The organism is Nostoc sp. (genome assembly GCF_036917155.1).
Lineage (GTDB): Bacteria > Cyanobacteriota > Cyanobacteriia > Cyanobacteriales > Nostocaceae > Nostoc.
Window position 1 is genome coordinate 115,344 of sequence record NZ_JBALDZ010000079.1, and the last position, 57,671, is coordinate 173,014.

The 57,671-nt window shown below is 41.6% G+C and carries 48 protein-coding genes and 1 pseudogene (2 of these 49 cut by a window edge); 33 read left to right on the forward strand and 16 right to left on the reverse strand.

Annotated features, from left to right (window positions below; translation table 11 throughout):
• Positions 1-1,325: the 5' portion of an acylase gene (locus V7K67_RS11870; protein WP_334730531.1), read on the reverse strand. It extends 781 nt beyond the left edge of the window; the window shows 1,325 of its 2,106 coding nt (coding positions 1-1,325); it begins with the start codon at positions 1,323-1,325; the stop codon falls past the left edge of the window.
• A 466-nt stretch (positions 1,326-1,791) separates the two neighbouring features.
• On the opposite strand from V7K67_RS11870, the gene V7K67_RS11875 reads away from it, so the two are divergent.
• From V7K67_RS11875 to V7K67_RS11900, 6 genes are all read left to right on the forward strand, one after another.
• Positions 1,792-2,823, forward strand: a complete 1,032-nt coding sequence (locus V7K67_RS11875) for a FecCD family ABC transporter permease (RefSeq protein ID WP_334730532.1) — start codon at positions 1,792-1,794, stop codon at positions 2,821-2,823.
• Positions 2,820-3,860, forward strand: coding sequence for a FecCD family ABC transporter permease (locus V7K67_RS11880; protein WP_334709084.1), 1,041 nt, complete (start codon positions 2,820-2,822; stop codon positions 3,858-3,860). Before V7K67_RS11875 ends, V7K67_RS11880 begins: the two co-directional genes overlap by 4 nt.
• A gap of 98 nt (positions 3,861-3,958) precedes the next feature.
• Positions 3,959-4,780 (forward strand): ABC transporter ATP-binding protein, encoded by an 822-nt coding sequence (locus V7K67_RS11885; protein ID WP_334709085.1) that lies wholly within the window; start codon positions 3,959-3,961, stop codon positions 4,778-4,780.
• Between the two features lie 60 nt (positions 4,781-4,840).
• On the forward strand, positions 4,841-6,679 hold the full coding sequence (locus tag V7K67_RS11890; RefSeq protein WP_335166673.1) for an ABC transporter ATP-binding protein: 1,839 nt from the start codon (positions 4,841-4,843) through the stop codon (positions 6,677-6,679).
• Positions 6,680-6,906: 227 nt separating this feature from the next.
• Positions 6,907-7,335, forward strand: coding sequence for a hypothetical protein (locus V7K67_RS11895; protein WP_334730534.1), 429 nt, complete (start codon positions 6,907-6,909; stop codon positions 7,333-7,335).
• A gap of 234 nt (positions 7,336-7,569) precedes the next feature.
• The gene (locus V7K67_RS11900) at positions 7,570-10,512 is read left to right on the forward strand and encodes an S-layer family protein (protein WP_335166675.1); all 2,943 of its coding nucleotides are present in this window, start codon (positions 7,570-7,572) and stop codon (positions 10,510-10,512) included.
• 158 nt (positions 10,513-10,670) lie between these two features.
• Here the strand turns inward: V7K67_RS11900 and V7K67_RS11905 are convergent, their stop codons facing one another.
• Positions 10,671-11,144, reverse strand: coding sequence for a glutaredoxin family protein (locus V7K67_RS11905; RefSeq protein ID WP_334709089.1), 474 nt, complete (start codon positions 11,142-11,144; stop codon positions 10,671-10,673).
• Between the two features lie 296 nt (positions 11,145-11,440).
• Between V7K67_RS11905 and V7K67_RS11910 the strand changes: the two genes are divergently transcribed.
• Positions 11,441-12,247 (forward strand): cytochrome c biogenesis protein CcdA, encoded by an 807-nt coding sequence (locus V7K67_RS11910; protein WP_335166677.1) that lies wholly within the window; start codon positions 11,441-11,443, stop codon positions 12,245-12,247.
• 114 nt (positions 12,248-12,361) lie between these two features.
• On the opposite strand, the gene V7K67_RS11915 is transcribed toward V7K67_RS11910, so the two are convergent.
• Genes V7K67_RS11915 through V7K67_RS11925 form a run of 3 tightly spaced genes read right to left on the reverse strand, consistent with a single transcriptional unit; the run spans position 12,362 to position 15,865 of the window.
• On the reverse strand, positions 12,362-13,282 hold the full coding sequence (locus V7K67_RS11915) for an alpha/beta hydrolase (RefSeq protein WP_335166679.1): 921 nt from the start codon (positions 13,280-13,282) through the stop codon (positions 12,362-12,364).
• A gap of 2 nt (positions 13,283-13,284) precedes the next feature.
• Positions 13,285-14,361: a DUF459 domain-containing protein gene (locus tag V7K67_RS11920; RefSeq protein ID WP_334730538.1), complete on the reverse strand. Its 1,077-nt coding sequence runs from the start codon at positions 14,359-14,361 to the stop codon at positions 13,285-13,287.
• A gap of 7 nt (positions 14,362-14,368) precedes the next feature.
• Entirely contained in the window at positions 14,369-15,865 is a 1,497-nt protein-coding gene (locus V7K67_RS11925; protein WP_335166681.1) for an MBOAT family O-acyltransferase, read from the reverse strand.
• 375 nt (positions 15,866-16,240) lie between these two features.
• On the opposite strand from V7K67_RS11925, the gene V7K67_RS11930 reads away from it, so the two are divergent.
• The gene (locus V7K67_RS11930; protein ID WP_335166683.1) at positions 16,241-19,003 is read left to right on the forward strand and encodes a CHAT domain-containing protein; all 2,763 of its coding nucleotides are present in this window, start codon (positions 16,241-16,243) and stop codon (positions 19,001-19,003) included.
• Between the two features lie 520 nt (positions 19,004-19,523).
• Positions 19,524-20,387 (forward strand): RICIN domain-containing protein, encoded by an 864-nt coding sequence (locus V7K67_RS11935; RefSeq protein WP_335166685.1) that lies wholly within the window; start codon positions 19,524-19,526, stop codon positions 20,385-20,387.
• Positions 20,388-20,466: 79 nt separating this feature from the next.
• On the opposite strand, the gene V7K67_RS11940 is transcribed toward V7K67_RS11935, so the two are convergent.
• Positions 20,467-21,027 (reverse strand): hypothetical protein, encoded by a 561-nt coding sequence (locus V7K67_RS11940; protein ID WP_335166687.1) that lies wholly within the window; start codon positions 21,025-21,027, stop codon positions 20,467-20,469.
• A 118-nt stretch (positions 21,028-21,145) separates the two neighbouring features.
• A complete protein-coding gene (locus V7K67_RS11945) occupies positions 21,146-21,751 on the reverse strand; it encodes a hypothetical protein (protein WP_335166689.1) in 606 nt (201 codons plus the stop codon).
• Between the two features lie 284 nt (positions 21,752-22,035).
• Here V7K67_RS11945 and V7K67_RS11950 point away from each other — a divergent pair, with 284 nt between their 5' ends.
• The 4 genes from V7K67_RS11950 to V7K67_RS11965 all read left to right on the forward strand — a co-directional run bounded on the left by V7K67_RS11950 (position 22,036) and on the right by V7K67_RS11965 (position 25,541).
• Positions 22,036-22,803: a red chlorophyll catabolite reductase gene (locus V7K67_RS11950; RefSeq protein WP_334729331.1), complete on the forward strand. Its 768-nt coding sequence runs from the start codon at positions 22,036-22,038 to the stop codon at positions 22,801-22,803.
• 39 nt (positions 22,804-22,842) lie between these two features.
• Entirely contained in the window at positions 22,843-23,874 is a 1,032-nt protein-coding gene (locus tag V7K67_RS11955) for a nitrilase-related carbon-nitrogen hydrolase (RefSeq protein ID WP_334729332.1), read from the forward strand.
• A gap of 126 nt (positions 23,875-24,000) precedes the next feature.
• A complete protein-coding gene (locus V7K67_RS11960; RefSeq protein ID WP_335166691.1) occupies positions 24,001-25,419 on the forward strand; it encodes an aldehyde dehydrogenase family protein in 1,419 nt (472 codons plus the stop codon).
• Positions 25,416-25,541: a hypothetical protein gene (locus V7K67_RS11965; protein WP_334708070.1), complete on the forward strand. Its 126-nt coding sequence runs from the start codon at positions 25,416-25,418 to the stop codon at positions 25,539-25,541. Before V7K67_RS11960 ends, V7K67_RS11965 begins: the two co-directional genes overlap by 4 nt.
• 217 nt (positions 25,542-25,758) lie before the next feature.
• Here the strand turns inward: V7K67_RS11965 and V7K67_RS11970 are convergent, their stop codons facing one another.
• Positions 25,759-26,625, reverse strand: a complete 867-nt coding sequence (locus V7K67_RS11970) for an aldo/keto reductase (protein WP_335166693.1) — start codon at positions 26,623-26,625, stop codon at positions 25,759-25,761.
• 146 nt (positions 26,626-26,771) lie between these two features.
• Here V7K67_RS11970 and V7K67_RS11975 point away from each other — a divergent pair, with 146 nt between their 5' ends.
• Both V7K67_RS11975 and V7K67_RS11980 read left to right on the forward strand, forming a co-directional pair.
• Entirely contained in the window at positions 26,772-27,533 is a 762-nt protein-coding gene (locus V7K67_RS11975; RefSeq protein ID WP_335166695.1) for a hypothetical protein, read from the forward strand.
• Between the two features lie 463 nt (positions 27,534-27,996).
• Positions 27,997-28,260, forward strand: a complete 264-nt coding sequence (locus V7K67_RS11980) for a DUF3146 family protein (RefSeq protein WP_179067550.1) — start codon at positions 27,997-27,999, stop codon at positions 28,258-28,260.
• A 358-nt stretch (positions 28,261-28,618) separates the two neighbouring features.
• Here V7K67_RS11980 and V7K67_RS11985 read toward each other — a convergent pair whose 3' ends face one another.
• The 3 genes from V7K67_RS11985 to ntcA form a co-directional block, all read right to left on the reverse strand.
• Positions 28,619-29,074 (reverse strand): resolvase, encoded by a 456-nt coding sequence (locus V7K67_RS11985; RefSeq protein ID WP_334729337.1) that lies wholly within the window; start codon positions 29,072-29,074, stop codon positions 28,619-28,621.
• Between the two features lie 169 nt (positions 29,075-29,243).
• Positions 29,244-30,734 (reverse strand): DUF3084 domain-containing protein, encoded by a 1,491-nt coding sequence (locus V7K67_RS11990; protein WP_334729338.1) that lies wholly within the window; start codon positions 30,732-30,734, stop codon positions 29,244-29,246.
• A 168-nt stretch (positions 30,735-30,902) separates the two neighbouring features.
• Positions 30,903-31,574, reverse strand: a complete 672-nt coding sequence (gene ntcA / locus V7K67_RS11995; RefSeq protein ID WP_292854711.1) for a global nitrogen regulator NtcA — start codon at positions 31,572-31,574, stop codon at positions 30,903-30,905.
• A 379-nt stretch (positions 31,575-31,953) separates the two neighbouring features.
• Here ntcA and fabI point away from each other — a divergent pair, with 379 nt between their 5' ends.
• From fabI to V7K67_RS12015, 4 genes are all read left to right on the forward strand, one after another.
• Positions 31,954-32,730: an enoyl-ACP reductase FabI gene (fabI, locus tag V7K67_RS12000; protein WP_289795800.1), complete on the forward strand. Its 777-nt coding sequence runs from the start codon at positions 31,954-31,956 to the stop codon at positions 32,728-32,730.
• A gap of 131 nt (positions 32,731-32,861) precedes the next feature.
• Entirely contained in the window at positions 32,862-33,503 is a 642-nt protein-coding gene (hisB, locus tag V7K67_RS12005; RefSeq protein ID WP_334729339.1) for an imidazoleglycerol-phosphate dehydratase HisB, read from the forward strand.
• A gap of 185 nt (positions 33,504-33,688) precedes the next feature.
• A complete protein-coding gene (locus tag V7K67_RS12010) occupies positions 33,689-34,672 on the forward strand; it encodes an ABC transporter ATP-binding protein (RefSeq protein WP_334729340.1) in 984 nt (327 codons plus the stop codon).
• A 515-nt stretch (positions 34,673-35,187) separates the two neighbouring features.
• Complete coding sequence (locus tag V7K67_RS12015) at positions 35,188-36,657, forward strand: SLBB domain-containing protein (RefSeq protein WP_334708077.1); 1,470 nt, start codon at positions 35,188-35,190, stop codon at positions 36,655-36,657.
• A gap of 275 nt (positions 36,658-36,932) precedes the next feature.
• On the opposite strand, the gene V7K67_RS12020 is transcribed toward V7K67_RS12015, so the two are convergent.
• Both V7K67_RS12020 and V7K67_RS12025 read right to left on the reverse strand, forming a co-directional pair.
• Positions 36,933-40,079: a plasmid replication protein, CyRepA1 family gene (locus tag V7K67_RS12020; RefSeq protein ID WP_335166699.1), complete on the reverse strand. Its 3,147-nt coding sequence runs from the start codon at positions 40,077-40,079 to the stop codon at positions 36,933-36,935.
• Positions 40,080-40,498: 419 nt separating this feature from the next.
• Positions 40,499-41,326, reverse strand: coding sequence for a carbohydrate ABC transporter permease (locus tag V7K67_RS12025; protein WP_335166701.1), 828 nt, complete (start codon positions 41,324-41,326; stop codon positions 40,499-40,501).
• 180 nt (positions 41,327-41,506) lie between these two features.
• On the opposite strand from V7K67_RS12025, the gene V7K67_RS12030 reads away from it, so the two are divergent.
• The 5 genes from V7K67_RS12030 to folE all read left to right on the forward strand — a co-directional run bounded on the left by V7K67_RS12030 (position 41,507) and on the right by folE (position 46,364).
• Entirely contained in the window at positions 41,507-42,205 is a 699-nt protein-coding gene (locus V7K67_RS12030; RefSeq protein WP_334729342.1) for an aldehyde oxygenase (deformylating), read from the forward strand.
• A 123-nt stretch (positions 42,206-42,328) separates the two neighbouring features.
• Positions 42,329-43,348: a long-chain acyl-[acyl-carrier-protein] reductase gene (locus V7K67_RS12035; protein ID WP_334729343.1), complete on the forward strand. Its 1,020-nt coding sequence runs from the start codon at positions 42,329-42,331 to the stop codon at positions 43,346-43,348.
• A 146-nt stretch (positions 43,349-43,494) separates the two neighbouring features.
• Positions 43,495-44,475, forward strand: coding sequence for an acetyl-CoA carboxylase carboxyltransferase subunit alpha (locus tag V7K67_RS12040; protein WP_179065201.1), 981 nt, complete (start codon positions 43,495-43,497; stop codon positions 44,473-44,475).
• Positions 44,476-44,830: 355 nt separating this feature from the next.
• Positions 44,831-45,556, forward strand: coding sequence for an SDR family oxidoreductase (locus V7K67_RS12045; protein ID WP_334729366.1), 726 nt, complete (start codon positions 44,831-44,833; stop codon positions 45,554-45,556).
• A 100-nt stretch (positions 45,557-45,656) separates the two neighbouring features.
• Positions 45,657-46,364, forward strand: coding sequence for a GTP cyclohydrolase I FolE (folE, locus tag V7K67_RS12050; RefSeq protein ID WP_334708081.1), 708 nt, complete (start codon positions 45,657-45,659; stop codon positions 46,362-46,364).
• A 104-nt stretch (positions 46,365-46,468) separates the two neighbouring features.
• Here folE and V7K67_RS12055 read toward each other — a convergent pair whose 3' ends face one another.
• Positions 46,469-47,104 (reverse strand): phosphoribosylanthranilate isomerase, encoded by a 636-nt coding sequence (locus V7K67_RS12055; RefSeq protein WP_335166704.1) that lies wholly within the window; start codon positions 47,102-47,104, stop codon positions 46,469-46,471.
• A gap of 122 nt (positions 47,105-47,226) precedes the next feature.
• On the opposite strand from V7K67_RS12055, the gene psaK reads away from it, so the two are divergent.
• On the forward strand, positions 47,227-47,481 hold the full coding sequence (gene psaK / locus V7K67_RS12060; RefSeq protein WP_179065198.1) for a photosystem I reaction center subunit PsaK: 255 nt from the start codon (positions 47,227-47,229) through the stop codon (positions 47,479-47,481).
• Between the two features lie 332 nt (positions 47,482-47,813).
• Here psaK and tnpA read toward each other — a convergent pair.
• A pseudogene (tnpA, locus tag V7K67_RS12065) lies at positions 47,814-48,108 on the reverse strand (IS200/IS605 family transposase); the annotation flags it as partial.
• A 206-nt stretch (positions 48,109-48,314) separates the two neighbouring features.
• On the opposite strand from tnpA, the gene V7K67_RS12070 reads away from it, so the two are divergent.
• The 3 genes from V7K67_RS12070 to V7K67_RS12080 all read left to right on the forward strand — a co-directional run bounded on the left by V7K67_RS12070 (position 48,315) and on the right by V7K67_RS12080 (position 52,388).
• Complete coding sequence (locus tag V7K67_RS12070) at positions 48,315-49,511, forward strand: site-2 protease family protein (RefSeq protein WP_334729345.1); 1,197 nt, start codon at positions 48,315-48,317, stop codon at positions 49,509-49,511.
• A 470-nt stretch (positions 49,512-49,981) separates the two neighbouring features.
• Positions 49,982-51,352: a ribosome biogenesis GTPase Der gene (gene der / locus V7K67_RS12075; RefSeq protein ID WP_179065196.1), complete on the forward strand. Its 1,371-nt coding sequence runs from the start codon at positions 49,982-49,984 to the stop codon at positions 51,350-51,352.
• 118 nt (positions 51,353-51,470) lie between these two features.
• Positions 51,471-52,388 carry an energy-coupling factor transporter transmembrane component T family protein gene (locus V7K67_RS12080; RefSeq protein ID WP_334729346.1) on the forward strand — a complete coding sequence of 306 codons (918 nt, stop codon included), beginning with the start codon at positions 51,471-51,473 and terminating at the stop codon, positions 52,386-52,388.
• 352 nt (positions 52,389-52,740) lie between these two features.
• Here the strand turns inward: V7K67_RS12080 and V7K67_RS12085 are convergent, their stop codons facing one another.
• Positions 52,741-52,869: a hypothetical protein gene (locus V7K67_RS12085; protein ID WP_335166706.1), complete on the reverse strand. Its 129-nt coding sequence runs from the start codon at positions 52,867-52,869 to the stop codon at positions 52,741-52,743.
• Positions 52,870-53,281: 412 nt separating this feature from the next.
• On the opposite strand from V7K67_RS12085, the gene pipX reads away from it, so the two are divergent.
• The 5 genes from pipX to V7K67_RS12110 all read left to right on the forward strand — a co-directional run.
• On the forward strand, positions 53,282-53,560 hold the full coding sequence (pipX, locus tag V7K67_RS12090; protein WP_069068710.1) for a transcriptional coactivator PipX: 279 nt from the start codon (positions 53,282-53,284) through the stop codon (positions 53,558-53,560).
• On the forward strand, positions 53,557-54,225 hold the full coding sequence (locus tag V7K67_RS12095) for a YggS family pyridoxal phosphate-dependent enzyme (protein WP_334729349.1): 669 nt from the start codon (positions 53,557-53,559) through the stop codon (positions 54,223-54,225). Before pipX ends, V7K67_RS12095 begins: the two co-directional genes overlap by 4 nt.
• A gap of 367 nt (positions 54,226-54,592) precedes the next feature.
• Positions 54,593-55,198, forward strand: coding sequence for a cell division protein SepF (locus V7K67_RS12100; protein ID WP_335166708.1), 606 nt, complete (start codon positions 54,593-54,595; stop codon positions 55,196-55,198).
• A gap of 147 nt (positions 55,199-55,345) precedes the next feature.
• Positions 55,346-56,164: a pyrroline-5-carboxylate reductase gene (proC, locus tag V7K67_RS12105; RefSeq protein WP_335166710.1), complete on the forward strand. Its 819-nt coding sequence runs from the start codon at positions 55,346-55,348 to the stop codon at positions 56,162-56,164.
• Positions 56,165-56,374: 210 nt separating this feature from the next.
• Positions 56,375-57,671, forward strand: partial view of a DEAD/DEAH box helicase gene (locus tag V7K67_RS12110; protein ID WP_335166712.1) — the start only. The gene runs 1,379 nt beyond the window's last position; 1,297 of the gene's 2,676 nt are visible here — the first part of the coding sequence; it begins with the start codon at positions 56,375-56,377; its stop codon lies beyond the right edge, outside the window.

A 57,671-nucleotide genomic window follows, 5' to 3' on the forward strand; every position in this document is an offset into this window, starting at 1 on the left:
AATGTCGTTGTCCAAGGTGGGTCATTTGTATTTTGTAACCAGCCGCTTTTAGGGTCAACGATGCGTGGTAAATCTCGGTAAGGATGAATTTTTGTCCACAAGGTTTTAGATGTATTTCCGGGGATTATGCCTTGCCAGTATTTAAAATCACCAAAGGAGCGTACTGGAACTTGACCGTTGAATAGGTGCATAATATGCCCTTCTTTATCTGCATACATCACCGTAAACATCGATAGTTGTAGACGCCGGAGTGCGGTTTCAAACTGGGTAAGGTTTTTTGCTCGTGCCATATCCCACCACTGCTGGGCTACACCTGGTCGGTCAAGACCTGCAACTCTTAGCGCCACGGCTTTACCATTCTTCTCGGCTACCACAGGTCCGTGGACAGAACTTTTTACTACTAATGGTTGTTCTTGCAAGGAACCATCTTTCTGCTTCACCTTTAGGAAAAGAGTTTTGGAAAGGAAGTTATGAACTTTGTCGTCAAAGCGGTATCCATTAGCTGCTAGTGTGAGTTCATAAACATCCCAACCATCATAAGTGTTAACGGTGTGAGTCCAACCTAAGTTGTTGTTAAATGCGATCGCTAATACGGGAATACCTACAAGTGTTGCTCCATAAGCATCAATTCCTGGTGCGGTGATTTGGGCTTCGTACCACAAAAATAAATCTGACCAAGGTAGATGTGGGTTGGCTAGCAACATGGCGTTCCCATTGGTAGAATGACTTGGTGCGATCGCCCAACCATTAGATCCTGCTTGCAACTTTTTTTTGCTCAGGTCTAATACTTCCTCAGAATTGACCACAAAGGTGAAATTGAGTACCCGATGTAAGTGAGCCATGACATCTTCTGCCTTGACTGGTAGCACCACCTCAACTTCATCATCAATCAAGTTAGGATTTTGTTTTGCATAGGCATTAATTCCAGTAGCAAAAGCATCAAGATAACTACGAAAAGTTGGACTCTGTGCCTTGTACCAAGAACGAGCGCGTTCTGGGACTCCCACAGTCTGTACCCAACGATCTGACTCCAGGTATTTCTCTCCCCAATATTCAGCTGCGCGTCCCCGTGCTTGACCATAAAGACGCAAAAGCAAATCTCCATGACTTTGCATTTGTGCCCAACCAAAGGCATAAAATGCACTCTGGTCATCTTTGCCGTAAATATGCGGCACGCCATAAGTGTCCCATAGTATCTCTGTGGCTTTTGTTGGTACAGCTATAGTGCGGCTACCGACAAACAAAACCAGTATCAAACTGAGTATTAAGGGTAAAAAGCGTATTGATTTTCTCTTGTAAACTTTGAGTAAAATATCAATCCTCATTAACACCACCATCTATAGATGTAACGCTTGGGGATTGGGGAGAATGGCACTAAGAAAAGGGAAAATCGTTGAGGCAGCAGGGGTGCTCTTGTGCAAAGGAGCAGGGGAGAAAGAAGAAGTTTTAAGCATTGCGTTCGGATATTTAGAAATTCCCCTCTGCGCCCCTGCCCCCCTGCTCCTCTGCAATCTTTACGCTGCATACCCTTCAGCTTAACTTAGTGCCATTCCCCCCTTGTCCTCTTGTCTCTCCTGCTCCCTACTTTCAAGTCAGATTTAAGTTGATCTAACAATACCACTTTGTTGAGAAATTATGTCAAAGTTATAAGTGTATCCTTTATTCCTTTTAAAAAATGGGGGAAAGGCTACACGATCGTGTAATCTATATATTTATCAATAAAGATTATCAACTCTAATGATTAAAAAGCTCTTAAATATTGAGAGTGCTAATTAAAGTGACGGCAAGATAATGATAGAAGCCACTACAGTGTCACCTAGAGGATTGAAAAAGCCACAAATGTCAGCCTTATTTGGTCTGGTGTTGGGACTGTGTATGCTGTTAATTTGCTTGGTGTACAGTGTGATGCTAGGTGCAGTAGAAATACCTATAGGCAAGATTTTGACATCTTTTATAGCCTTTGATGGTTCCTACGATCACCTAATCATTCAAACCGTGAGATTACCGCGATCGCTAATTGCGATCCTTGTTGGTTCAGCCCTTGCTGTATCGGGAGCATTGATGCAGGGTTTGACGCGAAACCCCTTAGCAGATCCAGGTATTTTAGGTGTTGAGTCGGGAGCCGCCCTCTTTGTCGTTGTCGCAACTTTTGTTTTTGGCAGTTCATCCTTAAGTATTTACGCCCTTGTGGCCTTTCTAGGTGCGGGAGTAACAGCAGTGCTAGTTTACATCCTTGGTTCTCTGGGACGGGGAGGAGCTACCCCACTGAATCTGACGGTAGCAGGAGCGGCGTTAACTGCTCTGATGTCTTCCTTCACCATCGGTATCCTGATTGTTAGTCAACAAACACTCGAGGAAGTTAGATTTTGGTTAGCTGGTTCATTATCTGGTCGAGATTTTAATTTATTCTTACAACTACTGCCTTTCGTCGGTATGGGATTAGTAGTAGCTTTTGCCCTTGGCAGACAAATTACCACTATGAGTTTAGGTGAAGATGTCGCTAAAGGCTTGGGTCAGCAGACAGCCTGGATTAAAATAATTACCGCTATCAGTGTAGTTTTATTAGCAGGAAGTTCCGTCGCTCTTGCAGGGCCAATTGGCTTCATTGGTTTAGTTGTTCCCCATATAGTGAGATTTTACATTAAAGCCGATTATCGTTGGATATTACCTTATTGTGCAGTTTTGGGTGCTATTTTACTCTTGGTCGCAGATATTGCCGCCCGTGTATTGCTTAAACCACAGGAGTTACCTGTAGGTGTAATAACAGCAATAGTTGGCGCTCCTTTTTTTGTCTACCTAGCTAAGTCAAAGGTGAGAAAATGAGTTTTGATTGGCTAGTCATTCGTTCGCAAGCGATATCTTTCCGCATCGACCGACGTGTACCAGTCGTATTGTTATGTTTGACAGTAGCGATCGCAGTAGCGATGGTGATGAATGTAGGGCGGGGTGAATATCCAATCTCGCCTTTAGATATCGTGAAAACTATATTGGGTTTAGATACAGGAAACCCAGACCATCTGTTCGTGATTCAGAATTTGCGTCTACCCCGCACCCTTGTAGCTTTTCTGGTCGGAGTGGCGCTGGCAATTTCTGGCACTATCTTTCAAGGACTGACACGCAATCCATTGGCAGACCCAGGTATTATCGGCATCAACGCTGGAGCAAGTCTGGCGGCAGTTACAGTAATTGTGCTATTTCCATCAGCACCGATTTATACTTTGCCTCTATCAGCTTTTGCTGGTGCATTACTGATGGCTGTTTTAATTTACTCACTGGCTTGGAATCAAGGTAGTTCTCCGATTTTATTAATTTTAATGGGTATTGGCTTGTCTGCGATCGCCAGTGCCATAAACAGCTTAATGATTACCTTTGGGGACATTTATGACGTTAGTAATGCTTTGGTTTGGTTAGCTGGGAGCGTCTATGGTCGGACTTGGGAGCAAGTCTTTTCCTTGTTATCTTGGTTAATTGTTTTTGTCCCAATGGCTTTGACACTAGCAAGGCATTTGAACGCTTTAAATTTAGGAGATGATGTCGCCAAAAGTTTAGGTAGTCAAGTGGAATGGCAACGTGGTTTACTCATACTGGTGGGTGTAGCCTTAGCAGGTGCAGGAGTAGCCACCGCTGGAAATATTGGTTTTGTTGGTTTAATCGCACCCCATTTAGGACGACAGTTGGTAGGTGCAACCCATGAAAGCTTGATTCCTACTTCCGCACTCTTGGGGGGAGTGATTGTTGTAATGGCAGACTTGCTAGGAAGAACGCTGTTTGCACCTATCGAACTTCCTTGTGGGGTAGTTACTGCTGCTGTTGGTGCTCCTTATTTTCTTTATTTATTAATTCGTAACCGCAAAAAATAAGGGACTGGGGATTGGTAATTTGGTAAAAACAATATTTTATCAACCCAAAAATCAGGTTTTCATAAATCCAAACTCAAGAATCTAAAATGGTTTCACTTATGAAAGGACTCTCAACCAAAAGTCTGTCTTTAGCTTACGATGGTGCTACGATTATCCGTGACCTAAATTTGTCAATCCCCACCGGACAAATTAGTGGTTTAGTTGGTGCTAATGGTTGTGGTAAATCAACTTTGTTACGAGGTCTGGCAAGATTGCTTAAACCCCGTGGCGGTACAGTATATCTTGATGGCACATCTATTTTTAATCTTTCCACCAAAGAAGTAGCCCAGCAGTTAGGTATTTTGCCTCAAGGGCCAGTAGCACCGGAAGGGTTAACAGTGCGAGATTTAGTAGCACAAGGACGTTACCCTTATCAAAATTGGTTACAGCAATGGTCGGTAAAAGATGAAAAAATCGTGCAACAGGCACTAGAGATTACAGATTTATTGGAATTAGCAGATAGAGCATTAGATACTTTGTCTGGTGGACAACGACAAAGAGCTTGGATTGCAATGGCGTTGGCACAAGATACAGATATTTTACTTTTAGATGAACCGACTACTTTTTTAGATTTGGCGCACCAGATAGAGATTTTAGATTTGTTGTATGAGTTGAACCAAACTCAGGGACGAACAATTGTGATGGTACTACATGATTTAAATCAGGCGTGCCGTTATGCCGATTACTTAGTTGCAGTCAAAGATGGTCGAATTTTTGCTGCTGGAGAACCAAAACTAGTGATGACTCAAGAAATGGTTCGGGAGGTTTTTGGGTTGGAATGTCGGATTATTCCTGACCCAGTGGTAGAGACGCCGATGTGTGTACCGATAGGACGCAAGGGAAAAGTAGTAAATAACAAACAGATGTACTTAAATTCCTAATTCGATTTCTACTAGAAATATCGCTCCCATCAATCATCCAACTACAAACAATAAACAGTCGTGGCAATCACATCCAAATCTTCTAGAGTATCTAAAAATCAGAGAAATTCAGCCCATCCTTTACAACGTTTGCTCAACTATGGTAGCCAATATCACCAACAAATTTTGCAGGCAACATCATTTTCTATCATCAATACGATTTTAGATTTAGCTCCACCGTGGTTAATTGGGATTGCGGTAGATATTCTCGTAGAGCAGCAAAATTCTGTATTTGCCAAATTCGGTATAAAAGATATATTTTGGCAATTTTTACTACTTTCATTGATCACTATTATTGTCTGGATACTAGAATCGATTTCTGAGTACGCATATAATAGACTTTGGCGGAATTTAGCCCAAAATATCCAGCATAATTTACGCTTAGATGCCTACAATCATGTACAAGAATTAGATTCGGCTTACTTTGAAGAAAGCAGTACTGGCGGCTTGATGTCAATTTTGAATGATGACATCAACCAGTTAGAAGATTTTTTAAATTATGGAGCCAATGAGATTATCAGTATTATCACCTCACTGATCATTTTAACTAGTGGTGCATTCTTGATTTTACCCCCCTCCATCACCTTTGCCGCCATGTTACCAATGCCATTTATTGTTTGGGGTTCCTTTATTTATCAAAAGCGTCTGGAAGCTCGTTATGCTGAGGTGCGGGAAAGGGTAAGCTTTCTCAACTCACGACTAGCAAATAATATTAGTGGTATTACCACAATTAAAAGTTTCACTGCTGAAAATTATGAAAGCGCTAGATTAGCAGGAGAAAGCGAAGCATATAGAAAAAGTAACACGAAAGCAATTAAACTTTCTGCTGCATTTGTGCCCTTAATCAGAATGCTAGTTTTAGCAGGGTTCACAGCTTTATTGTTTTGGGGAGGTATGGCAACACATGTTGGAAAAATATCTATTGGTAGTTACAGTGTTTTACTCGTTTTATTACAGAGATTATTGTGGCCTTTAGTAACATTAGGAGAAATCTTTGACAAATATCAAAGGTCAATGGCTTCTAGCAATCGGGTGATGAATTTATTAGATACTCCCATCAACATTGCTACGGGAGACAAATGTTTACCTATTGAGCAAGTTCGTGGTGAAATTGACTTCAAAGAAGTTACTTTTGCTTATCAAGATAGAGAGTCAGTAATTAAAAAACTATCCTTACATATCCCCGCAGGTGAAACGATCGCGATTGTTGGTTCTACGGGTTCTGGCAAAAGTACTTTAGTTAAATTATTATTGCGATTATATGATATTTCTTCTGGGACAATTACTATTGATAATATTAATATCCAAAAATTAAATCTAGGTGATTTGCGTCGCAGTATCGGCTTGGTCAGCCAAGACGTATTCTTATTTCATGGTACTATTGCTGAAAATATCGCCTATGGTACTTTTAATGCTACCGATGAACAAATAATTGAAGCTGCGAAAATTGCCGAAGCTGATAATTTTATTCTGCGGCTACCCCAAGGTTATGAGACAATAGTCGGAGAACGGGGTCAAAAATTATCTGGTGGACAACGCCAAAGAATTGCGATCGCTAGGGCTGTTTTAAAGAATCCCCCAATTTTGATATTAGATGAAGCCACTTCAGCGGTAGATAATGAAACTGAAGCTGCTATTCAGCGTTCTTTGGAAAGGATTACTGTTAATCGAACGACAATAGCCATAGCCCATCGTCTTTCCACTATCCGCAATGCCGATTGTATTTATGTGATGGAATATGGAGAATTGGTTGAGTCGGGGACACATGAAAAATTGTTGGAGAAGAATGGGATTTATGCTAGTTTATGGAACGTGCAGTCAGGGGTAAGCGTTCACATCCCCCCTACGTCTCAACGATAAATCAGGGGTTTCGACATAATTTGTAATAATCTACGACTTGTATTTGATTTAAAAAAAAACTCAGTACACGTCTATTCCTTATTGACTTATATTTCGTGCAACAGAAGTGTCGGTACAAATTCGGCGGCATCATCATTTTAAATTTTTATTTACAAATATAAGAATTAAAAAATATAACTCTAAAATAGTCTCAAGAAATTTACTGTTTAAAGGGTGATTTTAATTACATGAAAGTACGAATAATTCAAATAGCTATAGTTATGGCTTTGAGTCTTACATCTTTCTCTAGTAATGCTCGTGCGACATCGAATTATAATTACAAACCGGATGAATACGTAGTTGTCAATAACGGTCTTTCTCCTTCGGGACGGTATTCAATTGCGTCGCATGGAGAAGGCGAATTAGGCTACGAGAATTTTCATATCTATTTGATAAATGCACGCACAGGGAAAAAAATTGGACCCTTAGAAGAAATCGAAGGTACGCTTGACACTGGTGCTTCGGCGTTCTATGCAAAATGGTCAGCGGATTCAAGCCTTGTCTCCATAACTTACCGAGTTGATAGACACGTTGCAATGATGATTCGTTACCGGATTAAAAACGGGCGTGCATATCGTATAACCGGGCCAACAAAGGTTGACCAACTTAAACAATAAACCTGTCCGAATAATCGGAATTTAAACTGCAACTAAATTCATAAGGGCTGAAACCCCTATTCTGACGTTAGTTGTTAAAAGTTTGTGGTTTACCGATCTTGAAGTTTGCGTAATATTACGGAAGTATTTTTACTGGCTAGTGGCTTTAAATTATGAAAGTGCAAAAATCCAGATTTTTTTGGTTCGTATATTGCTGATTGTGGGTACTAAAAATTGAGAGTACTAAGTCTTTTCATGTTGATTACCGGGTTCGGCGTGACCGTGTCACAGATATTTGCTGGCACTCAGAACAAGGCAATAGCTGAATCTATCCCCCAAATTACCCCAGATAATACCCTTGGGAGTGGACATTCTACAGTCACACCACAAAATCAGCTAGTTGACAGAGTCGATGGCGGAGTAATTCGCGGTATAAATCTCTTTCATAGCTTTCAGGAATTCAATATTGGCGAAGGAAGAAGTGCATATTTCGCCAACCCAACAGGGATTGAGAACATTATTAGCCGAGTTACAGGAGGAAATCCTTCACAGCTTTTAGGAACCTTGGGTGTATTGGGAAAAGCTAACCTATTTTTAATCAACCCCAACGGCATTATTTTTGGGGCAAATGCCAAACTCAATGTCAGTGGCTCATTTATAGCCAGTACAGCCAGCAGTCTGGTTTTTGCTGATGGTACAAAATTTAGTGCAACTAATCCACAAGCCCCACCCCTGTTGACGATCAAAGTTCCCATTGGCTTGGAATTCGAGAATATGCCAGGAGCTATTAGTTTACAGTCAGCGCGTCTAGTTGTGCAGCCAGATAAAACCCTGGCGCTAGTGGGTGGTAACGTCAGTTTAGATAACTCCACAATCCTAGCGCCAGGGGGTCGAGTCGAGTTAGGGGGATTGGCACAAAAAGGCACGGTAACAATAAATCAGAATGGTAGCTTGAGCTTTCCTACTGATTTAGTTCGCGCTGATGTTTCCCTAACTAAGGGTTCACTAGTCAATGTCCGGGGTGGCGATCGTGGTAGTATTGCGATCGCCACTCATAATTTAAATATTGCTCAAGGAAGTACCATTAGGGCAGGTATTGCATCTTTTCAAGGTGCTATTGACAGCCAGGCGGGAGATATTGACATTAATGCTACAGAGGCAGTCACCTTGAATGGTACTGGTAGCTTTATTTCTAATGCGGTGCTGGCTAACGCCAAAGGTAAGGGCGGTAATGTTAATTTAACAGCGCGATCGCTCACCGTAACTGGGGGTTTTCAAATCTTTGCTGGCACTTACGGGCAAGGCGATGTCGGCAATGTCAATATTAATGTTGGCGATACGGTACTGTTTGATGGTGTCGGGACGAATGGGATTAATACTGGTGCTTACAGTTCAATCGCCCAGGGTGGTACAGGTAGAGGCGGTAATCTCAATATCATAGCCAAGTCCCTTGCTGTTACTAACGGGGCAATTCTAGAAGCTAGTACGGTGGGGCGGGGTGATGCTGGAAGCGTAAATATTTTTGTCCGTGATACAGCCTTATTTGATGGCGAAGCTACTGATTTTAATCAAGTATCGACCGCTGTATTCAGTAGTGGTGCATATAGTCGCGTCAGTTCTGTAGCTACGGGAAATGCTGGTAGCGTTAATGTCACAGCCGGAACAGTCAAAGTAAGCAATGGTGGGGTTTTAACAACTAGCACTGCTGGTAAAGGAAATGCAGGGAATGTAACTATTAATGCTCATGATATTCTCTTCGATGGCGATGGTCGCTTTAACGATACTCCTGGATTTGGGTTTTTTCAATCAAGTGGTGCTTTCAGCAGTGTCAAACAGACAGGTCAGGGAATTGGTGGTAATGTCGTAATTAATGCTGATTCTTTATCCTTGAACAATGGTGCTGTCATCGTTACCGGCACTCGCGGCCGTGGAGATGCAGGAGATATTTTAATCAATCGGGCTAATACTGTAACTGTCGCTGGCGTTGCTGGCGATGGCTATTCTAGTGGACTTTATAGCAATACCGAACCCAATTCAATTGGTCAGGGAGGAAAAATTACAGTCAATGCAGCCACTTTACGGGTGCTAGATGGAGGCGTGATTAATGCCTTAACTGCGAATGCAGGTAGTGGGGGTAGTATTGTTATTAACGCTCAGACCTTAGAAACCACTAACGGCGGACAAATTCTTACCTCTACTCGTAGTAGTGGCGATGCAGGTAACATCACACTGAATATCTCAGATAGTATAAACCTGACTGGCAGTGATTTGAGTTATAGCGATCGCGTTCTGAAAAATATGCAAATTGGTGTGGATACATTTACCAATCAAGGTGCTGCTAGTGGAGTACTCGCTAATACCGATGTGAATGCAACCGGGAATGGTGGTAATGTATTCATACTCTCCAAGCAAGTAAATCTGAGGGATCAGGGTGTAATTACCGTCAGCAGTCAAGGATCTGGAGTAGCTGGAAATATAGAAATATCAGCCGGAACCATCAACTTGCAAAATCAAGGTGCAATTACAGCAGAAACAAAATCAGCTAATGGTGGGAATATCATTCTACAAGTGCAGGACTTGCTGTTAATGCGCCAAAACAGCTTGATATCTACCACGGCTGGGACTGGAGAAGCTCCTGGAAATGGTGGGAATATCAAAATTGATGCCAGAAATGGTTTTATTGTTGCTGTTCCCCAGGAAAACAGCGATATTATTGCAAACGCTTTTGCAGGTAAAGGCGGTGTCATTGAAATTAATGCTCAAAGAGTCTTTGGATTAGAATCCCGTGAACAGCTAACTCAACAGAGTGATATTACCGCTTTTTCCCAAACCAATCCGCAACTTAATGGCGTGATTGAAATTAACACACTTGGTATCGACCCAACTCAGGGATTAGTGAATTTGCCAAGTGAACCGCGTAGCGTCGAAATTAGTGAAGGTTGCCAAGTAAGACCGAGCAATTCAAAACGGGTGCGGTTTGTCAATCGGGGACGTGGAGGAATACCATCGCGCCCCGAAGAACCGCAGAATGTAGAAATGTTTTTGACGAGATGGATTGATTTGGATAATGGTATCGAAGCTGAATTAAATAGAATTGTCGGTGAGAATTCTTTACCTACTTATGCCATTATCAATTCCTCAAATGGCGCAACGGGTTTAACAACAACTCCTATAAATTCCACCTGTCAAGGAAAATAGATACAGCAGATTTCAATTTGCGGAAGTCCACAACTAGGGACACATCTGCGCCTCTACTAAGTCTCAAAGCCAAGAATAAAGCGTGTTTTATTTCTGTTAGCGCAGCGGAGTGTAGCCCATTCTGAATTCTGCTGTAAGTTGATTTTCCAATAAGTAAATTAATATTTAAAATTGCGCTGTCCTCGATAGCCGGATATGTTAGCTAGATCGTTTAGAGAATAAACTCCAGTATATAGCCGACCATTAATTTCCCAAGTGGGATAACTTCTAACACTAGCTTGTTGGCATAAACGAGGGCGTGGATTTTCACCTCTAGGATCGCACTCAATATATTTAATGTTTGTAAATGCTGCTTTGCCAAATAGTTCTTTCTGTCTAGCGCAGTAGGGACACCAGAAAGCACCATAGAATTTGGCTTTGATTTTTTTGAGATATCGCGCTAAGGCTATTTCTGCTTTACCCGATGTATTTTTGATCGCACTTTTTGTATTAGCAGCAATTAAATCTAAATTGCTGGTTGACAGAGAAATTTTTGATTCGGAATGGGGTATTTCTGGTTGTTGTGCTTTTGCTGCTGTGGTAAACAAAGTCAATGTAGCAGCTAGGGATAGAAGCCAGATTTTAGTTTTCATTTGTTTTTACTCCATATTTACCCAGGCAAACTAATTACCCCTGCTTACAGGGTTAGGTTAGTTTCTATTGATCTAATTGGGAGTAAATTCCAGCAAATATGAGGGTGGTATGATGATTTATTTCTAAAATTTTTGGCAGGTTTCCACAGTCCAGTGGAGTTTGCAGATTGAAAGATTAGATTTTGGATATAGAAATTATATATCCGCATAAATTCACTGCGATCGCACCAATAATAAAGTAACCAACATCAGATTTATTGCTCACAAGCTCGATAAACCTTTTGAATCAAGTATCTATGTCCAAGCACACGCTAGGATTTCCCTTCTTAGCATCTCTTTTTAGCGGAACTATTCTGCTGGTTCTCCTTACTAATCACCATGAGAACCTTTACAAATTTGTCATACACTTTATCTCTTTAGTAGAAACTCCCTATCAGAAATGGTTAGAGCAGCAAAATACCACTAACCCGTTTGTTATGGTGTTTTTGGCTTTTGTGGGTGGATTAGTTGCCAGTATTTCGCCATGTATATTATCCCTACTTCCCCTTAATCTCAGCTACATTGGCACTCTCAAAATGATTTCTCGTCGTGATGCTCTCGTGAAAGCAACTTTATTTACTTTGGGAGTTACTACCGTATTTAGTCTATTTGGATTGTTTGTATCTTTTGCATCAGCTGTGATTTTGGATTTTCGTGGATACACCAATATTGTGGTTGGTTGTGTGATTTTAGTAATGGGACTAAGTTTTGCAGGGCTAATTCATTTACCTCTACCGCAAACTCATATTTTTCTACCATTAAATAGTCCTTATAGTGTAGGGTTCACGTTTGCCCTAGTTAGTTCCCCCTGTGGTAGTCCAGTACTATTTTCTGTATTGATAGCGGCTGCCAACACAGGTTCGCAGCTTGTTAGTACCATAACAATGATCAGTTATGCTTTAGGTTATAGTGCAGTTATTTTCCTTGCTAGTTTGTCTACGGGACTTCTAAAACAAAGCCATCTTTTATTAAATCAATCTCAATGGATTATTCGGTTAGGTAGTGCTGCGCTCATCCTAGCAGGAGGATATTACCTATTTGTTGGGATTCTCTGGTTTTTCTGATATCAGGTATGTCTCGATTCCTAACCATCATCGACCAGAAAATAAACTATTCCACCAGCAATATTGTTCCCCCTTCCCACCTTCGAGAAGGGGATTCTAAATTTTTAATTTGTATTATATGACACCCTGCCTCTTCAAAAACATCTTAATAACTGTATATATTTCTCTTTTCTGCACTTTACTATAACCACCATGTTCCGCACTGCGAACAGTATATAGTTGATTTATCACCCCAGCATTATCCAATAATTGATGGAATCGAGTTGCCTGACTGTAAGGTACAAACGTATCTTTTTCACCATGTATTGTTAAGATAGGAGGTAATCCATGACGGACAAAATTAATAGGAGAAATACTTTTAGCTAGTTCTAATTTTCGGGATGTGATTTGATTACCGAACCACTGTAGGGCAAAGTATTTTTGATGAGAACCAATAAGCAAATCGTTGACATCGGTAATACCCGACCAGTTAATAATAGTTGCAACTTTTAGCAGTTCGTTACCAGGACACAATCGGTCAAATTTGGTTACATTGGGTATAGTTCCTGCTGTGAGTGCGAGATGTCCCCCTGCTGAAAACCCTGTTAATACAATCTTTTTGGGATCAAACTTATACTTTGCTGCGTTACGAGTAACCCAGCGTAAAGCACATATCGAGTCTTCAACTGCTGCTGGTGCTAGTGCAGTACTGGCTAATCTGTAATCGATATTAACTACCGAAAATCCCCAATCGAAATAGGGTGCAAAAAATGGCTCATCTCCGTCATCTTTACTTCCTTTGATCCAGCCTCCACCATGAATAACTATTAATATGGGATGCAAACCAGATTTTTTGTTTTGATAAAGGTTAAGTTTTAGCTGATTTTTATTTACTGTATGGTAAGTAATATTCGGTTCAATAGTATAGTTACTTTGGGAATTTTTTGCTGTTGTAATACTTGAGAATATTTGAATGATTAGAAATATACTGATTAAGTTAATAATCAAAAACTTCCATTTTTTAATATTTAATATTTTCCAAATGAATTGTTTCATATTTAATTAATACTTTCTTTCTTTACAGGCTGAATTTTTGGTTTTAAAACTCCATCAGATATCATCTTCTGCTTTAGAATATCAATCAAAATTTTTGCACCATGCTCAGTTGGATGAACCCCATCATTGATGCGAACTCGTCCGCGTTTACCAGTATTATCTGCAACGACTGGAGAAAAATTTCCATTGACAGCAAATGCATTCCAAGTATCAATAAACTCGATTTTAGGGTGTACTTGGGCAACTTTTTTGTAAATCCGGTTAAAAATAGGGAAGAATTTGTTATATCGCGCTAAATTAGAGATTGGATGTCCCATCCAGTATACTTTTCGCACAGAATAGCCATCAAGCAATCTAGCATAACGCTCTACACGTTCTTCGTAGGCTTTTTCCCAATCTGGTGTTAACTCAGCCCGAAATTTTTTATTAACATCTAAAATACTTTGGTCATCATTCCCACCAAAAACGACTACCATGACATCTGGATGATTTTGTTTTATAAGTTCTCTTGTATGGGAATACCAGTCATAAAAATCAATGCGGTTTAGTCCGGTTGAAATTTTGAATGCTATTGTAATTTTGTCAAAATCATAGTCTGTTTTTTTGACAGCATTCTCAAATGCTACACTAAGAGAATACATAATAGAATCTCCTGTGAGCAAGAAACGTTTGTAAGGTACTTGGTTTGTTAACTTTGGAGTATTTACGATTGGTTGTAATTCGGAACTCCTTGCTAAAAATAATGATTGTATGTGATTTGAAGTAGGCTGTAGTCGAGTGTTTGACTTTGCAGCTAGGAAAGGAGTTGCAAAGATTTCAGGAGATGGTTGTGGTGGCTTTATTTCTAATTTAGGTGATTCTGCAATTTGTTCTGGTTCATTTCCAAATTCTTTAATCCTATTCCAAAATTCTTGTTCAGCTTTACCAAAACCTTCAAGTTTAACTTGTTGTGCGGCTTGTTTGATTTCAGCATTTACAAGATGACTCGAACTAAGACTTTTTAAGAATACTGGGAAGTTGAGAGAAATTAAACTTGATCCTACTAATCCAGAAAGCATTAAGAATTTAAGGTCTTGCATAAGATTTTTAGAAATTAAAGTAAATAAAAGGTGGGACGGTATTTGGCCCTAATCTAAATACGACATACAGCGTACTTGAAGCAAATATGGTTTGCAGAATAAGATTTTTATGTGTTAAAGCTTTTTCACAAAAATGGCTGATTTTATCTCCAGCAAAATTCATAATAAAGACCATAGCAAATATTATATATAACTGCCAAGAGTTAAGTTGAGATAGCTGATGATTTGAATTCAAATCAAAGATTCGCCGCAAAAATTTAATCGCTGTTTCCCAGCTAGAAGTATTAAAAAATATCCAGCATATATTAACAAAAATAAAAGTACAAAGCCAATTAAATATAGTCAGATAAAATGCTTGATGTGGCTGATGAGAAGATTTTACTGGCACTTTTAAACTCTTCTTATTTTTTATAGAAGAATCCAGCCTTGTCGCAGTAGTATTTTTTTGAGATTGAAAACTCTTGATTACATCATCACAAATATGTTTTAAAATTAAACCAATTCCATGTAAAGTACCCCAAATAATAAAATTCAAACCAGCGCCATGCCAAAAACCAGCAATTATCATTGTTAAAAGCAAATTAAAATATTTTTGGAAGTTGCTTTTGCGTCCACCCCCTAATGGAATATATAGATAATCTCGCAACCATTCTGATAAACTAATGTGCCATCGTCGCCAAAATTCTTGCAAGCTTTGGGCGCGATATGGCATATTGAAATTTTGTATTGGTTGAAATCCAAGTAATGCAGAAATTGCATTAGCTAAATCTGAGTAGCCACTAAAATCAACGTAGATTAAGCATGAGTAGGCCAGAGTAGCAAGAATTAAGTCGAAGCTAGAGTATTGTTCGGGTAGCTGAAAGGGAAGTTGGGTAAAGTTAAATAGAAAGCTGGATAAAGTATATTTTTTGAATAAGCCTGAGATGATCAAAATCATTACAGATTCAATTTGATAATTATATTTTTCCTGACTATTTAGTTGGATATAAAATTTATCTGCCCGTGAAATTGGGCCTGATATAACTTGCGGAAAATAGGTAATATATACAGTGTAATCAAGTAAGGATGGGCATTTTAATTGGTTTCTATAACAATCAACCAGATGGGAGATGATTCTGAAGGTATAGAAAGAGATGCCGATTGGTGTGAGGATTTGTAGTGTTTGGAAGCTAGCTTGAATGTGAAAGTTATTTAAGGCTGTGTATAAGGAATCAGTGAAAAAATTGTAATACTTGAAGAAACCTAAATAAAAAAGATTAGTGACGATACCAATAAATAGAAACTGTTTTTTGTATGGTGTGCGTTCTATTGATTCGATAATCAGGTAGTTAATGACTATATCTATAAAGAGTGATTGTAAAAATTGTAACCCCCAGAATGAATAAAAAATGAGACTGACGCATATTAAATAATATTTATAAGCTGTAATTTGTTTTTTGATAAAGCTGCCAATCGCAAAAACAATGACGAAAAATACTAAGAATTCGTAAGTTGGGAATAACATGACATTTTTACTAGATAATGATTGCAATGAAAGCTAGGGTTTAAATTTAAAATATAGAGACAATATTGAGATTTATCTCTACTTGATATAGGGCAATATGTAAACACACAAAGAATTAGGTATAATTTTGACGGCATCCTCTTGGTAGGTTAAGTGGTTCTATTTATCTAATTGGGAGTAAAGCTAGCCAAGTATGAGGATGGTATGAATTTTTTTTAGAATTTTGGTAAACTTTCAGGGAATCAGTGTCTTCTACATCCTCAAAGACTAGGTTTTGGAGATCGATCGCGCAGATTACACTTGATAAATCGTTAGCGGCCCATGACAAAACAACATACTAAACGGCTTCGTCGGGTAGGATTTAAGTTCAAGTTAATGAGGATACGGTATCACCTGCTGGCTCTGAGTTTGATACTGGTGTTATTTGTGGTTAAGATACCCTATGTACTTGCCCAGACACCCACTGTACAAAACAATTTAATTACCACTGAAGTACAACAGTTGGTACGCCAGGGTAAAGAAGCATATAATTCCAGCAGCTACTCTCTGGCTATCAAGTTATTACAACAAGCATTGCAACTCGCCACAACTCGCAATAGCGATCGCGCTCAAGCTTTGATCCACAGCAATCTATCTTTAGCATATCAGCAACTTGGCAATTGGAATGCAGCACAAAGTCATATCGCAGCCAGTTTACAGTTGTTACAACCCTCTCAATCCAAGCCGGATTCTCCAACGCTACTCAAAATCTACGCGCAATCCTTAGATATCGAAAGTCGCCTTTGGTATGTGGGCGGAAAACCAGAAGCCGCATTAAAAAGTTTGCAACAAGCAGCGGGAATTTATACACGTTTGGGAGATGAAGCGGGAAGCATTAGTAATATCATCAACCAAGCGCAGGCATTACAAGCATTAGGTTTAGATCAACAGGCATACAATAACCTCGAACAGATTCAGCAAAGGTTGATGGCATTACCTGATTCTGCGATCAAGATTCAAGGATATTTGAGTTTGGGTAACGTTCTGCTGGCTGTTGGTGAGTTAAAACAATCGCAAATAGCGTTGCAAAATAGTTTAGCACTCGCGGAAAACTTACCTTCGTCGTCAGCTAAGACTGAAGTAAAAAGCGCTGCCTTGGTTAGTTTAGCAAATATGTTTTGGGCCAAGGGAAACTTGGAGCGCGATCGCTACACGACTCGCAACTATAATGATATCCCTTGGCAGTGCCAAGAGCGTTCACGAAGTGACTCCAAAGGAGTATCGCTTCCCAATAATGCATTGAAGTTATATCAGAATGCAGCCTTGCAATACCAACAAGTACTAGCCATACCATCATCTCCATCCATACAAGCTCAAGCACAGATTAATTACTTAAGTTTGTTGGTAGAAACTGGGCAATTATCCGCAGCACAGGCATTATGGCACGAAATCAAACTTTCTGACTTCCCAAGTGGTCGTCAGGCGGTGTATGCAAAGATTAATACCGCCAAAAACCTCGCGTGCATCTTTCAAAAAAGTGCTGCGGATAGTTCTGTGTTGGGTGAAATTGATAATTTGTTAGGGACGGCGATTCAAGATGCAAAGCAACTCCAAGACTCCCGCGCTTTATCTTACGCCCTTGGTAATCGTGGTGGGTTCTATGAATATCTGGCTGTAGAAGCCCTCCACAAATCACCGCAGAAGTCAATATCAAAAGTGTATACAGATTATCTACTCACGAGCCAAAATCTGACGCAAGAAGCATTACTCCTCACTCAACCCATCGCTGCGCCAGACATTGCTTATCAGTGGGAATGGCAGATGGGGAGAATTTTAGCAGCGCAGACAAAAGACGATCAAGCGATCGCTTTTTATCAAATGGCTGTAGAAAGTCTTAAATCTGTTCGTAGTGATTTGCTTCCCATCAATTCAGATGTACAATTTTCCTATCGAGATAATGTAGAACCTGTCTATCGCGGATTAGTCGATTTACTATTGCAAAATAATATTAACTCAACAGCATCTCAAGAATATCTCCAACAAGCGATCGCCAACATCGATGCACTACAACTTGCAGAACTCCAGAATTTTTTGCGCTGTAATCTGGTGCAAATACTACCTATCAATCGGGAAATTAATCCTGTTGATACTAACGCCGTCTTTATCTATCCGATTATTCTAGAAAACCGACTAGAAGTTATCTTTAAGTTACCAGGACAACACCTAAAAAATTACGTACATTCCATCCCACGAAATGAACTTCAAGATACTGCCATGCAACTCCGTAGCGCCATATATACGCGCAACCCTAGTAAAGTTCGAGCTAAATCACAAATTATTTATCGCTGGCTAATCAAACCCATCGAACCATATTTGCAAGAACATAGCAACATCAAAACCTTAGTTTTTGTCCTCGATGGCGAACTTCGTAACATTCCAATGGGAGTATTGTATGACGAAGAAAAAGAACAATATCTCATCCAAAAAGATTATGCCCTCGCCTTGCTACCAAACTCGCAACTATTTGATTTAAGTAACTCACAACTAGAAAAGCCAAAGATATTAGCAGGTGGAGTAGGAAAACAGCAAGAAAATATAGAAAACCATAACTTTTCATCCCTCAATATTGATGAATTGCAGCAAATTGCTAAAATCCTACCAAGCAAACTGTTAATTAATTCCCAGTTCACTCCAGCAAACCTCCACAAGCAGTTACAGTCAGGAGCATTTTCCATTGTTCATTTTGTTACACATGGTAACTTTAGTTCCGACCCAGAAGATACATATCTACTTGCCTACCAACAACTTATCAAAGCTAGGGAGCTAAATAACTTACTGCGGGATGACACAGTTAATTCCAGAGATATCAAATTGCTGGTACTAAGTGCTTGTAAAACTGCTGAAGGTGACAACCGAGCAATCTTGGGTTTAGCTGGACTTGCTGTGCGGGCGGGGGCTAATAGCACCCTGTCAACGTTATGGCAAATCAACGATAATTCGACAACTCAATTGATGGTACGGTTTTATACTGAACTTAAAAAAGGCGGGGTTACGAAAGCTGAAGCACTCCATCGAGCGCAGAAAGCACTATTAGCACAACCTGAGTATCAAAATCCTTATTACTGGGCACCATATTTATTAGTTGGAAATTGGCAGTGATGGAGTACGGTTTAGCCAAGAATCGTTACTGAGAATTTCAGGATTGAGTAATTAAAGAAGTTTTGGAACAGAATTTAGCTGCTTATGAGTTGATTCACAGGCAGTTTTTTAATGACTCGATTTACTTCAGGGACAATATTCTCCATAAAATTAAGATTTAATTTAGACAAAATGTTTAGTATTTTGTCCAAAAATATATTTATCTTAAACGGTAGAAAAGATATTAGTTACGTGAACTTACGTCAGCAATTTAAAGTAGCTATATTTTTGGAGCATATAATTTTATATTTAACGTATTTTCTTTATTTTTCATTAGTTTATTGACACTATTTCAGGTAGAATTACCAGCTTTCCAATAAATACAAAGGTTAATTTTATGTCTATTTAGTTAGCTAATTAGTCGTGACAAATGAGCGTTTAGAAAATTAAATAGTAAATAAGATAAGAGGAGTTCTCTTCTTAATACATAGATCAAAGTCTTGAAGACAACTAGTTTATTGACAAATAAGGTACTTTTTTCATGTTTGTACAGATCAAGTTTTCTCCCAGATTGATTACATTAATTACCTTTTTTTCGATTGTGTTCCCTATTGGAGTTTTTGCAAGCCAAGCTCAAGCTGCTGAAACTTTCACAGTAGATGGAAACATGGCTTTAAATACAAATAACAACTTCGGACGCATAGATGGTCAACCTCGGATGTCAATTTACACTCGCAATGACAGCGACCCAGATCAACAATTTGACCGCATCAATGGTAATCGTGGTGGTACTCTTCTAAAACACCGTTCTACGGGCAACTGTTTAAATGCACATTACGTCTCTGATGCCAGTTCGGTCAACATTTGGCCTTGCAATGCCAACGACGTTGACCAAAACTTTGTTTTATCAGATGTTGGAAATGGCTACGTCCAAATTAAGCGTGCGGGAACTAATAAATGTGTGGATTCTCCAACACGCAGCAATCAAGGAAATGTATACTTGTGGGAATGCGTGGGTAATGCCAATCAGCGATGGAAGAGTAGCGCTACTCCACCACCACCTAATGGGCTTAATCTGCCATTTCGCAGTGGTCAAACCTGGTATGTTTGTCAAGGTTATCAAGGATTTATCAGTCATCAAAACTATTTTGCTTTAGATTTGACTATTAGCAATAAAGATTTTGGAAGTACAGCTTGCTATGCAAATGATGGTAATGCTAGTAAATCTGCTGGACAAGCACTATTAGCTCCTGCATCTGGAAAAGTTTCTTATATCGGTTCTGATTTGGTTTGTTTAAGTATTGACAATAATCATAGTCTTTTTCTTGGTCATATTGATCGCACTGTTAGTAATGGAGCTAATGTCAAGAAAGATGATGTATTGGGTTTCGGCTTGTATTGGTAAGGCTCTTGTACCTACAAACGTTAAGCTGATCAAAAAAATCAGAAGTGTTTTAATGTTCATTTTTATCTAAACTAATATTTTATGCACAACCTTCTGAATACTCAACTTCTGGTAATTTTCCAGCCCGGAAATCATTGACACGGTTTTTATAAATCTGAAATATGATGCGATAGTTACTGTCTGCTCTATCCTTGGGTATAAATATTAAGAGATGATAACCAACTCCAGAGCCTTCACCATTATATTTAATTTGCCCTGGATATAGGGATTTTATCCGAGATTCAGTATCCCCAATTCGCGCTCCTTTCACAGTAGTTATTAGCTTATTACCTAAAATATCAACTCTGGAAATACGACCATTTTTGACCATAAATTCAATGTTTCCAGAGAATGATTGTGGGTGAACATAAAAACAATTACTATTCCCACCACTATCAGTATAGTTATCTCTAATTAACTGAGTACCACTTGCTTTTGAAGCTTGTTCAACAGTCATTCCCACACGAACTAGGCCAATACCATTAATAAAAATTTTAGACTTATTTGTAAGTTTATTCTGTGCATTAACTGAAAAAATTGTCAAAACAAATATGGTGCTTACGCAACATAAGAAAATAAAAAATCTAAATCTTTTGAGCATATAAATCCTCCTGGTATTTAGTGATAAATCTGTTTTAATTATGAAATTAACCTACGTTGCACTCGACACACCTTAACATTCTCCTGGATTTTAATTATTATCCTATACCAAGGTTATATTATCGTTTTACTGGTTTTAAATTAGTGCAACCAGCAGCATTAAATTGTTGAGAAATTGTGTTTTTTTGTTGTGAATCAGATATCTCCAATTTAGTTAGTGGTTCAAGAGGTCTTGGTGAGTTGAAAGGAATATCATTATTGCGTACAAATCTGCCTTTATCGAGCAATGCTGACCCTAGGTAAGCTCCTTCTTTTAACAGCACTTCACCCCTGCTGGTTTGTATGACTCCATTAGATAAGATCCCAGTAGCAAAACTGCCATAGCCTTCACTTGAACTAATAACACAAACATGACCTTTAGTATTTGAAGGGTAAATATATCTGGTATCTTCGTATCCCCACCACCAACCAAAAAAAGGTGCTAGTCCTGGTTCAACTTTTGACCAAGCATGTACAAAAGACTCTCTAGCTTGTTTTTCAGCTTGATTACGTCCATCCTGTATATGAATAGCTCTATTCTTTTTCGTTGAATTAATCAGCTGCTGAAGTTCTTGACGTAATCTCCGCAATTCTGCATTTGTCGGCTGTCGAGTTTGGGCTAATGCTGATAACTGATTAACCGCCAAAGTAATTAAACTGAATCCTAAGATAAATAGACCCTTCATAATTTTCCTCCTCACCTTTACTGAGCCAATATGATTACACTGAAACCTAAAATAAATAGCGATCGCATTTTCATTAATTCACTCCAAATTGACAACAGTATTGTCTATAAGGTGCATTTAATTATCTATTGGGAATACTCTTAAGCAAATATGAGGGTAGTGTGAGTTTTTCAAGAATTATTTTGGTAAGATTTTGCGATCGCCTACCGCAGGCAATTACCTATCCCTTTCCTGATCCCGAACTCAGGTTAATATAAGCCTTGGTAGACTAACAAATTCAAACCATGACTCAGCAACCAACTGATCTAGACAATAAAGCTGTATTTGAGCAGTTGTGGGAGATTACAAAAGAACTCTGTCAAAAACTAGAGGCTCGTTTTCAGTTACACCGAGACCCTTCTGTAGAAAATTTACAGCAATACAGCAGTCTCGATGGCAAGATGAAGGGTTCGCTAACGGCTTTTTCCGGCGAAGAAATTGACTGGCTAGTGCATTCGTGGTTAGGAAACGCCCAAAAATCCAACTTTAGCACTATGCGTCTCACCACTTGGCTGAAGTCGCATATTCAGGTTCCTCATTTGGCCTTTGAGTTTGGTACACTTCCAAATATTTTCTTTTATATAGATTACATTCCCCGAACTGAGCTTTTAATCGATTTGGCATATCTCGATCGCTATTATGAGCCAGTTAATCAAACATTTTTAAAGCTACAGGAAGATTCGCGCCTCAAGGTATTTACTAGCAAAAGTGCTTATATTCGTCTATTTCAATCACCTGTTAGCTTGTGCTACACAGGCGCACCTACTTTTGAAACCCTCGAACTAACTCGCACACTTGCACACGAAACACTCGATCGCTGGCTTACTTGGGTAGATGCAGCTGAACCAGTGCCAGAAGATGCACGCACCGCTCTAGCCGCTCGTGATTTAGCGCTCCGCCGAATCAGTGCGGAACGCGATCCAGGTAATAAATTTGCCGCGCAGATATTTGGCTCGGAATTGACAGATAAACTCGTGCGATCGCTCTGGGGTGGCGATCGAATTAGTCATTAGTTATTTGCCCCATGCCCAATGCCCCATGCCCAATGCCCCATGAAAAATCTAGAATCATTCCGCGCTTTAGCACTGCAAGTTACCTGCTATGCAGTCAACCAAACCAGTGATCGCCACGAAGCGCGATCGCTTATGCAAAACTCCATCAACCGCCTAGCTCAACAAATTGCTGCCAGTATCGCTTTCATCGGCTTTGATTGTCGTTTAATTGTACTGCCAGAATATTTTCTCACGGGTTTCCCGATGGGAGATACTCTCGCAGGATGGGCAGAAAAAGCCTGTATAGAAATGGCTGGTGCTGAGTATGAAGCCCTTGGTAAAATTGCCCAAAAACATAAAATATTTTTAGCTGGTAACGCCTACGAAGTTGACCCCAACTTTCCCGGATTGTACTTTCAAACCTGCTTTATTCTTGACCCTTCTGGCTCAATCGTCTTGCGGTATCGGCGGCTGAATTCCTTATTTGCTCCCACCCCCCATGATGTTTGGGATAAATATCTTGACTGCTATGGTTTGGAGGGAGTTTTCCCCGTTGCCAAAACTGCGATCGGTAATTTGGCAGCTTTAGCATCAGAAGAAATTTTGTATCCAGAAGTGGCGCGGTGTCTGGCAATGCGAGGAGCAGAGATTTTTGTCCATTCCACCTCGGAAGTATACAACAAAAACCTCACCCCCAAAGACGCAGCAAAAATCACTCGTGCTGTTGAAAATCTGGCTTATGTAGTTTCAGCCAACACCGCAGGCATCGCTAATATTGCCATCCCCATTGCTTCGGCTGATGGTGGCTCTAAAATCATTGACCATCGCGGAATCGTTTTAGCAGAGACAGGTGCAGGTGAAAGTATGGCAGCTTTCGCAGAGATTGATTTAGCAGTATTACGCCGCGATCGCCGCCGACCAGGGTTAAATAATTTACTTTCCCGCCAACGCTTTGAACTATACGCCGAAAGTTATCGGCGATCACACTTTTACCCACCTAATACTATGCTGGAAGGAGAAGTAGACCGCAAACACTTCCTGCAAACACAGCAAGCCACTATTGAACGCTTAACCCAATTAGGCATAATTTGAATTTGGGCATTGGGCATTGGGCATTGGGCATTGGGCATTGGGCATTGGAATACAAATAAAATAACTCCTAATTCCTAACTCCTAATTCCTAATTCCTAACTCCTAACTCCTAACTCCTAACTTGTAATGACAAAACCAATAGAAGTCCGCAATCCCCGAACTGGCAAATTTGACTACGTAATTATTCCGCAGCCTCCAAGGCTGGTGGTACAACAATGTAAGCGCACGCGCCGGGCACAAGTTCGCTGGCAGCAGTTGGGCTTAGAGGGGAGAATTGAAGCCTTACAGCAGTGGAAACAGGCGACATTATCTGGACGCGATCGCCTCACAGAAGCTTTGGTAAATGATACCGGAAGATTATCAACCTCAGTATTAGAAATAGATTCTTTCTTCTCTAGCATCGATCGCTGGTGTCGGTTAGCACCGGAATTGCTGCAAGAATCTGCCAAAAATACCGCCATTCCGTTTATTGCCTTACAACAAACATCCGTTCCTTATCCCCTAGTTGGGGTAATTAGCCCGTGGAATTTTCCGCTGTTACTATCTACCATTGATACCATTCCGGCATTGTTGGCGGGTTGTGCTGTCATTGTCAAACCTAGTGAAATCACTCCCCGCTTTGTAGCACCACTAATGACAGCACTCAACAACGTTCCCAAACTGCACGATGTCTTAACTTTTGTTGAAGGAGCAGGTGCAACCGGATCTACTTTGATTGAAAATGTAGATTTGGTATGTTTTACAGGCAGTGTAGCGACAGGGAGAAAAGTTGCACAGGCGGCTGCAAAACAGTTTATTCCAGCCTTTTTGGAATTAGGAGGAAAAGATGCTGCGATCGTTTTAGAATCAGCCAATTTAGAATTAGCAACTTCAGCCATATTGTGGGGTTCCGTCGTCAACACCGGACAGTCATGCCTCTCAATTGAGCGAATTTACGTTGCAGACTCCATATTTGAAAAGTTTTACCATCAGCTAGTAGCCAAAGCACATCGCCTGCAACTAGCCTATCCCACAATCGAAAGTGGAGAAATTGGCCCTATCATCGCCGAAAAACAAGCAGCCATTATTAGCGATCATCTCCTAGATGCAGTAGAAAAGGGAGCAGTAATTCACTGCGGCGGTGTCATAGAAGATTTAGGTGGTGGTTGGTGGTGTCGTCCCACAGTGCTTACCCAGGTTAATCATTCCATGAAAGTGATGACCGAAGAGACTTTCGGCCCCATTATGCCAGTGATGCCCTTTTCCACAGTAGAGGAAGCAGTATCTTTAGCTAATGACTCAATCTATGGATTAAGTGCTGCTGTATTTGCCTCGGAAACAGAAGCCTTAGAAGTTGCCCACCAGATAGATGCAGGTGCGATTAGTATCAACGATGCTGGACTCACCGCCATCATGCACGAGGGAGAGAAAAATGCCTTCAAATTCTCCGGTATGGGAGGTTCACGTATGGGTGCGGCGGCGCTGAAACGGTTCATGCGAAAAAAAGCTATTTTGATCAAAACTAACGCTACTAATGACCCTTGGTGGTTTGAGAATGGGGAGTGACCAATGCCATCATCACCATGCAACTCATTACCGTAACCAATGGCGTAACTTGCCGCCGTACTCCTTTGGAGAAGCAAGCTACGCAAAGCGTCTCCAAGAGTTGGCATCGCATTCTCATCTGATTATTAGACATCTCCAGAAATTAAATATGCGTTATCCAGAATCCTTGTAGAGACGTAGCAGTGCTACGTCTCTACATTCATTTTCACCAGATGTCTATTGTAGAGACGGCGATTTATCGCGTCTCTTGCCTTAACCGAACAGTATTGCAATGCCCACTCTACAAGGCATGAAAATCTTTGGCAACTTTCACTACATCTACCTTAACTAGTGGAATGATTAAGTTGCCCGATCAATTTTTTGCACTTCTTCATCAGATAGTTTCACATTGAGAGCTTGTGCCGAGTCTTCAATACTGGAAACCTTGCTAGCACCGGGAATTGGCAAAATAGCGGGCGACTTGGAACGCAACCACGCTAAGACGATATTATACAGTGACACGCCTTTTTCTTTCGCTAACTGAGCGATCGCAGGAATATCTTGCAAATCCTGATGGCGACGCCTACCACCAAAGGGACTCCAAGGCAAAAAGGTTAATCCTTGCTGTTCGCAATACTTCAACACGCCGTCATTTTCTGGCTGTCGTTGCCAAGGGCTGTATTGATTCTGCACCGAGACAATATCCACCACATCCCGCGCCCGCTTAATTTGTTCAACGGAAAAGTTAGAAACTCCCACAAACCGAATCAAACCCGCTTCCACTGCTTCTTTAACTGGTGCAAGGGATTCTTCAATGGTGTATTTAGGATCGGGCGAATGGTATTGCCAAACATCGATGGGTTTAGCACCACCCAAAGCCTCAAAACTGACGCGAATTGTTTGGCGTAAATGTTCTGGGTTGCCGTTACTTGTCCAGTTGCCATCGGGACGCATCAAACCGCCCTTCGTTGCCACAAGTACTTGACTAACATTACCTTTATAACTACTAAGTGCCTTGTGAATTAATTGCTCATTGTGATGCTTCTCTGACTCATCTTTGCAGTAAGCATCGGCAGTGTCAATAAATGTAATACCCAAATCCAACGCCCGATGAATAACTTCGATTGATTGCGATTCGGGAGGGCGATTAGAAATTGACATGGGCATACCGCCCAAACCGATCGCACTCACAAAGATACCAGTTTTTCCTAGCTGTTTGGTTTCCATGCTTTTAGCTATAGCTTTCTGTCCCAATTATCTATTAGTTAGGTATTCATAATAAATCCTCCCTAGTACTTATACTTGGTGATCGGTAAATGGGCAACAAGGGGAATACTCTACTCAGGGGTTAAGTATTCTATACACAGGTATCGATGAAAATTGTCGCGGAAACCCATACTAAATTGCAGCTAAAGCATCGACCATTTAGCTATTGGTTGAGTGGATGGTCTATTTTTATTATCTTTTTAAGCTTTTTCATTTACTGCTTAGTTTTTGATTCTGCTTCATTTAGTCTCAGTTGCATTCGACCTTCATCAAACCAAATTAATTGTGAATTAAAACGGTTTAATTTGCTGGGAAGTATGGAGAAACTTAAAATATTTGATCTTCAGGAAGCATACATCCTGACAAAGACTGGTAGTAAAGGGAGCAAAAGCTATCAAGTTATGATTGTGACTCCATTTGGAGACTTTGCCCTGCTATCGCATATTAGCTATCAAGAGGATGAGGAAGTTGTTTTAAAAATCAATAATTTTATCAACTCTGGGCAAGTTTCCCTATTAGTGCAGCAGAATCAGCGAAATTATCTATTTTTCTCAAGTTTATTTATATTATTTGTGATGGCAATCGCTGCTTATTTTGCTACATCACCGGCAACCTCCTGCACCTTCTACAAGAGTATCGATAAGGTATTTATCGAACGGAAAAGTTTGCGTGGCAACCAAATTATCGAACATCCACTAGGAAGCATTCTGCGTTTTGATATTCAAGAACAGCAATATAAATACTCCAAAGTTTATCGGGCTGTAATTATGCTGAAATCTGGCGAGGAAATTCCAATTAACCCACAATATACTGATGAAAAGAGCATCAGATATGCAGTTTCTAGGATACTCTCATTCCTGAGAAACTAGAAAAAATTACCCGCCCTAAGTACCTCATCAACCTCAGAGGAGATAAGCTAAAACTCAGAAACCTCTAATTTTTTGTGCGCGATCACTTGACATCTCCACCCGGAATCTGATACACCCCAACTTAGGTTATAGAATCCGCCCAGGTTATAGCCGCAACTTCAGGATACTGAAGTCGTTTGGCTCATGAACACAACTTAGTACAGCTTTGCGTAAAACCGTGGCGAATTGAGGGTTGAAATTTAAACGCAAAGGGGCGCAGAGTATGGCGCAAAGTAACGCAAAGTCTGTTTGAGTCCATTCGCTACGAATTAATGCAAAGCTATACTTAATCATTTGCGAACACCCCCCGCTCACAATCTCCGCCCTACTAAGAGTTGAGGGTGGGGACTTCCGCGATATGTTAAATAAAATAAGTAGCCAGCCTATATGAGCGGCTGTTATTCCACAGTTGACATAAAGCATTGTGAGTGCAAAACGTCTGCCAGAAACCATTGCCCATGTCAGAATTACTCGCCAATCCTGGCAACACGGCTTCCTTGAAGGCGAAGTGAGTGCAGGTGAGTTTGAGTGGCATTTCCAGTGGCATTTTCGCCGAGGAGAACTTGCTGTCAAACCTTCCCAAGGCCGTGCCCTAATCAAAGAACCCCTCGGTCGATTCTTGGAGCAACAAGATTACCAGCTAGAGCCTGGAGGAGATTATGCTTTTACTATTCGGGCGCAACTTTAAAAGTTAGGAGTTTAGAGTTAGGAGTTAGGAGTTAGGAGTTAGGAGTTAGGAGTTTGGAGTTTGGAGTTATGAGTTTGGAGTTATGAGTTTGGAGTTAAAAGTTTGGAGTTAAAAGTTTGGAGTTAAAAGTTTGGAGTTAAAAGTTTGGAGTTAAAAGTTTGGAGTTATGAGTTTGGAGTTTGGAATTTGGAGTTAAAAGTTTGGAGTTAAAAGTTTGGAGTTTGGAGTTATGAGTTTGGAGTTTGGAATTTGGAGTTAAAAGTTTGGAGTTAAAAGTTTGGAGTTGTGAAGATATTAACTCCTAACTCCTAACTCCTAACTCCTAACTCCTCACTCTAAACTCCTAACTCCTCACTCCTCACTCATAACTCCTCACTTCTGATTCAGTAAGGCGATTTAAGTATCTTTCGATTAAGAGAATGGCAACAATATCATCTATGGGTCTTGGTGGCTGTCGCAGACCCTTTGGCAATAGCTTTATTAGCCCTGTGGGTGGGAACATTTGCCAATAGCGATCGCGTGCTTCTAGGGTTGTATAACGCTCATCCACTAAAATAATACTCAGCGGTTCTGTCAATTCCTGATATAATTGCTGCCTCCACTGCTTGGCTGTAGTTTGGTCGCCCATGACCATTAAGGAAATGGGAAATTTTTGACGTAGTGTCTCAATGGTAGCGATCGCTTCTTTTGCTAGCGCCACCTCATGATAATACAGTTGCCGATCCAGTCCCATCACCGCTAAACCACACTTATCTCGACCTGGATCAAACCCCAAAATCACTGGTTGCGTTGGTGAAAATTCACGAAAATTCATAAGAAATTAAAAATAAGAATTCAGAATTCAGGAACAATTGGTGGCGAGTCTGTCTTGGAAAGTTATGATGTCTACGGCGTCAGACGCCGCTTGTGACTTTCCGCGCTCATCTCCCACTAATTGTATTCTGACTCTCTGAACTTCTGAATTCTGACTTCTGACTTCTTTTTCAAGTACTAAAAATAATTTTTCCGTTGACTATTGCTACTAATTTTACTCTCAATGGCCCGGCTGTATAAGTGTCCTCTGCCGCGATCGCTTTGATCTCCAATGGTTGATTGTACTGTCTTAATTGGGTGATAAAGCGTAGAAAAGTCCCATCTACTTGCACATTTTCGACAATTCCCACGTTACGGGCACGAAATTGGGAAGCAGAAATCAGTATTTCTAGCCGCTGCTGTAACTGATAAGATGTCATGGTTTGGGAATCAGCAGTAGTCGTAGCTAGCACCGCGCCTTCCGAAAAAACCAGTTGATTCCTGGCTGTATCGGCGAAAAATTCTATCTGCTTTTCTCCTCTGACGTAATTACCAGCCGAGAAAATTCGCACCACGTATTCTTGACCATCGCCAATCTGTTTGCTTAATTGCTCAATCCTATCCTGAGTGACGCGCAGTAGCTCGACATTTGCAGGATTTGCACCAGGCTCGCTTAATTCCAGGCTGGCGTTGCGATTAGCTTCTTGTAAAAGTTGTATCACTGCTTGACGAGCAGCAGCAGGTTGGGTAACACGAATTACACCAGCAGACAGAACTTGACCACGAACTAAGGCTAGCTTACCCAGACGCAGGTCGCGGTAGGATTGATAATATTTTTCCAGCCTGGCAACTTCTAGTTCTAGTTGCTCCTGTTGTGCTTCCAATTCTTTGAGGCGCGATTCCCGTTTGGCAATCACTTGCTCTCGCGCTGTAATTTCGACATTACGCTTTTGAATTAGTTGATCCAGTTGAGAAATTTTTTGATCGCGCGCTTCTATAGCTTCTTGACGGTTAGCGAGTTCGCGATCGCGTTTTGCGATCGCTGTTTTGGCTTCGTCAATGGCTTTTTTCGCTTCCGCATACAATCGTTGACGTTCTGTCTTCAGTAATTCAACTGCCGCCTGTAAATCCTTTCTCTGGTTATAAACGCTTTGCAATTCAGCTATGGCTTTTTGGTACTGAGTTACAACCTGATTTAGCTGACCTTGAGTGCGTTGGAGTTGAGTTTGGGTTTGGGCTTGTTGGCTAATGGTGCGGTTCAGCTGGGCTTGTGTTTGCCTCTGTTTGGCATTGGCCGCCTGCAAGGATTGATTAATTGCCTGCAAGTCTTGTTGTGCCTTTGTTTGGGCAATTCTAGCTTGGTTTAGTTCACCCTCTACCTGACTTTTCTGAGTTTCTGCGGTTTTTAACTGTTCCCGCTTCTGTCTGAGGTCTGTTTGAATATCCTCTAACTCAAAGACTCCCTTTCGTAAGCCTTCGTCGGCAGCAAATAAAATCCCTAAAGTTGATGCGGAAATCAAACCGCCCGTAAAAATTGTTACCACTACGGCGGTGTTTTTCGGACGTAGATTAAAAAGTGAGAGGCGGGCTTTGCCAACTCGTGTGCCGATGCGATCGCCCACGGTTGCAATTACGCCTCCCAGAATTAAAATTGCAGCGATGAGGATGTATCCGGTGGTCATCTTTAGCTACCGAAATCCTTCCAGATACAGCCTACTACTTTTAAGCATTGTCTGGAAAGAAGTGGAAATTGGCAATAGCTGAAATTATTCAATTTTAGATTTACCTCTAGCTATTAGTGTCATTTTTCAAAACACAACACGCGCCGACTCCCCTTTCTCCAATTGTTTTTATGTGAATTGCCTACTTAAGGTAACAGGTTTATGCACAGTAATCTTCTTTTTGTGGATAGAAATCATCTTTTTCTCACGCAAATCTCCCAGTAGCCTGGTAACAGTAACACGAGTTGAACCAATTGCTTCTGCGATCGCTTGATGAGATAACTTCAAATCAATAGTGATCCCATCTGCACAAGGAACGCCAAAATCTCGACAAAGAATTAATAAAAAACTCACCAACCGAGAACCCATATCTCGGTGAGCGAGAGTTTCAATCATCATCTCCGTTTGTAAAATTCGCGAAGACAGACCTCGCAGCATTAACATTGATAATTCGGGATTTTCCTTGAGTGCTACCTCTACCTGTTCAATTGGTGCTGACAGTAATTCCACAGGAGTAAATGCAACCGCATGGTAAAACCGATCCGATTTATTTCCTGTCAGCAATGACAATACACCAAAAACACTATTTTCTCGCAGCAGCGCTACCGTTATTTCCTCTCCTGCCTCGTACACCCTGGAAAGTTTAACAGCACCTTTCAAAAGAAAATAAACTCGTTCGGCAGGATCGCCAGGAAAAAAGATCGTTTTATTGCGTTCAAACGTTTCCACAACTGGCGGAAACGCCCCGGTCGCCATCTGACGAAAAACATTTGCTAGGGCTTTATCTTGTGTCACGATCATCTCCCTTCCCCTACCCAATGCCGGAAAAACAAAAACTCATTACCTAAGAATACACCTGAAAAATGAATAAAGCACCGTCAACCTTTCTGTACTTTCCTATACTCCAACTAATTTCTTCATAACTCTTTGTTTATAATGATACATAATTGTTGATCCTTTCAGCTACTAATTGTTGATAAGTAGTTCCAATAGCTTTATTTAAAAGGTTTTTTGAAGAACAAATAAAGATATCTTGAGAATATCTTTATAAAAAATCAAGATTTTTACACGCAGCAAACACTCTTACCAATATTCATTTTTGCAAATCCTGTATAAAACAAAGATAAATTAGCCTCAGATTCTAGTATGCTCCTAATGATCGATCGCATTAACAATTTATATGCTAAATCTGACTGGAAAAAATGCCCTTGTTACAGGTATTGCCAATAACCGCTCGATCGCCTGGGGCATCGCTCAACAGCTGCACAAAGCCGGAGCAAACCTGGGTATTACCTACCTGCCGGATGAACGCGGCAAAATGGAGAAAAAAGTTGCGGAATTGGTAGAACCTCTCAACCCCAGCTTATTTCTTCCCTGTAATGTCCAAGATGAAGACCAAATTAAATCTACCTTTGAGACAATCCGCGAACAGTGGGGAAAGTTAGATATCCTCATCCATTGCCTAGCCTTTGCCAGCAAAGACGATTTGAGTGGAGATTTTAGCCAAACTTCTCGTTCTGGCTTCAACACCGCCTTAGAAATCAGTACCTACTCGCTGGTGCAGTTAAGTGGTGCAGCGAAACCTTTGATGACAGAGGGAGGTAGTATCGTCACCCTGACATATTTAGGTGGCGTCAGAGCAATCCCCAACTACAACGTCATGGGAGTTGCCAAGGCGGGGTTAGAAATGAGTGTGCGTTACCTAGCTGCCGAACTAGGGCCACAAAATATCCGTGTGAATGCCATCTCCGCCGGCCCCATCCGCACTTTGGCATCTTCAGCAGTGGGTGGAATTTTAGATATGATTCATCATGTAGAAGAAGTAGCTCCCCTACGACGCACCGTCACTCAGTTAGAAGTCGGCAACGCTGCGGCCTTCTTGTGTAGTGATTTGTCCAGCGGCATTACCGGACAAATTCTATATGTAGATGCAGGATATGAAATTATGGGAATGTGACGCGATAAAGTTAGGAGTTAGGAGTGAGAAAGTTAGGAGTGAGGAGTTAAGAGTTAAAAATTTATAACTCATAACTCATAGTTCTTAATTCCTAACTCATAACTCCTAACTTTTAACTCTTTCCACTCCCCATGCAAACAACCAATCGTCAACTTAATTCAAACTACGATCGCTTAACTGAAACCCCTCGGATTGCCACTGTTCACCGTACCACTGGTGAAACTGATGTCCAAGTTACCATCAACCTGGATGGTAGAGGAACTTGCACAGCAGCAACAGGCATTCCGTTTTTAGATCACATGTTGCATCAAATTGCCTCCCACGGGCTGATTGACATAGATGTCCAAGCCAAGGGAGACTGGGAAATTGATGACCATCACACCAACGAAGATGTCGGCATTACTTTAGGCCAAGCTTTGAACCAAGCATTAGGCGACAGAAAAGGTATTGTCCGCTTTGGTAATTTTCTTGCACCGTTAGATGAAGCTTTAGTTCAGGTAGCGCTAGACTTTTCTGGACGGCCTCACCTCAGCTACGGCTTGCAAATTCCTACTCAACGGGTAGGAACCTATGACACCCAACTGGTGCGAGAATTTTTTGTAGCTTTAGTGAACCATAGCCAAATGACATTGCACATCCGGCAACTGGATGGTATTAATTCCCATCACATTATTGAAGCGACATTTAAAGCCTTTGCAAGAGCAACCCGGCTAGCTGTGGAAATCGACCCCCGTCGTGCTGGCGTAATTCCCAGTTCTAAGGGCGTTTTATGAAATGGGCATTGAAAAGAGGCAGAGGGGCAGGGTGCGGGGGGCGGAGGGGAAAATTCTTCTCCCTGCTCCCTGCTCCCCCTATCCCCCACTCCCCAATAATTGACACGCCAGCAGTTGATGGTTATTATCAGCCTACCGGGTAACTTCTAATTAATCTCAAGCTGATAAATAGTGATTTAACCGAGATGAAGTCTGTTACAGATGACTCTAATTCTCAACTTAATACGATAGACATTCCACCAGTAGTCCTAACTTCTGAGTTGCGAAAAGTCTATCGCACCGGTTTTTGGCTAAATCAAAAAGTCGTATCTCTCAAAAACTGTTCTTTAACGGTTTACAAAGGCGAAACCTTTGGGTTGCTAGGGCCAAATGGTGCTGGTAAAACCACCCTTTTAAAATTGTTGCTGGGAATTATTCATCCCACCTCTGGACGGGGATCGTTGTTGGGTAAGCCAATAGGCGATCGCACTGTTAAGCAATATATCGGCTATCTGCCAGAAAATCCCTATTTATATGACTATCTCACTGGCTGGGAATTTTTGCAGCTAGCCGCTGGGCTATTCCAAATTCCCCAAAGTGTCCAACGCCAACGCATTCCCCAACTGCTGGAATTAGTCGGTTTATCCCAAGCTGATGCCCGTAAAAAGCTCCTGCGTCGTTATTCCAAAGGAATGCTACAGCGTGTTGGCATGGCACAGGCGCTAATTAACGAGCCAGATTTAGTTTTTCTGGATGAACCGATGTCTGGGCTTGATCCGGTGGGACGCTACCAAATGCGGGAAATTATTCTGGCGCTAAAAGCCGCTGGTAAGACGATTTTTTTTAATAGTCATGTTCTTAGTGAAGTAGAACAGATTTGCGATCGCATTGCCATCCTCGCTCAGGGTGAACTAATCTGCTCTGGTTCCCTTAATCAACTCTTAGGCGGAAAACACACATATCACGTCAAAGGTCAAGGTGGTGACGGGGAAATTCTCAAAAAATGGATACCTACTCTCATATTTGAGCCTGATGGTTCCTGGCACGGTACACTACAAGATGATTACTATGATTTTCTTGCCAGTCTCCGTCTTATGGAGGGCAAAATTATTGCTATGAACTTGTCGCGTCACTCCCTAGAAGAATTTTTTATTCAACAAATCCAAAGAAAAAATAACTCGCTTAATTAGTTAGCCTTGTTGACAAATACTAAATTATCGGATGACTTGAAGAACTAAACCCAAACTTTCTGCTTTTTTGAGTTGATCTTTGCTCAATCCAACCCACAAAAAATAAAATACGACCTCTTTCTAAGTCTATTTGGACTTAATTAATGAAGTTATTCATAATTTTGCTACTCCCTTACTACTGATAGTAAATTTAAAATCACAGTTTCAATATCATAAAATTGACTTATGGCAATAATATGTTGTTCGTAAGCGCTTGATTAGAGAAAATACAATTTCTTCTATAAACTGGGTTTAGTTGCGTAAGTTTTATAATTTTTGAGAATTGCTCTATTCAAACAGCATTAACTTTAAGTTAACTTCACTAAAAATTCAAATTCAATAAACAAATTTATTCCGGAAAATCACACTTTTCTAGGAAAATAAGAGTGTTGGGGAACTTGAATACTTAGGTATAGTCAAAATAAAAATGTTTAGACAGTACTTTATTGATTGTAGTTTCAGAGTCTCAGGTAAATATGCTTAACAAAAGTTTGTCTAAATTCCTAATTAAGCCATCTGTGGGTATGGCTTTGTTAACTGCTTTCAATGCCGCTATGTCATCTGCCAGTCTCGCTCAGGGACAACCATTACCACCAACTACACAATCACCAAGCATACAAACACAAATAGATACTAGCTATTTATTAGGTGGTGGCGATCTCGTCCGTGTAAATGTATTTGAAGTACCTGAATATACAGGTGAATACCAAGTCCCCCCAGGTGGAGCAATCAATCTACCTTTAATTGGTAGTGTGTCAGTCCTTGGGCTAACAACTGAACAAGCTTCTGACGAAATTGCTAGAAGATATGCTCGCTTCCTCAAACGTCCCTTGATCTCAGTTAATCTATTATCACCTCGTCCCATCAATATTTTCGTTGCCGGAGAGGTGACACGTCCCGGAGCTTACACTCTGAGCTTGAGTGGAGGCGCCGGGAACAATCCAGGCGTACAATACCCCACTGTATTAGCCGCATTAACAACAGCGCAAGGAGTGACTTTAGCTGCGGATGTCACTCAAGTTAAATTAAGGCGTAAAACAGGACGTTCCTCAGAGCAAACCGTCACCGTTAATTTAAAGGAACTCATTCAAACAGGCACGTTATCACAGGATATTACCTTGCGGGATGGAGACACAATAGTTGTCCCAACAGCAACCAACTTCAACATAGCAGAATCCCGCAATCTATTTGCAGCTAACTTTGCCGCCAGCCAAACCACACCCCGCACAGTAACAATTATTGGTGAAGTTAACCGTCCTGGTTCGTATCTTGTCACCCCAGGCAACACAGATAACCAGGCGGGCGCAACTACTAACAGTGGCGCTGCCAGTCCTACAGGTCTACCAAATGTGACGCGGGTAATTCAACTAGCTGGGGGAATTACAGCACAGGCTGATGTTCGTAATCTCAGACTACGCCGACCGACAAGAACTGGCTCAGAACAAGCTATAGATATTAATCTTTGGCAACTATTGCAGAGTGGTGATGCCAATCAAGACATCATTGTGCAAGACGGAGATACAATTGTTATTCCGACGGCCACTGAAATCAACCCCGCAGAAGCTACTCAATTAGCTACTACTACTTTATCTCCTACATATATTCAAGTTGGTGTGGTTGGTGAAGTTAAAAAACCAGGGTTAACACAGGTTCAGCCGAATAGCTCTTTAAATCAAGCTATACTCGCTGCTGGTGGATTTAATGATGCCAGAGCTAGCAGTAGTGCTGTTGATTTGATTCGCCTCAATCCTAATGGTTCTGTCACTAAACGTATAGTGAAAGTAGATTTCTCTGCTGGGATTAATGAGCAAACTAATCCCATACTCCGCAATAATGATGTTGTATTAGTCAACCGATCTGGTTCAGCTAAGACTGGCGATACCATAAACACTATAACTGGGCCACTAGGTATTATCCTTAATCTTCTGAACATCTTCGGACTCTAGTTTCAAGATATAGATGCAAATTGGGGGCGTTGGACAACCCTCTTTGTCCCTAAAATTGCACTATCCTTGAATCAAAGCTCAATAGTCAAGAGTTAACATAGCCCTACTTAATCGTTCGTGAGAGAGAAAAAAGCTGAAAAGCTTACTCAATAAGTATTTTTATCTCCGTATTTTCTCACGATTTAATTTAGATAGCTATATAAAATAACTATAGACTCATCAGAGGAGCATTAAATTAACTCTTGTACTGCCTTTTGAGAGCAAGAATAAATCTATCAGCGGCTTGATAATCTATTGTTTACTTCTCCAGAATTCGTTTGCATAATTTCAAACTTCCAGTCTGAAGAATAATCAGGCAACTCATAGCCAACACTTTTAACATGAGCTAACATCAACTCATCCCGTTGATGCCAAACAGAAAATATGTTATCTCTGCTATCATATAGCGTTTCTAAGTCAATTTGATAAACCTCATTTACTCGTTTCAACTTCAAACCCAATAAATTCAACAGTCGGCTGAGTATTTTTATTGCCGAAACCTGCTCTTTCTCACCAACTAAATTAATACCAAGCGCTCTTTTAATATGCTTACTATGCTGAAAAGCAACATTTTTTAGCAATATCAAATCTGGCTCATTCTCAGTAAATTCTCGTTTTGCTTCGAGGAACTGAAGCATTCCTAAAGCTCTCATAGCTTCAACTTTGAGCGTGTAAGTTTTTAAATCTGGTAGAAAAACTTTCCCTTCACCCCAAGACAATTGCTGATGCCATTCTTGCTCGTCTCTAACATGAAAATACTCGCTTTCATGAGTTAAATAATAGTGAATTAACAGTTGACGATAATATCCTTGGTCATCCTGCAATTTCAGCCACGGAGTAACTTCTATACCATACCTCTGTCTGAGAATATATTTGTTTATTTGATTACGTTCTCCATCCGTTAGAGAATGTTTCACTAACATTTGCTCATATTCTACATAATCGATATCTTTAGCATTGGCTACAGCAGTAGCAACTGATAGTTGATTTTGCTGCTTAATGTCTTTAATTTTACGTTTAATTTCTTTAGCTTTTTGACGACTTTGTGCCCAATCTTTTTGAACCTTGACAATTTCTAAAACTAATCTTCTGCGGGTAGCTAAATCATCAGCATCAGTTGCCAAGAAGGCCAGACGTAAATCTCGAATAATATTATTGTGAACCGCATTACTCCGCATCTGAATTTGATGCCCATCAGTAATCAAACCATCTTGCATCGATTGCCGATAGAGGCGAATAGAAGCATTTACCCTTGCAGATAACTTTGCCCAAGTTCGCAAATGAATTGGGTCATAAACTAAAGGTAAATCCACATCTATTTTATGTAGAGGACTAAGCAAAGCTAAGTTTTCTTTTTGATTTTCCTGATACCAATCAGATAGCAAGCGATAATTTGTACTCCCACTACCAATTAAACCAATACCTCGTTTAGCGCACCAGACAACACGCGGCACATCATCTCTGACTCTTGCTAAGGCTTGTCTTGCTTCCGAGTCAGGAATTACCCCTTGAAAAATGCCATAAACTCGGTCGAAATGTTGGACATCAATACTAATTCCTGTACCAAGGCTAGGGGTAACAAAAACACCATCATACTCAGATATTTTTTGATTAATCGCTGCAATAAAATCAACTGCTGCGTGACCAGGTGTATTTGTAGTGTGACTACTAACTACCAGAGTTTTAGGAAATTGTCGCCGTAATTTTTGTAGTCGCTCTTTTAAATAACGTTCAATCGTTTCACAACTATAACGCCCAGCCCGACTATCGGTAGTAACATAACATTTACGTCCAGCAAGTAAATCTAATTCCAGTTGGTGAATTAACGGTGTTGGATTCGGCGAATCATAAAAAGTCACATCCCAACCATGCTGAGGCTTCCACTGGTTGAGAACTACCCAGGGTGTTAATTTAATTCCTGCCAATCCCTGTAAATATTCAAGTGAAACATCTGATAAATCAGCATCTTGGGCAATTACTAATCCTCCACTTGTTAAAACTGTAGCAATTAGTTGCTGAAATAACTTTAATATTTTTACCCGCTTGTGCTTACAAGTATTACTATTTAACAGATGCCATAAAGATTGCTCTACTTCATCTAAAATTACTATTGCCCCACGCCAATTTTCTGGGTTAAGTTTCCAAATCGAATCCACACATAATCCCAGGGACTGCTGAGGAAAGGGAGAGCGGAGTATGGGAGGAGCAGGGGTAAGTGTTTTATCAACTTTTTTGTCTCCATTTTCTTTATTTGTTCCCCATTGGATACCAATTTTTTCACACAGAAATCGCCCAAGTAGAATTCTATGGGTAATTAATAAAACTGGTTGTTTTCTACTTTTTGCCTGCTGAACGACGCTTTGCAATGCAGTAGTTTTCCCCGTTCCTTTGGCTGATTTGACTCCTACTAATCCAGAAGTGGGGAAAGGGATTTCACCTATATAAGGACGGTTGAAGGTGAGTGCAGCCGGAATACTTAACTCTGTGTGGGGTTTAGTTTGAGCAAGATAAATTTCTAAATCAACACTTTGGCGATAAACTTTCTCGAAACTACTTGCACCTTTAGCAATAATAAATTCATCAACCCCTTTTTCCATTCCTGGAAGTTCGATGACTTTAACAGGGCAATTTTTTTGCTGGAATAAACAACCAAGTTGAGAAATAGCATTATTTACAGCAGCAATTGTCTTGGGTTGAGTTTCAAAATCAAAGCAAATGTAAAAGCTGCGTTTTGTAATTGCAAAGGCTGCTAAATCCGGAATTAGTTGACGACGGGTAACTTTGCCAAATTCATCTTTAACAACCCGATAACCACTGGTAATTCCGGGAATGGCAATAGCTACATATCCTTGCGTCAACAAGGTAGCTGCTTTCTTTACACCCTCGCAGATAACCAGGGGAATATTCTGTTGCATCACCCATTGCCAAAAGCCTCCAGCTTCACCATCATCAGTAATGGGGATATTGTCAGGCATGACCAGATTGTAATGCCCAGCGACTTGCTGCCAGACTGGCAACGTTACCCGCAAACAAAACACCCGCGTTGGCGTGCTAGGGGGATGCTCGTATTTGATAGACTTGCCATTGTGATTTTGTCGGGGTTGGTTCGGCTTAAAGCATCCCCATTCCATCATTTGCCAATTATTCAGAGGGTCTAGTCCCGAACACCACCAACCACCTTCAGTGATATGAGCATAACGCTGCAACCATCCAGCTTTCACCATTCCGGTATTGGTGCGGGGGAGTAGCTCAGAAATCAATAAGTATTCATAAGCTGTTACGCCTTGGAGTGACTTAAAATTGAGTTGCACTAAGTGTAAGTCTATACCACTACTCTTGACTAATTCTTCAAGGTGTTGGGGGTGTAAATAGTGCAGATGCATAGGGAAAAGCCCGAAGGGAAAGTCAATGAGATTAAAAGACTAACATGCATCTGCTTTTTTTCTATAAGAGAGATTGCGAGGCTTTTATGATGCTTTTTTTACTTCGTTACAGGAGACACATCGGTTAAGAATCTAGTGGGTTATTCTACCTATTAGATCCCCGAAGTAATAATTTTGTATTGTGATATTTGTTCGCGATTAATTTTTATTTATCAGTAAATTTCTGCGTGAAGGAATGCGATCGCCAGAGACTAGCAGCAGGTATCGGTATATGGTAATATGTTTCAAATATTTTTGCATTCACTAGAATAAAATCTTTGCAGTACGAAGACTAAATGATTTAGTTAGTAAGGATTACGCTAAATGCCACAAAAATTCATGTTTTCCTGCCGGATTTCTTTTCATAGCCAGTTTCCCCACTAATTTTTAATGCCTGTCGCCGCAATACCCTGAATAAACTGACGCTGACCGATGAGAAATAGTACCATTACTGGAACTGTGGCGATAGTCACTGCCGCCATCATTAATGGCCAATTATTCGTAAATTGCTCTTGAAACTCAGCCAACGCCAGTTGTACTGTCCTTAATTCTGGTCGTGTTGTAAACACTAAAGGCTTAAACAAATCATTCCATTCACCGATGAAGGTGAACAAAAACAACGTCACCAATGCCGGACGGGCTAAAGGTAACATCACCCGCCACAAAATTTGCAATCGGTTCGCCCCATCTATGGCGGCGGCTTCCTCTAACTCCACAGGAATTGTCTGGAAATACTGACGTAATAAGAAAATCCCAAATCCGTTGACCGCTGTGGGTAAAATGAGTGCGCCATAGGTATTTATTAAGTGTCCCCACTTCAAAACCAAAAAGATGGGAATCACCAATAACTGAAAGGGAATCACTAAAGTTGCTAAAACGACTAATAGCAGTGCTTGGCGTCCCCGAAACTTCAACCGTGCTAGGGCGTAACCAGCCAAAGCAGAAGTGACAATCTGAAACGCCGTCACAGCGATCGCTACCAAGGTAGAATTAGCAAACGCCAGCAAAAATTTTCCCTGTTGCCACGCAATGCGGTAATTTGCTAAAGACCAGTTATTTTTGGATAAATTTTCGGGGCTGGCAGCGGTTGGTGCAAAGGAGGTGAGAAAAACCACCAATAGCGGTAGTAGAACGATAAATGCCCCTAACAGTAAGACTACTAGGCTCAAAAAATCGCCAGATTTCAGATTCGGGTTTGGTTTGGACATAACTTGAGATGCATTGCATTTATTTTGCTAGTACTAGAGCATCACCCTCTGCAACAGTTAATCTATTAAACATAGTTACTTGTTAAGTTAAATTAAACCACAGTGATTGTTACCCTCAGTTCATAGGGTAAATTGAATCCTGGTGTCAAATAATTCAGGTTTACAGGAGTAAACATAACCATGCAGCAGCTTACAGACCAATCTAAAGAATTAGATTTCAAGAGCGAAACATACAAAGATGCTTATAGCCGGATTAATGCGATCGTGATCGAAGGGGAACAAGAAGCCCATGAAAATTACATCACATTAGCCGAACTGCTGCCGGAATCTCATGATGATCTGATTCGCCTCTCCAAGATGGAAAGCCGCCACAAGAAAGGATTTGAAGCTTGTGGACGCAATTTGGATGTCACCCCAGATTTGCAATTCGCCAAGGAATTTTTCTCTGGACTCCACCAGAATTTCCAAACAGCTGCGGCGGAAGGAAAGGTAGTTACTTGTCTGTTGATTCAGTCTTTGATTATCGAATGTTTTGCGATCGCAGCATATAACATTTACATCCCCGTTGCCGATGCTTTTGCCCGCAAAATCACTGAGGGAGTAGTAAAAGAAGAATACAGCCATCTCAACTTTGGAGAAGTTTGGTTGAAAGAACATTTCACAGAATCCAAGACTGAACTTGAACTTGCAAATCGCCAGAACCTACCCATCGTCTGGAGAATGCTCAACCAAGTAGAAGGTGATGCCCACACAATGGCAATGGAAAAAGATGCTTTAGTAGAAGACTTTATGATTCAATACGGTGAAGCATTAAGTAACATAGGTTTCACAACTCGCGATATCATGCGCTTGTCAGCCTACGGACTTATAGCCGCTTAAAAAAGTTAGGAGTGAGGAATGATCAGTGAGAAATTATGAGTCTTACTCCTAACTCCTAACTCCCAACTCCTAACTCTACGAAATTTCCACGCCTCAAGACAGCATAAGCCTAATAATCACTACATGTTTGGTCTAATTGGACATCTGACTAGTTTAGAACACGCTCAAGCGGTAGCTCAAGAATTGGGATACCCAGAATATGCCGATCAAGGTCTAGACTTTTGGTGCAGCGCCCCGCCGCAAATTGTTGATACCATTATTGTCACCAGTGTAACTGGGCAACAAATTGAAGGACGGTATGTAGAATCTTGCTTTTTGCCGGAAATGCTAGCTAGTCGCCGCATCAAAGCCGCAACACGCAAAATCCTTAACGCTATGGCCCATGCACAGAAGCATGGCATTAACATCACAGCTTTAGGTGGATTTTCCTCAATTATTTTTGAAAACTTTAAGTTAGAACAGTTTAGCCAAGTCCGCAACATTAAACTAGAGTTTGAACGCTTCACCACCGGAAACACGCATACTGCCTACATTATTTGTAAGCAGGTGGAAGAAGCGTCAAAACAACTGGGAATTGAAATGTCAAATGCGACTGTCGCAATCTGTGGCGCAACTGGGGATATTGGCAGTGCTGTTACACGCTGGCTAGATGCAAAAACAGATGTCAAAGAACTTTTGTTGATTGCCCGCGATCAAGAACGTCTCAAAGCCTTGCAAGACGAACTAGGGCGCGGGAAAATCATGGGTTTGACAGAAGCCCTACCCCTAGCTGATGTTGTCGTTTGGGTTGCTAGTATGCCCAAAGGCGTGGAAATTGACCCTACCACTTTGAAACAACCATGTTTGTTAATTGATGGTGGCTATCCTAAAAACTTAGCGACGAAAATTCAGCATCCTGGCGTACACGTGTTAAATGGTGGAATTGTAGAGCATTCTCTGGATATTGACTGGAAAATCATGAAAATCGTCAATATGGATGTTCCAGCCCGCCAGCTGTTTGCTTGTTTTGCCGAATCAATGCTGCTGGAATTTGAGAAGTTATACACGAACTTTTCGTGGGGACGGAATCAGATTACCGTAGACAAAATGGAGCAGATTGGTAAGGTGTCAGTAAAACATGGATTTAGACCACTGCTTGTTTAAGAGTTAGGAGTTAAGAGTTAGGAGTTAAGAGTTAATAACTTTCATAATTCCACAGCTTCTAAAACCTCACTCCTAACTCCTCACTCCTAACTCCTCACTCCTAACTCTGAAAAACTCCTAACTCTGAAAAATTCATAACCCCTACGATGGCAACTACTGAGCGTAAACCGCTACTGTTAGATTTTGAAAAACCCCTAGCAGAACTCGCAAACCGGATCGATCAGATTCGGCAACTTGCAGAAGAAAATGGCGTCGATGTTTCTGGTGAAATTCGCAAACTAGAGGCACGCGCTATGCAACTGCGTGAGGAGATTTTCAGTACTCTATCCCCATCTCAGCGATTGCAAGTCGCTCGTCATCCGCGTCGCCCCAGTACTCTCGATTACATTCAAGCTATTAGTGATGAATGGATGGAACTGCATGGCGATCGCTGTGGTGGTGACGATCCGGCTTTAGTTGGTGGTGTCGGCCGTCTGAGTGGACAACCTGTGGTGATGTTGGGTCATCAAAAGGGCCGCGATACTAAAGACAATATTGCCCGTAACTTTGGAATGCCTTACCCTGGCGGCTACCGCAAAGCCATGCGGTTGATGGAACACGCCAATAAGTTTAGTATGCCGATACTAACTTTTATCGACACGCCAGGAGCTTGGTCTGGGGTAGAAGCAGAACACCAAGGTCAAGGAGAAGCGATCGCTTACAACTTACGGGAAATGTTTTGCCTGGATGTGCCAATTATCTGCACAGTGATCGGTGAAGGTGGTTCCGGTGGGGCACTCGGTATTGGCGTAGGCGATCGCCTACTCATGTTTGAACACTCCGTTTACACCGTCGCCACCCCCGAAGCCTGCGCCGCTATTTTGTGGAAAGATGCTGGTAAGGCTCCCCAAGCCGCCGTCGCTCTAAAAATTATTTCCCACGACTTGAAAAAGTTGGGAATTATCGACCAAATACTGCCTGAACCCACTGGTGGCGCTCATTCCGATCCTTTAAAAGCCGCGACCACTCTCAAGCAAGTGCTGATGGAAAACTTGGACGAACTCAATCGCTTAACTGCTCCAGAACGCCGCCAACTGCGCTACGAAAAATTCCGTAAAATCGGGGTTTTTACAGAAGTTGCCCACTAACAACACTGCATAATGATTGATTAGTAAAGCAGCAATGCTATAATTGCCTATGTGCTTAAAGATTTTTAACAATCTAGCCATAGGCATTTGCATGTTTGGCAAATCTACTCAATCTGATTGAGTGGGTTTTGTATTGTGTAAATAATCTAATTTAAATGTAGGGCTTGGTTTTCCAGGCAATGGTTTGTTGTATTCACTGGTAAAACCCACAATATGGGTACTATTGTGCTGCATCATAGCATCTGCTTAATGGAAATCATCAGATTTTTAGATTCCTTTAATCTATCCAAACCGAGAAGTGTAAATAATTGGATGGTAATAAGTTTTGGGAACTGCCAAAAAATTGGGAGACACCATGAGTGTTGAGCAAAAACGACGCGCCCTGATTACTGGGGCAAGTAGTGGAATTGGGAAAGCAACGGCTTTAGCCTTTGCAAAAGCGGGAATAGATATTGCCTTAGTCAGCCGTTCTTTGGATAAGTTGGAGGCGGTAAGAGAAGCCGTAGAGCATACTGGGGTGGAAGCGAAAGCTTACGCTGTAGATTTAGCGCGGATCTCCGAAGTCAAAGACAAGATCCAAGCGATCGCCCTTAACTTTGGTGATATAGACATTCTGGTAAACAATGCTGGCATCGCCTATACAGCCACTTTGAGCAAAACTCCCCTAGAAGACTGGCAGCAGGTAATTAACTTGAATCTTACCAGCGTGTTTCAGTGCATTGTGGGGATTTTACCTTCAATGCGCGATCGCGGCACAGGCACAATTATTAACGTCGCCTCAATTGCCGCCAAGCAACCCTTTCCTGGTTGGGGAGCATACAGCGTCAGCAAGGCTGGTTTGATAGCCCTCTCTCAAACCCTGGCACAAGAAGAACGCACCCACGGCATTCGTGTCACAGCTATCTGTCCCGGCGCAGTCAATACTGAACTTTGGGATACAGAAACAGTCCATGTTAACTTAGACCGTTCCAAAATGTTAACCCCGGAAATTGTGGCTCAATCAATTCTTTACACTGTTCTGTTACCACAACAGGCAGTTATTGATGAATTGACCTTGATGCCCAGCGCTGGCGCACTCTAATTGCGAAGTTAGAAGTTAGGAGTTAGGAATTATAATTTTTAACTCATAACTCATAACTCATAACTCATAACTAAATTCAAACCATAACCAAGACTGAATCATGACTATTGCTAGTTCCAACGGTTCCAATTGCTCTCAATCACCTCTGATTCCCGACTTGGCAGAAGCCATATCTCCTAGACCCGATCGCAATACTCATAACGGGCGAAAAGCGGATGTGTTCCCGCCAAAAGAGGAACAACTTGAGGAAATGAAGGATGCCGTGCGAGCAATAATATTGGGCGTTGGCGAAGATCCTGAACGCGAAGGACTCCTGAAAACACCCAAACGAGTAGCCGAGGCAATGCGGTTTCTTACCAGTGGCTACAACCAATCTCTTGAAGAACTCGTTAACGATGCCATCTTTGATGAAGGGCATAGCGAGATGGTACTAGTTAGAGATATTAATTTCTTTAGTTTGTGCGAACACCACATGCTGCCATTTATGGGTAGAGCGCACGTTGCTTATATCCCCAACCAAAAAGTTGTCGGACTGAGTAAGCTAGCCCGGATTGTTGAGATGTATTCTCGCCGCTTGCAAGTGCAGGAGAGGTTAACCCGCCAAATTGCCGAAGCAATCCAGACTATCCTAGAACCTCAAGGCGTAGCCGTTGTGATGGAAGCTAGCCACATGTGCATGGTGATGAGGGGCGTCCAAAAACCAGGTTCTTGGACTGTCACTAGCGCAATGGTTGGCGTATTCCAAGAGGATCACAAAACCCGCGAAGAATTTTTTAACTTGATTCGCCACCAAGCGGCATTTTTTTAATAAAAGGGGATTGGGAACTGGGGACTGGGGATTGGGGAAGATGAGGGGGATGAGGAGGAGGAATGATAATTATTTGTTTGCTTCCCCCTACTCCCTCATCTCCCTCATCTCCCCCTACTCTCCAATTTCTCAAACAACTTGGCTACTTTATCTAAATCCTTATCTCCAGGTGTCCGTTCCACACCACTAGATAAATCAATGCCGCTAGGATTAAGCTGACTTAGGGCTTCCAAAATATTATCGGCTGTTAGTCCTCCTGCTAAAAACCAAGGACAACTAGGGCTAAATTGTTCTAGGATTGTCCAATCTAAAGTTTTGCCTGTACCACCCAGTTGTTGTGGATGGTAAGCATCAAGTAATAAAGTATCTACGTATTTTGTGTAATCAGCCGCAGTCTCTAGATGCTCAAGACTACGAATTCTCAGTGCTTTAATAATTTCGACATTGGGCAAAGCTTGACGTACTTGGTCGCAAAAACTTGCTGATTCATCTCCGTGTAACTGCACACCAGTCAACCCAGAATCAAAAACTATCTGACTAATTTCAGAGATACTAGCGTTGGCAAAAACCCCAATTGTGTCAATATTTGCCGGGAGTTCTGCCACTGCTGCCCGAATTTGGGATGTAGTCACGTAACGAGGTGAAATGGGCACACAAATAAATCCTAGTGCCATTGCGCCCAGAGAGGCGATCGCTATAGACTGTTGTGGTTGAGTAATGCCGCAAATCTTAACGCGCATGAAAATCTAACAAATTTAAACTAATTATCAAAAAAGTCTAAACTATCTAAAAAACTTTTGGGCCTTGTAATTTTATAATCTTGTAGGTCTACGTTAACTTTTCTATTCAGGAGACAAAAGCATTGATTTCCTCTATTTTATTAGCAGTAGTTGCATCTGTTCCTGCAACACCTGTGTGGAATCCCACAGTCGGCATCATCATCAGCGTCAGCAGCTTAGTAATAGTTTTACTAAGTACTAAGATTGAGAAACCCCTAGTTGGCCCCAAGTTCCCTATTCTGCCAATTAGTATTCCAACATTCGCTGCTGCTATGGCTTTTGGTCATATTATCGGTATTGGCATCGTTTTAGGATTGACTAACATCGGTCGTCTGTAGTTTTGTGATGACAGAGGTGTTACTTGTAACCCCGCGAACAATACACAACTCCTAAAAACGATTCTGGGCAGGGGCAGTAGGGAGTGAAGAAGGGAATAGGTTACAGGTTACAGGGTACAGATTATTCCTTATCACCTGTTACCTGTCACCTCTCCCCTAACCCCCATACCCCATACCCAATGCTTAACTTTAGAGTTTTGCTCACCAAATTTGAGATTTTAAACTTTGGATAATGAAATTGAACGTATCGCGGCAGTCACTACCCTCAATGTACTCATAGGGTAGGGATCGGAGCGGGTTATTGGAACGAAGTGAAAATAACCAATCCATATTTATTCAGTTGGCGCGTCTTGCTCTTTAATATATTTCCTAAGTTTATCAATCGGTGCGCCACCACTTGAAGCAACATAATACGAGCTAGACCAAAACAGAGGTTTCCAATAAAACTTTTGAATATGCTCCTTAAATTCTTTACGAATAATCCTACTACTAGCAGATTTTAGACTCTTATGTAAAATCAGAAATATTGTTATCTGGATGGTAATCTACCAACAAATGAACATGGTCTTGTTCACCTGAGAACTCTATTAAAATGCAATTAGTTTTAATGCAAATATTTGCAAAAACGTCCTCCGACTTAATTGCTGAGGTCAATCTAAAATCTAAAATCTAAAATCCAAAATTGTTTGATATGCATTAATTGTCTATTCTAGAAATAAGAGCATTACCTCACTCGGCACTACCGAATTGATGCTCAATATAAATGTATGTACGAATATGCATAGTATCTCAGTATAAAAAGTACTGCCGATATCTAGTTATAGGACAATATAATGCAAACAAATTGGAGAATTGGGTCATTATTTGGAATTCCCCTGTTTTTAGACCCTTTATGGTTTGTGATTTTAGGGTTGGCAACCCTCAATTTTGGGGTAGCTTATCAAGAATGGGGAAATATTATCGCTTGGAGTGCTGGAATCGTAATGGCACTGCTGCTATTTGGTTCGGTGCTGTTACATGAGTTGGGTCACAGCTTGGTAGCCCGATCGCAAGGCATTAGAGTTAATTCAATTACCTTATTTATGTTTGGCGGGATTGCTGCTATTGAAGAAGAATCTAAAACTCCTTTCAAAGCTTTTCAAGTAGCGATCGCTGGCCCCTTAGTGAGTATCATCCTATTTTTCCTGCTTCGTCTAGCCGTTATTGTGATCCCTGATACTAATCCCCTCAGTGTCATGGTTGGAGATTTGGCGAGGATTAATTTGGTGGTGGCTCTATTTAACCTGATTCCTGGCTTGCCTCTAGATGGGGGACAAGTATTAAAAGCAGCACTATGGCAAATCACAGGTAATCGTTTTCAAGCCGTACACTGGGCTGCAAAAGCGGGGCAAATATTGGGTTATGGTGCGATCGCTTTAGGGTTTGTTGTAGATTTTGTCACTAGAGAGTTAGTAGTTGGCTTGTGGATTGCGTTGTTAGGTTGGTTTGCTGTCCGCAACGCCAACAACTATGACAATATGACTACATTGCAAGAAAGCCTACTCAAAGTCGTGGCGGCCGATGCGATGACCCGTGATTTTCGTGTCATTGATGCTGACCAGACATTGCGTTCCTTTGCCGATTTATATCTCTTAGAAACCTCTCCCTCACAGGTTTATTTTGCTGCTTCTGATGGACGTTACCGGGGTCTAGTTTCCATTGACGATTTCCGTTTAACCCAAAGGGGTGAATGGGAAACCCAAACCTTACACAGCATAGTGCATCCGCTGACAGAAATACCCAGCGTTGCAGAATCAACATCCATCGCTGAGGTAATTAACAAGCTAGAAAATGAGCAGTTACCTAGAATTACCGTACTTTCTCCCGCTGGTGCCGTAGCTGGTGTAATTGATCGGGGGGATATTGTGCGATCGCTAGCACAAAAGTTAAATTTGCAGATCACCGATGCTGAAATTAAGCGCATCAAATCAGAAGGTAGCTATCCACCAGGGTTGCAACTGGGAGTAATCGCAAAATCGACTATAAATTAAACGTCATACACTCGTCATAGGTTTGCAATAGATACGTCAAAAGCGTGTGTGATATTTAATTTGGTATTTGGTTACAAAATGCTTTTTTTGGGTAAAAGGTAGGACTTCCTACCTTTTTTATTTTTAATCAATAGGTGGGCATTGAGCATTGGAATCCAACCAAATCTTACTCATCTTTATCTTTCCTAAGTAAGTCGGTGAGAAAAATTCAATGTATATGAAGAAATATAAATTAGCTGTCGGGTGTGTTATGCCCTTATAGCAACGCACCTGGGCTTGTTGACGGTGCGGCACTTGGCGACAACACACCCGACATTAAAATTCCTTAACATAGCTGGAAACATTAGCACCGACTTACTTAGTCCCCAGTCCCCAATCCCCAATCCCCAAAAATTAAATTAAAACTTCCAGTTTAAAGTGAGTAAAATGTAAGGGCGTGATATACTACACCTCTCACTTACCCTGGTTTTATGGCACTGCCAATTGTTGCAATTATCGGACGCCCAAATGTGGGCAAATCCACCCTGGTTAATCGACTCGCCGGGGAACAAACGGCGATTGTCCATGATGAACCGGGAGTGACACGCGATCGCACTTATCTACCAGCTTTCTGGAATGGTCGCGAGTTTTTAGTGGTAGACACTGGTGGTTTAGTTTTTAATGATGATACCGAATTTTTACCACTGATTCGCCAACAGGCAATGACAGCCCTTGCAGAAGCCTGTGGCGCTATTTTTGTTGTCGATGGTCAAACAGGCCCCACCTCGGCAGATTTAGAAATCGCCGAATGGATGCGCCAACAACGCGTACCTGTGCTATTAGCTGTAAACAAATGTGAATCCCCAGAACAGGGCTTAATGCAAGCTGCCGAATTTTGGGAATTGGGATTGGGTGAACCTTACCCCATCTCCGCGATTCATGGCAGTGGTACAGGAGAGTTACTCGACGAGTTAGTTAATCACATCCCTGCTATTGAAGACATCCCAGACACGAATGAAATCAAAGTAGCAATTGTGGGACGGCCGAATGTCGGCAAATCAAGCTTACTCAATTCTTTTGTTGGCGAAGAAAGGGCAATTGTCAGCCCCATTTCTGGCACTACCCGTGATGCCATTGATACTGTCATTGAACGAGCCGGACAAACCTACCGCTTGATTGATACTGCCGGCATTCGCAAAAAGAAACACATCGAATACGGCACAGAATTCTTTAGTATTAACCGCGCTTTCAAAGCGATTCGTCGCGCTGACGTGGTTTTATTAGTAATAGACGCCGTAGATGGAGTCACCGAGCAAGACCAAAAATTAGCTGGGCGGATTATCGAAGAAGGTCGAGCCTGCATCATCGTCGTTAATAAGTGGGATGCTGTCGAAAAAGACTCTTACACAATCTACGACTACGAAAAAACTCTGCAATCAAGGTTACATTTTACCGAATGGGCAGAAACAATCTTTGTGAGTGCCTTGTCAGGGCAACGAGTAGAAAAGATTTTAGAATTGGTGAAAACGGCGGCTGAATCACACAAACGCCGTGTCAGCACATCAGTAATTAACGAAGTCTTAACAGATGCCGTCAGTTGGCATTCACCGCCAGCATCTCGTGGTGGGCGTCAGGGCAAGATTTATTATGGTACACAAGTCAGTAGCCAACCACCAACGATCGCTCTATTTGTCAACGACTCGAAACGCTTCAACGACAACTACCGCCGCTACATTGAACGGCAATTTCGTCAACAGCTAGGATTTAAAGGCACACCAATTATTTTACTGTGGCGGAGCAAAAAAGTCCGTGATGCCGAAAGTGGTAATGTTAATAGAGCAACTCGCGTCAAAATAAGTTAGGAATAGAGACGCGATGAATCGCGTCTGTACAAGAGAGAGGCGGTTAATCGCGTTTGTACAAGAGTTATGAGTTAAAGTCAAAACTCCTAACTCCTCATTCCTCATTCCTAACTCTAAAATGGATTTATTGCGATCGCTGCCACTTGGACTTTATTTAGAACAACCCCAAACTTGGCTGCATAAAATCGATCCGCGAGTCAAGTTCGCCTGGTTAATGAGCTTTTTAACAAGCTATATTTTAGCCAACAACAATTGGCGGGTACTGCTGGTGGTACTATTGATTCTTGCAACCTTGATTGCGAAAATTCCTCGACGCGTATGGCAGCAGCAAATGGGTTGGCTATTAATGCTATCGTTTTTTGTATTAGCGATCGCAGCCATCAGTCCTGATGGACTGGGTGTAGATTATCAGTCACGCCTACCAGCTAATGAACAAATATTAACCCAGCAAGCATTCTCTAATAATATTCAAGAGCCAGCAGCCGAGAAAAAAGCATACAGCTACGTGCTATTTCACAAAGGCCCGGTTAAAGTGACTCGCTACTCATTGAGTTTGGCAGTACGCCTGAGTACCCTGATCTTTACCGTCATTTACAGCACCAACCTCTATCTGCTGACAACCGCACCAGAAGAAATCACATCTGGCATAGAAAGCTTAATGCAACCCTTGCGACGCTTCAAGTTGCCTGTCACAGAAATTGCTTTAACTTTAACCTTGTCCTTGCGCTTTATCCCCTTGGTTTTAGAAGAAGTGCAAAATTTATTTCGCTCCGTGATGACAAGGGCAATTAATTGGAAAAAGCTGGGATTAAAAGGAGCATTCAAGGTTTGGATGACAGTCGCAGAGAGACTTTTAGAAAATCTCCTCTTACGAGCCGATCAAATGGCAAATGCCATGATGGTACGGGGTTTTACCAGTCCCAATGAGCATCGAGTCCAGTGGCACGACTTACGATTAAAAGGGCGTGACTGGCTGGCGATCGCAATTTTAATCTTATTCTGGGGAATCCGACTAGCTATAGGAACTCAGGCGTAATTTTGCACCGATAAAATGGTAAGAGGTAATACAGCAGAATTCAGAATTCAGAAGTCAGAATGGGCTACGCCCCGCTGCGCTAACAGGAGTCATAATTAAATCGCCGTCTCTACCAAAGACTAATTATTGTAGAGACGGCGATTCATCGCGTCTTGCCTTAACCGAACAGTATTGAGCTATAGGTAACAATATGGTAGGGCAATTTGAATAGCTACCCAACCATAAAATTGATCCCCTACCATTTCCTGTAGATTTTAGATATTAACCAGCCCTACTCGAACACTACAAACTCATCTCAATATTTTTGATCGAGTACCCTTATGAATCTCTGCACAATGCCCAAGCACAAATTTCACCACTGAAAATACTGGATAATCAATAGACTTTTTGCATAAATAATATTTTTATTTCCAGTACCCAGTACCCAGTACCCAGTACCCAATCCCCAATCCCAAATCCCCAATCCCCAATTTTGTGCCATTCCGCGACAGTTGTGGCAGTATGGAAAGAAGTTGAAAAATTCGTCGTTGCCGTTGGGAACTTCAAAGGGTGTTTTTCCTTCCTACGTCGAACTTTCAACAAGAGGATCGGGAATATTTTGTGCCTTGTCCCCACAGATTGGTAAATCGAACTCACCAAAGCAGATGGTGATATTTGTCGAACAGCCTCTACTCTTTGAATCTACGCTTCGCGGCTTCTGTTGTACCATTGCGCTTCACTACCACTAGCTTCATCTGCCCATTAGGAACTAGATCAAGGTCTTCGTAACCGCAGTTTCGCATTTTAACCAAATATTCTGACGAATGTTGGTATTATCGTCTGAATGTTTGGAATTTACTGCGAAAAGATATATATACTTCCAACTTCCACCTTGACTATACCTTGACTCTTAAATGAATCCAGAAAACGCAGAAACTTACATAAACCATCCAACTTGGGGTTTACTCTACAAAATCTGTATGGTTGATGAAAACCAGGATTTGTTCACCACACTTTATGCCCAGCGCTTATTCTTTTTGGTGGCAAATGACGTTAAAGGTGTCAAATTCCAGTCTCTAGGACGTACTGAGGCCAGAATGATGTTGGAAAATCGCTTACGTACCCTGCGACGCAGTGGGCATTCTCAGGAGTACGATCAGCTTCAGAGTGTTTTCCAGCGCACCTTCCAATGAACAGTTCGATTTCCGAACGTATTGTTACTATTTGCTCCTCACTGCCAACGTCAGTCAAACTGATTGCTGTTAGCAAGCAAGTTTCTGCCCAGGCCATTCGGTCTGCATACAACGCAGGAATTCGTGATTTTGGGGAAAGTCGTATCCAAGAAGCTGCCAGCAAACAAGCCGAGTTGCAAGACTTACCGGATATTACCTGGCACTTTATTGGACATTTACAAGGCAATAAAGCCAAAAAAGCCATTGAGCAATTCCCTTGGATTCACTCCGTAGATAATTTGAAGCTGGCACAGCGCTTAGACCAATTGGCGCAACAGCTAGGAGTGAGTCCCCAGGTTTGCCTGCAAGTGAAAATTCTCCCCGATCCCAGCAAGTCTGGTTGGAGTGTGCCAGAACTTTTAGCTGATTTACCCACACTGAATCAATACAAAAGTTTACAAATTCAAGGTTTGATGACAATTCCGCCTTCAGGATTAAATGATTCCGAAATTCTCAGTGTGTTTAATCGCAATCGTGAGCTAGCCAAAGAAATCCAGGAGCAAAACTGGTCGCATATTAAAATACAGCACCTATCTATGGGTATGTCAGGCGACTACGAACTGGCAGTGCAAGCAGGCGCAACGATGGTACGATTAGGAACAATCTTGTTTGGCGATCGCTATTAGCCAATTAATTATCAGCCTTACAAGGCAGTATTAATAGAAGCTAAGGATTTGTTGACAAGAATTTTCTCACAGACTGGTGCAATCCGAAACAAAGGATATAGTATTGACAAGAGCAATCGCCAAGGGAAAATAGGGTATAAAGAAGTTTCCTTCGGATAAACCTTAGGATATAATCTTGACTCGTTATTATGTTTAGGCGATGCACAGACCTTTCCAATAAGTGTCAGTTCATCGCCAAAACCCGTAGTATGGGCTACAACTAGCAATACACTTGCTGAAGTATCCACCGATGTAGCGGTCGCTCCTAGCTCAACTAATCCTCAGCCAAGTCAATACAGGCTATTCGCACCAGGAGAGTACACACACAATGAACAACATTTTTTCCAAACTCAGAGACTTTGTAGGTCTAAATGAGCAAGTGGAATACGAGTATTACGAAGAAGAACCAGAAACAGATAATAATAATTACCAAAATCTGTATCAGCAAGAAAATCCCCAACCAGCACCACAAGAAAGCACAGCCGCTCAAAATCGACGCTGGCGGGAACCAGTGCCTACAATGGGAGATGATATGACAGCAGGTCAAAAGCCAATGGGGAATGTGATTGGTATGCCAGGAGCAATTAACGGAATTTCGGAAGTTTTAGTACTCGAACCACGCACCTTTGAAGAAATGCCCCAGGCAATTCAAGCGCTGCGCGAACGCAAGTCAGTGGTATTAAATCTGACAATCATGGACCCAGATCAAGCTCAACGAGCAGTAGATTTTGTTGCAGGTGGTACTTACGCACTAGATGGACATCAAGAGCGCATCGGTGAGAGCATCTTTTTGTTTACGCCAAGCTGTGTCCAAGTTAGTACCCAAGGTGGCGTTCTTCATGAAGTACCACAACCACCAGCACGTCCATCTCGCCCGACTACAGGTACTCCAAATCAAACCTGGGGCAACGAAACTAATCGGATGGCACAATAAAGTTAAATTAGTATTTAGTCCTTTGTCCTTTGTCCTACCCTACGGGAAGCCGCTGGCGCGTCTATGTCATTTGTCCTGGGTTTTGCTCATGGTGACAAATGACAAACGACTAATGACTAATGACCAATGACTAATGACCAATGACTAATGACTATAAAATTTGGCTTAATTGGTGGTGGGGTAATGGGAGAAGCGCTCTTATCCCGCCTTATCGCGCGTGGAATTTATCAATCATCAGAAGTCATAGTTAGCGAACCGCTATCTTCACGCTTAGATTTTTTAAAACAGCAGTACGATGTTGCTGTGACTACAGATAATAGCCAGGTTTTCACGGAAGCAAAAGAAGTTCTCTTTTTGGCAGTGAAACCGCAGGTATTTAGCGCGATCACTCAAGAATTAGCAGATATTGATATTCTTAATAGAGAACATTCACCCCTAATCATTTCTATTTTGGCGGGTGTGCCCTTAAGTCAGCTAGAAGCTGCATTTGTGCAATTGCCAGTGATTAGAGCAATGCCCAATACCCCGGCCACTGTGGGAGCAGGAGTTACCGCAATTTGTTCAGGTGCATATACCAATGCCAAGCATCACCAAATAGCACAGCAAGTTTTTTCTGCTGTAGGTGAGGTGGTGGAAGTGTCAGAAGCGCTGATGGATGCAGTTACAGGCCTATCTGGTAGCGGCCCTGCTTACGTGGCACTGTTAGTAGAAGCACTTGCAGATGGTGGAGTCGCCGCAGGTTTACCTAGAGCAATTGCCAATCAACTAGCCTTGCAAACCGTACTAGGAACAGCAAAACTGTTGCAGGAAACTAAAATGCACCCAGCAGAACTCAAAGATCGTGTTACCAGCCCCGGCGGTACAACCATCGCCGGGATTGCCAAGCTAGAACAAGCAGGATTTCGTTCCGCTTTAATTGAAGCAGTCAAAGCTGCCACAGAGCGATCGCAAGAGCTGGGAAAATAAAGTGAGGAGTTAGGAGTTATGAGTTAGGAGTTATGAGTTAGGAGTTATGAGTTAGGAGTTAGGAGTTAGGAGTGAGGAGTTAGGAGTGAGGAGTTAGGAGTTATGAGTTTTAACTTCTAACTCCTAACTTCTAACTCCTAACTCTTAAGCTAACGAAGTTGACAAAAGACTCGTTAGTATAGTAAACAATCTGGTTGCAAATGTGATTGAGTGAATTATCCTGCACCGTCTCCAGAACTTGACTTAGGGTCTATATTTCCCTTTGATCTGGATCAGTTTCAAAAAGAAGCGATCGCGTCCCTAAACGCCGGACGCTCGGTAGTTGTATGTGCCCCTACAGGTTCGGGCAAAACATTAGTCGGGGAATACGCTATTTATCGTGCCCTGGCGAGAGGAAAACGTGTATTTTACACGACTCCCCTAAAAGCGCTGTCGAATCAAAAATTACGTGACTTTCGAGAAAAATTCGGGTTTGATCAAGTCGGTCTGTTAACTGGAGATGCATCCATTCACAGGGATGCACCGATTTTGGTGATGACCACAGAAATTTTCCGAAATATGCTCTACGGTACACCCATTGGGCAAGTAGGCATCTCATTGGTAGACGTGGAAGCGGTAATCCTGGATGAATGCCACTACATGAACGATCGCCAGCGCGGTACTGTTTGGGAAGAATCAATCATCTATTGTCCCCGTGAAGTGCAACTGGCAGCCCTTTCAGCAACGGTTGCCAATAGCGATCAACTCACCGACTGGCTAAATCGCGTTCACGGCCCAACAGACCTGATTTACTCCGATTTTCGCCCAGTCCCCTTGGAATTTCATTTTTGCAATCCCAAAGGGTTATTTCCCCTACTGAATGATAGCAAAACCAAAATCAACCCCCGCCTTCAGAAGAAAAAGGGCAAAGGGGGAGAAAGGGATAGAGGGAGAAGTGGTAGACCGGAGGCTCCGGGTATAATTTTTACCCTCAGCCAGTTAGAGCAACGGGATATGCTACCAGCGATTTACTTTATCTTCAGCCGCCGGGGATGTGATAAAGCGGTGGCGGAAGTGGGGGATTTATGGCTGGTAAATAGTGAAGAATCCCAAATTTTAAGGGAACAAATTGATGACTTTTTAGCCCGTAATCCCGAAGCAGGGCGTTCTGGACAAATTGCCCCCCTGTACCGGGGAATTGCTGCCCACCACGCCGGAATTTTGCCTGCTTGGAAAGCACTGGTAGAAGAACTATTTCAGCAAGGGCTGATTAAAGTAGTATTCGCCACTGAGACACTAGCAGCGGGAATTAATATGCCTGCTCGGACAACGGTAATTTCTACCCTTTCTAAGCGGACTGACACTGGACACCGCCTGTTAAACGCTTCGGAATTCCTGCAAATGGCGGGACGAGCAGGCCGTCGGGGGATGGATAAACAAGGTCATGTGGTGACAGTCCAAACTCCCTTTGAAGGAGCTAAAGAAGCTGCGTATTTGGGAACATCCAAGCCAGATCCCCTAGTAAGCC

What these genes read in the sequence shown, in the direction of transcription:
- V7K67_RS11940 (WP_335166687.1), bottom strand. Translation starts at nt 21,027, where the DNA reads ATGCTCAAAAGATTTAGATTTTTTATTTTCTTATGTTGCGTAAGCACC.
- V7K67_RS11925 (WP_335166681.1), bottom strand. Translation starts at nt 15,865, where the DNA reads ATGTTATTCCCAACTTACGAATTCTTAGTATTTTTCGTCATTGTTTTT.
- V7K67_RS11915 (WP_335166679.1), bottom strand. Translation starts at nt 13,282, where the DNA reads ATGAAACAATTCATTTGGAAAATATTAAATATTAAAAAATGGAAGTTT.
- hisB (WP_334729339.1), top strand. Translation starts at nt 32,862, where the DNA reads ATGCAAACAACCAATCGTCAACTTAATTCAAACTACGATCGCTTAACT.
- V7K67_RS11880 (WP_334709084.1), top strand. Translation starts at nt 2,820, where the DNA reads ATGAGTTTTGATTGGCTAGTCATTCGTTCGCAAGCGATATCTTTCCGC.
- fabI (WP_289795800.1), top strand. Translation starts at nt 31,954, where the DNA reads ATGCTAAATCTGACTGGAAAAAATGCCCTTGTTACAGGTATTGCCAAT.
- V7K67_RS12010 (WP_334729340.1), top strand. Translation starts at nt 33,689, where the DNA reads ATGAAGTCTGTTACAGATGACTCTAATTCTCAACTTAATACGATAGAC.
- V7K67_RS12040 (WP_179065201.1), top strand. Translation starts at nt 43,495, where the DNA reads ATGGCAACTACTGAGCGTAAACCGCTACTGTTAGATTTTGAAAAACCC.
- V7K67_RS12030 (WP_334729342.1), top strand. Translation starts at nt 41,507, where the DNA reads ATGCAGCAGCTTACAGACCAATCTAAAGAATTAGATTTCAAGAGCGAA.
- V7K67_RS11945 (WP_335166689.1), bottom strand. Translation starts at nt 21,751, where the DNA reads ATGAAGGGTCTATTTATCTTAGGATTCAGTTTAATTACTTTGGCGGTT.
- V7K67_RS12035 (WP_334729343.1), top strand. Translation starts at nt 42,329, where the DNA reads ATGTTTGGTCTAATTGGACATCTGACTAGTTTAGAACACGCTCAAGCG.
- pipX (WP_069068710.1), top strand. Translation starts at nt 53,282, where the DNA reads ATGAATCCAGAAAACGCAGAAACTTACATAAACCATCCAACTTGGGGT.
- V7K67_RS11895 (WP_334730534.1), top strand. Translation starts at nt 6,907, where the DNA reads ATGAAAGTACGAATAATTCAAATAGCTATAGTTATGGCTTTGAGTCTT.
- V7K67_RS12085 (WP_335166706.1), bottom strand. Translation starts at nt 52,869, where the DNA reads ATGGCACAAAATTGGGGATTGGGGATTTGGGATTGGGGATTGGGTACT.
- V7K67_RS12100 (WP_335166708.1), top strand. Translation starts at nt 54,593, where the DNA reads ATGAACAACATTTTTTCCAAACTCAGAGACTTTGTAGGTCTAAATGAG.
- V7K67_RS11900 (WP_335166675.1), top strand. Translation starts at nt 7,570, where the DNA reads ATGTTGATTACCGGGTTCGGCGTGACCGTGTCACAGATATTTGCTGGC.
- V7K67_RS11920 (WP_334730538.1), bottom strand. Translation starts at nt 14,361, where the DNA reads ATGCAAGACCTTAAATTCTTAATGCTTTCTGGATTAGTAGGATCAAGT.
- V7K67_RS11905 (WP_334709089.1), bottom strand. Translation starts at nt 11,144, where the DNA reads ATGAAAACTAAAATCTGGCTTCTATCCCTAGCTGCTACATTGACTTTG.
- V7K67_RS12020 (WP_335166699.1), bottom strand. Translation starts at nt 40,079, where the DNA reads ATGCATCTGCACTATTTACACCCCCAACACCTTGAAGAATTAGTCAAG.
- proC (WP_335166710.1), top strand. Translation starts at nt 55,346, where the DNA reads ATGACTATAAAATTTGGCTTAATTGGTGGTGGGGTAATGGGAGAAGCG.
- V7K67_RS11875 (WP_334730532.1), top strand. Translation starts at nt 1,792, where the DNA reads ATGATAGAAGCCACTACAGTGTCACCTAGAGGATTGAAAAAGCCACAA.
- V7K67_RS11985 (WP_334729337.1), bottom strand. Translation starts at nt 29,074, where the DNA reads ATGAATTTTCGTGAATTTTCACCAACGCAACCAGTGATTTTGGGGTTT.
- V7K67_RS11970 (WP_335166693.1), bottom strand. Translation starts at nt 26,625, where the DNA reads ATGGAAACCAAACAGCTAGGAAAAACTGGTATCTTTGTGAGTGCGATC.
- V7K67_RS11960 (WP_335166691.1), top strand. Translation starts at nt 24,001, where the DNA reads ATGACAAAACCAATAGAAGTCCGCAATCCCCGAACTGGCAAATTTGAC.
- V7K67_RS12015 (WP_334708077.1), top strand. Translation starts at nt 35,188, where the DNA reads ATGCTTAACAAAAGTTTGTCTAAATTCCTAATTAAGCCATCTGTGGGT.
- V7K67_RS11885 (WP_334709085.1), top strand. Translation starts at nt 3,959, where the DNA reads ATGAAAGGACTCTCAACCAAAAGTCTGTCTTTAGCTTACGATGGTGCT.
- V7K67_RS12045 (WP_334729366.1), top strand. Translation starts at nt 44,831, where the DNA reads ATGAGTGTTGAGCAAAAACGACGCGCCCTGATTACTGGGGCAAGTAGT.
- V7K67_RS11950 (WP_334729331.1), top strand. Translation starts at nt 22,036, where the DNA reads ATGACTCAGCAACCAACTGATCTAGACAATAAAGCTGTATTTGAGCAG.
- folE (WP_334708081.1), top strand. Translation starts at nt 45,657, where the DNA reads ATGACTATTGCTAGTTCCAACGGTTCCAATTGCTCTCAATCACCTCTG.
- V7K67_RS12070 (WP_334729345.1), top strand. Translation starts at nt 48,315, where the DNA reads ATGCAAACAAATTGGAGAATTGGGTCATTATTTGGAATTCCCCTGTTT.
- V7K67_RS11955 (WP_334729332.1), top strand. Translation starts at nt 22,843, where the DNA reads ATGAAAAATCTAGAATCATTCCGCGCTTTAGCACTGCAAGTTACCTGC.
- V7K67_RS12095 (WP_334729349.1), top strand. Translation starts at nt 53,557, where the DNA reads ATGAACAGTTCGATTTCCGAACGTATTGTTACTATTTGCTCCTCACTG.
- V7K67_RS11910 (WP_335166677.1), top strand. Translation starts at nt 11,441, where the DNA reads ATGTCCAAGCACACGCTAGGATTTCCCTTCTTAGCATCTCTTTTTAGC.
- V7K67_RS11930 (WP_335166683.1), top strand. Translation starts at nt 16,241, where the DNA reads ATGAGGATACGGTATCACCTGCTGGCTCTGAGTTTGATACTGGTGTTA.
- V7K67_RS12080 (WP_334729346.1), top strand. Translation starts at nt 51,471, where the DNA reads ATGGATTTATTGCGATCGCTGCCACTTGGACTTTATTTAGAACAACCC.
- V7K67_RS11990 (WP_334729338.1), bottom strand. Translation starts at nt 30,734, where the DNA reads ATGACCACCGGATACATCCTCATCGCTGCAATTTTAATTCTGGGAGGC.
- ntcA (WP_292854711.1), bottom strand. Translation starts at nt 31,574, where the DNA reads ATGATCGTGACACAAGATAAAGCCCTAGCAAATGTTTTTCGTCAGATG.
- der (WP_179065196.1), top strand. Translation starts at nt 49,982, where the DNA reads ATGGCACTGCCAATTGTTGCAATTATCGGACGCCCAAATGTGGGCAAA.
- V7K67_RS12055 (WP_335166704.1), bottom strand. Translation starts at nt 47,104, where the DNA reads ATGCGCGTTAAGATTTGCGGCATTACTCAACCACAACAGTCTATAGCG.
- V7K67_RS11975 (WP_335166695.1), top strand. Translation starts at nt 26,772, where the DNA reads ATGAAAATTGTCGCGGAAACCCATACTAAATTGCAGCTAAAGCATCGA.
- V7K67_RS12025 (WP_335166701.1), bottom strand. Translation starts at nt 41,326, where the DNA reads ATGTCCAAACCAAACCCGAATCTGAAATCTGGCGATTTTTTGAGCCTA.
- V7K67_RS11935 (WP_335166685.1), top strand. Translation starts at nt 19,524, where the DNA reads ATGTTTGTACAGATCAAGTTTTCTCCCAGATTGATTACATTAATTACC.